Here is a 54,459-nt window from a genome sequence, read left to right as displayed (position 1 = left end):
ACTGCACCCGGTTCAGATAGCCGTAGATGTAAAGCTTCAGGAGAACCGAGGGATGGTATGACGGCCGACCGGTCGCCGCCGGCTTCACCCCCTCGAAGCTTAGCTCGGCCAAATCGAGCGCATCGACAAACACGTCGATCACGCGAACAGGGTTGCTCTCGTCAATGAAATCATCGAGGCACTCGGGCACTAGCGTCGATTGCCCACGATCCGCCTCCGCAACGAAGCGCTTCATTCCAGCCCCCCGCAAATCGTGCGGGAATCATATCGCGCGAATCACATCAAGCGCAGCGTTTTCACACAGCCAGGGTCAAAGGCTGCCCTGGTAGCCACAATGACATTGGTCGGGTCACCTCTACGAAGCGGACATCCCAGCGCTCTGGCGGAGGTCAGTCAGGGGGCCACTAGCCGATCAAGGTCGCCCCGAAGCTACTTCGGATTGCGCGGGAACGGGATGAACCCGTCCTGGTTCGGCATTCTCACCTTGGGCAGCGACTGCGCATCCATCACATCGTTCGATCCGACGATGCCGTTGAGATTGAGGATATACGCCGATACCGCGTAGACCTCGTCCGCGGTCAGCGATTTCGATTCCTGGAATGGCATTGCGCGACGGGTGTAATCGAACAGCGTCGTTGCGTAGGGCCAGTAACTTCCCACAGTTTTTATCGGTGTCTTGTCCGACGCCAGTGTGCCCATACCCCCCACCAGCGCTCCAGCGAGTGCGACATTGGGATTGATGCCCTTCTCGCCGTGACAGACCTGACACTTCGCTACATAGATCGCCTCACCCTCGATTGCGGTACCTCGACCAGGCGGCAGACCTGCGCCATTCGGTCCGATGCTGATGTCCCACGCTGCAATCTCGGCGGGCGCGATCGGTAGCCCGAACTGCGGGACTTGGGCCAGCGCCGCCGGTACGATCGTCAGCATGGATGCGCAGGCTGCGATGGTTTTAAGCGTAAACATTGCTGGCCTCTCCCTTCTCGTCGATGCGCCAGCTTGCGATGGCGTTGTAGTGATAAATCCCACGTAAGCCGCGCTCGTCAGCGAACTGTGCGCGCGTTGGCTGCACCATGCCCGTGTCGTCGGTGGCGCGACTCTGCAGCACGGCGGGACCGCCGTTCCATTGCCACGCTGCGCGGAAGCGCACGGGGGCCTTTGGCAGGATCGGGCCCTGCAAAGCCGCCGGCGCCCAGCTTCGTCCGCCGTCAGCCGACACGTCGACCTGCCGGATGTTGCCGTTGCCCGACCAGGCAAGTCCGGAAATCTCGTAGAATCCCGGCCCCCTCAAGGCGAGCCCCGGCGACGGCCGCGTGATGACGGATTTAACTTCCATCGGAAACACGAACTGCCAGGCCTTTTCGTTCTTGAGCAGGATCGTGTACTTCGATGTTTCGTCTTTGGTCATGGCGGGGCCGGTAGTCAGCTTGAGGCGGCGCAGCCACTTCACATTCATGTTGCCCTCAAAACCAGGCAACAGCAGCCGCACCGGATAGCCATTCGAAGGCCGCACGCGCTCGCCGTTCTGATAGAGACAGAGCAGCGCATCATCCATCGCCTTGGCGAGTGGGATGCTACGGCTCATGGCGGCAGCATCAGCGCCCTCGGCGATCACCCAGCGCGCCTCGGGTTCGATGCCGGCTTCGTCGAGCAACGTGGAGAGCCGCACGCCAGTCCATTCCGAGCAACCCATGAGGCCGTGAATGGCCGCCACATTGAGCGGCTGGACCTGAGGCGCGTTGAGCGCCAGGCTGTTGCCGCCACACTCGATGAAAGCGATGCGCGATTGCATCGGATAGCGCGATAGCGCTTCGACCGTAAACACAAGCGGACGCTTCACAAGTCCATGGATCACCAGCCGGTGTTGATCGGGATCTATTTCTGGGGCGCCGGAATGGCTACGTTCGAAATGCAGTCCGGATGGAGTGATCATTCCGTCGAGCATATGCAGCGGCGTGCGTGACGCGCCGACACCGGGCGGGTTAGGGGGCGGCGGAAAGACTTTGACGACCTTGCTCTCGAAGGGTGAGGGCTGGCCGTAACCCGCAAAACCCGAACCTGGCACCTTCATCCACGGCTGCACCGTAAGCTGTTCTGCCGATCCGCCGGACAGCCCCGCACCGGTCGCACCGAAAACGAGAGCGCCTTCAAGAAAGACGCGGCGACTCAAAATTCCATTGCCCGCCGCCGGATCGCCTGGTTCGGGATGTTTTTTTCCAGCCATGGGCGGCACTTCCTCGTTGCGATCAAACGAAGCATTTCACGTGCCTGCCCGCACGCTGAATGCTCGGTGAGGAGACCGGCACAAAAGGACGTCGGATCTATTGAGGGTGAGATGCCCGCCGACGGCATTCCCCGCTGCCATTTCACTCGAATGGAGACGTCGGCACGTCCCGAAAAGCAGCTCTAAAGAAGTGTATAAGGTCCCACGCCCTTTCAAAAGACCTTCATGTTGGCCAGAATGTCGCACAAACAACATGGTCAAAACTAGTGCCTCGATGGTCGCGGTAGGGACGAGGATTGCTCCTCGCCCCCCGCCCAGATCCCGGCGAGCGCTGCTAACGCACCGGGCTCCTCCCTCGGGTTTTGGCGTCGAAACGGTGACAGGGCAGCGGGTGTAAGCGTTCGACGAGGCGGATGAAGCGCTCCCAGGAGAGATCGGCCTTCTGACTCCGTCGCCGAAGCGTCTTCAGCCAGAGCCACCGCACCTGATTGCAGAACCACCACGTGCTCGGGTGGTTACCCGAGACGGCAAAGTAGTTCAGATGCCCTTGCAGCATCTGCTTCACCCATGCTCCGGTTTGCGTGACGGGGTCGTGCATACGCTTGCGCAACTCCATCTTGATCGCCTTGAGCTTGGCTCGCATGCGCTTCTTGATCGTCTTGCGCCCGATGACGAAAGAGCCCCACTTGCGTGATCGCGTGCAGAAGTGGGTGAAGCCCAAGAAATCGAACGTTTCGGGCTTCCCTTCGCCACGTCTTTCACGTTGCTTGGCCGCGTGGCGACCGAAGCGGATCAGCCGGGTCTTGTCCGGGTCCAACGCCAGTTCGAACGAGCGCAGTCTTTCGTGCAGGTCCTGCAGAAAGTCCTTCGCCTCATGCTCGTGCTCAAAGCCAACGATCGTATGATCGGCAAAGCGCACGACGATCATGTCGCCGGTCGCTTGGTCTCGCGCCATCTGTGGACCCACAGATCGTACGCGTAGTGCAGGTAAGCGTTGGCAAGGATCGGTGAAATCACCGCCCCTTGCGGAGTGCCGCACTGACTGCGCGTCACGCGTCCATCCTCAATGATGCCGACCTTGAGCCACTTCGCAATCAGGCGCAGGATGCGCTTATCCGCGATACGGTGCTCGAGGAAACGGATGATCCACGCGTGGGCCATGGCATCGTAAAAGCCCCGGATATCCGCATCCAGCACCCAGTTCACTCGCTTCCTGAGAATGCCGACGTGAAGAGCGTCCAGCGCATCGTGCTGACCGCGCCCCGGTCGAAATCCATAGGAAAAACGGACGAAGTCCTCCTCGTAGATGGCTTCCAGAACTGTCGCGACCGCCTGCTGGACGATCTTGTCCTCGACACACAAGATGGCGAGCGGCCGCTGAGATCCGTCCGCCTTCGGGATGTAGGTCCGTCGGGCCGGGCGGGCGCGGTAGCCGCCCTTGTGTATGCGGTCGTGCAGATCCGTCAGTTTCTCTTCGAGGTTTTCTCCGTAGGCCTGCCACGTCACGCCGTCGATGCCTGGCTGGCGCACTCCGAGTTGGGCCAAGACCTGAGGAGCCGGTCGGCAACTCAGGGCGTCCCCCGGAACTGCCAAGCCGTTGGAGCTGAACCTGCTTCTGCACCGAGACCGATCACGCGCGAACAGTGCGCAGGAAATGCGCGACCTCGTCCTTGAGACGTGTCGAATCGCGCGACAAAAGCCTGGCAGATGACAGGAGTTGAGCCGATGCGCTGCCCGTCTCGGCTGCGCCGCGTTGCACGTCGGCGACGCCGACGCTGACGTCGCCGGTGCCCTGGGCCGCCTGCTGGATGTTCCGGGCAATTTCGCCCGTCGCCGCGCCCTGCTGCTCCACTGCAACAGCCACGGCGGTCGCGATTTCGGACATCCTGGAAATAGTACCGCCGATATCGGCAATGGCCGCGACCGATTTTCCGGTGGCGTCCTGCATACCACTGACCTGCAACCTGATCTCCTCGGTGGCCTTCGCGGTCTGTTCAGCCAGCGCCTTGACCTCGCTCGCCACGACCGCGAAGCCACGACCGGCATCACCCGCGCGCGCGGCCTCGATCGTCGCATTGAGTGCTAGGAGATTGGTTTGCGCTGCGATGCTGTTGATAAGGTCGACGACGTCGCCAATTCGCACGGCCGCTTGCGCCAGGCGGGTGATCTGCTCATTCGTGACCCTGGCCTGTTGCACCGCCTCGGTGGCGATGCGCGAGGATTCTTGCACTTGCCGGCCGACTTCTCCCACCGACGCGGCCAACTCTTCGGAAGCGGACGCCACCGACTGGACATTGGTCGTCGTCTCCTCGGAGGCGGCAGCGACGCCGGTCGCTACATCTTGGGTACGCTCGGCCGTCGCCCTCAGCGTGCCCGCCGATGCCTCGAGTTGGCTCGACGTAGAGGAGACCGTCTGAACGATTTCGCCCACCGCACCTTCGAACAGGTCGGCAAGGCGATGCATCTCGCGGCTCCGGAGCTCGGCCTGCTGGTGCTCCTGCTCGGCTCGCGCCTCCTCTGCATCCTTCTTGGCGATCAGCGCCTGCTTGAACACCTGCAACGCATCGGCCATCTGGCCGATCTCGGTGCGCTCGCCCTGATGGGTTACTTCTGCCGACAGATCGCCGGCGCTGAGGGCCCGCATCGGCGAGACGATTGCCTTGATGCCTTGCGATACGGTTCTCATCACGAAGAAGGCAACGAGGGCACCGAGGATTCCGGCGATCGTCACTGTCGTCACTAGGGTCTTGACCGCACGACTGTAGGCGATCGCGGCCTCGGCTCCCGCAGCGTCCGCGCCCTTGTTGTTGAGGTCAATGGCACTCGCCAGGACCTTATCGGCATTGAGGCCAATGGGATTCACGGTCCTACTGTTGAGATCGTTGGCCTCTTGAGGAAAACGACCAGCCGCAGCGCGCGACAGAAGCAGCACCTCCTGAGCGCCCCTCATGTACTCGTTCCAGAGGCCGTGCCATTCGTCAAAGAGCGCACGCTCCTGCGGAGCGGAGATTAGCTTCTCGTAGTCCGCAATGTTCTGCGCCATCCTTTCAACGATCGGCTCGATGCGCTTATCAAGGTCCGCCTTGTCCTGCGCACGGTCGAACAAAAGATGCTGCCGCACAGCGTTGCGGTAAGTGATGGTGGTTGCGCGCAACTCGCCGATCACGCGGACGCTCGGAAGCCAGTTGCTCCGGATGTCGACGACCGCTGCGTTGATCACCTGCATATTCCAGACTGCGAAAGCGCCGGTGGCGATCAGAGCCAGCAAGAGGCCGGCGACGACCGCGGTAATCTTGGTTCGTATGGAGATCTTGGAAAACATGACATGCCCCGAAAACATCAAAAAATGACGCCCTCCGGCCCCAATGCATCTCGGGCAGTCGTCTCTCTCCCCGGACCAGGACCAAATTGCTGTCAGCCCCGTGCCCATTCGTGCTAGAGTTTGTATCGATCTTCCTTTAAGCGATTGTTACTCCCTGACGCTGCTCGACAAACCGAGGACAACTTTTGCGTGAATTGTACGTGATCGACCTGTATTGCCGAGGACCAGATGGACAACCTCCTGAAAGAGCACACTAGGCCGTCCCCTCCCTTAGCCACGCCAGAGTTGCGGCTGGTGCGGACGGGCGCTCGCGGGGTAGCGGCGCGACGCTACCAACGGGATGACGCCAGGGCGCCCGTGATCGCTTTCGCTGACCTTTCCCCGAGCGGAGCAATGAGACCATTTCTTCAAGCGGGATGAACTGATCGGGCCGCAGAGCCCTCTGTTTGGATGCTGCCAGCGCAACAAGAGCGCCCTATGAACTGGTGGGCCATCGCATCATCGTCGGGTGCAGCGTCGGAAGCTGCTTCAAACCGGTAATGTCGCTGTAGACGAGCATGACCCGCCCTCAGGTCGGGCTGCGGCTGACCCGCAGCCACCTACCGTCCGGGAGTGGGCTTCACCCTCCACGCTCGCCATCGCTAAAGTTGCCTCGGAGAGTGAGTCAAGGTGAGTTGTCCTCGCTTGATACCCGCGCCCCCCGCAACCAACCGGGGTGAACGAGCTGTGGCAAGCAATGAATGAATTCGCTTGGCTCTGGAATTGGATAGGGCGATCTGGCCATCGCCACTATCGAGGAGGACGCCCTCGCGGGACTTCTCGAGGGCACCTGGACAGGCGTGCCTGGGCCGAGCGCCGCTGGGCCGCCTGGCGATCCATCATCGCCTTGATGTTGTCTCGCATCCTCCCCATTCCGCTCAGGAGGGTACCCAGCTCATCACGCTGCCCTTCGGAACGTCCGTATTCAAGTCACCATCAGCAATGCTCATTGCCGCTTTGGAGGCAATCGCGACTGGGCCGATGATCCGCGTGCCAACATCCACGAGAACAGCCCGGAGAGAAGAAGGGCAACGGTCAGGCCGGCCACGTTGAGTTGCAAATCCCGCCTGATTGCAGCAAGCGCACGTTGACGGAATAAAAAGCCATCCCCGGCCGTATAGTTCACCAGCAATTCAATCTGACCGCTTCTCCCTCCCTGGGCGATTGCGCGCACTGTGAGGCTCCATCCGGTTATCAAGTCCTCCCCGACCCTGCCCTTCTTGGGTCAACGATCCACTGCGTAAGCAGTCTGATGAAGCAGCTCACTCCGCTGAGCGGACCCTGCGTAGAGAACGATCAATCTCACCGCATCCAAGACCGGCCTTTCGCTCCTCGATGCGAGGAAAGTCGGCACGATAACCGCACGCTCACAGCCGATTGATGGTAGTGCGAAGCTGCGCGAGGATCGACAAGAACATGCCCAGTTGGTGCAGAGCAGACGTTTCTGAGGAAGACGTTGCTCTCTCTCGCGTTGAGCGAGCTGCGTCGTCGAGCTGATTGAGCGCGACGATTAACATCTCTTTCGAGAGGCTCTTGATGCGAGCGAAATGGACCATGGCATCAGCGAGATCCGGGTATCGCGTCGCGATTATCTCGATGCTGTCGTCGGCGGATCTTGGGCTCTTGAGTTTTAGTTGAATGACTTCACTCATTGCTAAAGTACCTTCTCTCCTGCGCTGGATGCATTTTTGGTAAAGGGCGGTCGAAACTCGCACGGTTCGGCTAAAGTCCTGCGAGCCAAAAGCTTCAATGTTCGCTGCTGGTTAAGCTGCCCGCACGTTAGCTAGAAATTTCTGTACTTCCAGCTTCAAACGGCTGCTGTCCTGAGACAACAATTTCGCCGCGGCAAGAACCTGGGTAGATGCAGTGCCCGTTTCGCCAGCGCCCCGGTTCACCTCGGCGATGTTCGAGGCGACCTCGGCAACCCCAATCGCAGCCTGCTGTACGTTGCGCGTAATCTCGTGGTTGGCGGCGCCCTGCTCCTCGACCGCTGCGGCGATGGTGGCACAAATTTCTGAAATCCGCTTAATGACGCCGCTAACCTCGTTGAGGCTCGCAACGGACTCGCGGGTGGACGACTGGATTCCGACGATCTGATCGCTGATTTCCTTGGTTGCCTTGGCCGTCTGTTCAGCCAGGGTTTTTACCTCTGACGCAACGACCGCGAATCCGCGACCAGCTTCTCCAGCCCGAGCCGCTTCAATCGTCGCATTCAAGGCAAGAAGGTTGGTTTGTCCGGCGATCGCATTGATGATCTCGACGATCGTTCCTATCTTGCTTGCGGCCTGCGAAAGCGAATGGACTCGTTCATCAGCGCCCTCCGCCTGGCGCACCGCTGCACCGGCAATGCGTGCTGATTCTTGCACCTGCCGGCTGATCTCGTTGACCGAAGCCGCCATTTCTTCGGTGGCCGAAGCGACCGACTGCACGCTCGCTGAGGCCTGCTCGGATGCTGATGCGGCTGCGCTGGATTGATGCTGGGTCGAATCGGCGGTTTTCGTCAGCGACCCGGCGGAGGCCTCGAGCTCAGTGGACGCAGAGGAGACGGTTTCGACAATCTCGCCCACGGCGGCTTCAAACAGATCAGCGAGCTTGCGCATATCCGCCTTCCGCTGCTCGGCCGCCATGCGATCCTGGTCGGCTTTGGCCTCGGCTTCGGCTCGTGCCTTTTCGGCCGCCTTGAGCTTGAAGCGTTCAACCGCACTTGCAATCGCACCAATTTCGTCTCGGCGACCAAGACCAGGAAGCACAACATCAAAATTTCCATTCGCAAGCTCCAACATCGAACCGGTCAGCGTTCGAATCGGGGTGCTGATGCTCCGCGAGGTAACGACCGAGAGCGCAACACCAATCAGCAGACTCAGAATCCCGAGGACCGAGGCCATCTTTATGGCTGTGACAAGATTCTCTTCCGCCCTCGATACCGTCGCTTGCGACGCTTTCTCGTAATCCTCGGCGAGTGGCTCAGCAATGGTTTCAATATTGGCCCCAGCCGCGAGAGCTGCACTGACTGCCGACTTTGCCTCTGAGGTATCCAGAGCGGTATTTCTTCCCTTGAACTCCCTCAGCCTGAGCGCCTTAGCTTGGTTGTCTTCGACCGCCGCCTTCAGCTCCTTGGCCCGGATCAGGCGGGCGGTGTCCTTCGTGTCGGCAATGAGCTCATCGAGTCGTACGAGCGCCTTCCTATAAGCGTCGGTGGCCTTTGCCCAATGCAACTGGTCATCGGTCGCTAGAGCAAGCCAAACGTGCATGCGTGCCTCGAAGACACGCTTTTCTATGCGCTCGTCATCGACGACGTGATTCTTTTGTCTGACCACCACCGCGAAAGCGTCATTCGCGTTGTAGGAGGCATAGATTGAGTACCCGCCGATCGCGGCCGTCAATACTAGGAGTAAGCCGAAGCCGATCATAAGGCGGCCGGCGATCTTGACGTTCGTAAGCATTGCAATGACTTTCCAAATTGGAACGAAAACAAAAATTCTACATGGTGGACGCTTTCGACTTGGCGATTTCGAGCATTTGCTCGATCAGCCTCAGATCACCTTGCAGCTTTGCCTTGATTGAGGGACTTGCGATCTCTGCTGCCATCTTTCGTATTCGCAGGTGACTCGCTTCCAGCAGGGTAATGGCGCCGGCAATTTCCAGCGTTGCATTCATGCGCAAGACTTCGACCTGCGAGAATGGTTGGCGATCCGGCGGCGACAGCGTCGGATCGCCACTGGGACACGATTGTTTAGATACGCGGCTTGGCCTCGTAAAATTTAGCACGTTTGACATTGTGGTCTCCACCGACCCAATGCTGGGAATGCATTGCGCAAATCAATCTAAAATTGTTCAATCCTTGTCTTCGAATAATTAAGGGTTTCTTACTCGCCCATTATTTGGTCGTGCCCGATGGTATTACGCAACCAGAACGCGATGCGGCGTCGTGTCGCAGAGAGCGAAATGCGGGCTCGAACCTCGCACTGATAGGCCTGATGGGATTCTGTTCGAGTTCGATGCGTATGGCGCGTCGAGCCAATGTCAGGTGCTGACTTGATCGTACGCCGCCCAGCGACGCAGGCGACTAAGCCTCCATGTCCATCGTCCTCGTCGTTCGTTCACGCCAAGCTGAGTCGTCGCCTCTGCGAACGGCAACATGGACGGTCGGTGTTGGCAGGAGCATCATCGGCCTTCCAACGCCCGACCGTGCTCAACACCATCTGCTCGATAGCCGTTTGCTCCTACCTTAGGCTGCGATTCCTTACGTCCGCGAGGCGAGACACATGCAAGCGGCCCAGGGCTGGGGGCCCCGCCACACCGGCCTGATCGCGACGTGTTAAGATCCTGGTGCAGCGATCTGCAGACGTTGCAGGAAACTCCGAACTCCATCTCGCAGCATTCGAACCTCACCGTTGATTCGATCTGATGCATTGCTCACGCGCGAGGCGGTTCGTCCAGTCGCCTCAGACGCAAGAGTGATGCGGGTCACGTCGGACTGGCGGCTGGTGTCTTCGGCCTCGGCAGCCATGGAAACCGAGCCTTGGTTGAGGTCCAGGGCGGCCTCTGCAAGGGAAACTCGCGATGCGGTCCATTTTTCGCGCAAGGACTCAGCGAGGCTGGCCAATTCAACCACCTTTCTGTCCAAGACGTATACGCCCTGGTTGATGAACGAGCCGGGAATGAGCGGTGGAGCGGGGGGCGTCCGGTCAACCGTTTCTCGCATGTTCGAATCGGCGGATGCCGGAGAGCTCATGGTGCTTAAGACGTACTGAGTTTCCAAGTTCGTTGGGCTGTTCTGAATGGCACGCCATTCAGAGTAAAATTGCGAACTCATGTGTCATTGACATTACATTGTAATTCTCGCGCGTCGTGGGCTTCCGCTGCCAAACCTCGCCAGCGGCGAGAGGAGCACACCAGAGCAGCCGCGGTTCGCCTGAGGGCTGAGCCCCCAGCTCAATCAGACACAGATCTTAGGGCTTGGGCTTTGGAGGCTAACCCCAACACCATTACATAAGGCCTCCATTTCAGCCAGGATGGTGAATCAGGGAGACTCTGATTTAAGAATCCCAGATCGATTCAACCTAATCTCATCCATTTCTAGGCTACTCGTTTCCCGCTTGCGATCAGATCCCCGCCCGGGCTGCCGATCACGCAGTCGCGTCCCTCGTGCTTGGCCGCGTAAAGCGCTATGTCCGCCGCCCTGACAAGATCATGCGGCACGTAGTCTTGGCCAGGGACCATGCACGCCAGTCCAATGCTGACCGTCGGCAGTTCGCCCTGCGTTTGGCGTAGGACCGTCAGCTTCTCGCGGATCTGGCGAGCGACTTCGAATGCCCCGCTCTTGCCGACGCCGGGCAGCAGCACGGAGAACTCTTCCCCGCCATAGCGGGCACCGAGATCGGATGTGCGTTTCGTGCTGCTCGCAATACATTGCGCGACGGTTGCAAGCACGGCATCGCCAGCCTGGTGTCCGTGTCTGTCGTTGTATGCCTTGAAGTGATCGACATCGATCATCAGCAGCGAGACAGGCGTGCGAGAGCGCGTGGCCCGGCGCCACTCGACGGCCAGGGCATCATCAAAGCGGCGTCGGTTGCCGAGCCTCGTCAAGGTGTCGGTTGTGGCCAGGACCGCGAGCTGGTTTTCCGCGGCAGCGCGGCGCTTCAGCGCCGCCAGCAGGTAAAACATCAGAGCGATCGAGAATGCGACAAGCGCGGCCACCACAAGGCCGATCCACCACAGCTGTTGCCACCAATCTGCGTAGATACTCTTGAGCGCGACGCCTTCCGCCAGCAGCAAGGGATGCGTACCGACCTGCTGAAAGACGTACAGGCGGCTGATGTGGTCAACAATGGACTTCGTCGCATAGAAGCCGGAGCTGTGCGCGGGGAAATATTTGAAGGTCTGGGCGTCCTTGATACTCTGCCCGATCTTGGTGATGTCGAAGGGGGCACGCATCAGGATCGTTCCGTCGCTGCTAAACAGCGCCATAGAACCCTGGGCGCCGAAATCCAGCTTCCTGAACAGGTTATGGAAATAGCTCAGCCGCATGCTCCCGGCGACGACGCCGTCGAAGGAGCCGTCGCGGCCGCTGATGCGCCGGCTCAGGCTGATGAGGTATTCTCCACCCGACGTGACCCACGGTGCGCTGATGAACAGCCCTGCATCCGGCCGCGCCTGATGCACGCGAAAGAAATCGCGATCGGCAAAATTCGTCGGACGCGGCGTGGGGGTTCGGGAGTCCAGCCTGACATTGCCCGCAGCGTCCAGAACCAGAATTGAACCCAAATCCTTTGCCGTGGCGGCCCGGTCGAACAGGACGACCTGCCGCAACTCAGGACTGACGCGGTTGATCTCGGGCAGTTTCACGCCGTCGGCGACGGCTTGGAGCCACAGATCATAGAGCTCGATGTTGCGGTCGATCTCGCTTGCGATGCTGGCCACGAGATTGGTCGCAGCCTCCTTCGCGTGCTGAAAATCCTTCTGCGCCATTTCCCAGAGGATGGTCGCACAGATACCGGAGAAGCCCAATATGAGACCGATGCCAAGCGCCAGCAGCCGCTTGGCCGGCATCGTGCTTGGCATTGTCACATGCATTCGTTTCGCTCCGCGCACTCCCGCCCCCGGGCTTGCTCCTCTCATACGGCAAGCGGCTTGAGAAAACGGGCTCGAAGCGGACGTAATTTGTGAGTTCGAGGTAAGGTTCTGTTAACCGGAGCAGCACCGATCCGTGCTACTCGCCTGGTGTCGTCTATTGGAAGCCCGCCGCATCAAGGATCATCTCGGCGTCAAAGACATTTTTGAGTACCTCGCCCCAGAAGCAGCGCGCAATCCGCATTAATCCGGGAATAAGAGAACCATTAGCAAGTTGGCGCGCATCGCAGCCTCTATTTCCATCACGTCTAGTCCAGATAGGAACAAGCAGCGCCGCGACCCGCGACGACACCGCCAATATTCGAGCGCGAACGGTCCGCAGCACGTCCGCCCCTTCTTGGGCAGTGCGCAGATCAAAGAGCGGGCATAACTCGGCTGCTCGCGCGGCGAGGTTGACCTCGATGGTATAGTTGAGCGGTGTAGTTGATTCGAGAACGCGACCATGCCGATCCATTGGCAACGCAAGCTGCCGCTCAATGCCACCCGCCCCGCCTATCGCACGTTGCAAGGCTGGGCACTCGGCACGCTGATCGAGCAAGAGGTGGTGAGGGCGTGCCAGCACCATGGCTATAGCGTCGATCGCGCCGATCCCGACGCCTGGAACCGAGCGCGCGGGGAAGCTCGGAGGCCCCCCTTCCCTGGCGCCACTCCGGAGGCCTGCCTGGCCGCGCTGGAGGAAGCGATGTGCGGCATCGGCGATACCTGCCCTGAATGCGGTAAACGCCGGGTTTGACTCCACTTTCCGCGGCCTCCGCCTATATTGATCCTAATCGGTACAGGTGGAGTTTGCGTTCATGGCCCCGCGCGCGAATTGGAAGGGGTTTTTGAGGCTGTCGCTGGTGACGTGTCCGATCGCGCTATTTCCCGCGACCTCGGAATCCGAAAAGATCAGCTTCAACCAGATCAACAAAAAGACTGGATACCGTATTCGCTACCTCAAAGTAGATGCCGAGTCCGGCGACGAAGTCTCCAACGAGGATATCGTCAAAGGCTATCCGGTCGATAAGGACCGCTATCTTGAGGTCACGAAGGACGAGATCGAGAACATCGCGCTGGAGTCCACCCGCACCATCGAGATCGACGAGTTCGTCCCGCGAAGTGAGATCGACGACCTGTATCTCGTGCGTCCCTATTACATCGTCCCTGACGGCAAGGTCGGCCATGACGCCTTTGCCGTGATCCGCGAGACCATCCGCTCGCTCGACAAGGTCGCGCTTGCCCGTGTGGTGTTGACCAACCGCGAGCACGTCATTGCGCTGGAAGCCCGCGACAAGGGTCTCGTCGGCATGCTGCTGCGCTACCCCTATGAGGTGCGCGACGCGGCGGAATATTTTGATGAGATCCAGGACGTCAAGGTCACCAAGGATATGCTCGACCTCGCAAAGCACATCGTCGAGCAGAAGAGCGGCCATTTCGAGCCTGAGAAATTTGAGGACCATTACGAAGCGGCGCTCGCCGAACTGCTCGCCAAAAAGCAGAAGGGTCTGCCGATCGCGGCGGTGAAAAGGGCCGCGCCCGGTAACGTCGTCAACCTGATGGACGCGCTACGCCAAAGTCTCGCCTCCGGGAAAGGCCCGCCGGCGGCACGGCCGGCCAAGGCGCCAGCAAAGAAGGCGGCGAAAAAGCGCAAGGCCGGCTAACGTGCCACTGCGCGACTTTCAATCACACTTCTCCACACCCACGACCCGCAGTAGCTCGCCGCCGTTCTAGCGCCCAAGACATTGATAATTTGACGTGGCTCTGCAGGCCGCTTTGATGGCGGCATGCCCTCCCTCACCCGCCGCCGAGACCGAAACGCCCCACACGGCGAAACGTGGCTGATCTATTTCGGTGATGTCCGAGTGGGCGTGATCGGCCGGCGCGCCGGCGTGCCAAACTCGGCTCCGCAGTGGGGGTGGTCGTGCGGCTTCTATCCCGGCACCGCCCCCGGGGAGCACCGCAACGGTATTGCCGAGACCTTTGACGCGGCCCGTACCGGCTTCGAGGCCGCGTGGCAGGAGTTAGCGGCCACGCGCTCGGAGGCCGATTACGAGGCCTGGCGCCGCCAGCGAGACTGGACAGCCTGGATAGATCGCATGCACGATCTGGCGCTTCCGCTGCCCGCACAGCGGCCGGAAGGGATTGCGCGTTGCTTCTGCGGCGAGGTAGTCACCACTCCCACACTCGACTCTCATATCCGCACTGCCCACCGCCTGACTGCCGCATGAAACTTACCGCCGAACGTCCCTTCGCCAACCCGGAAGCCGCAGCCCGCAAGCTGGTCGAACTAGCCTCCGGCATCGAGCCGGTTCAGGACGGCCGCATCCATATCGAGAAGATCAACGCTCCGTTCCTCTACACGCTTAAGGCCGCCGGCGAGGAGTTTGGCGCCGGCATCAGGTATGCCGTCGAACGCGGCTGGCTCGAGTTGCACGAGAGCGGGACCTATGTGCGATTGCTGAGCCGAGGCGAGATCCACTGAGCAGACAAATCGGCCCTGTGCCACCTGGAGGTCCGCACCGAATCCGCAGCACAGGGCCGAGAGGTCCGCTGCTCAGGCCAGCCCCGAGGCAGACGCCTCCATCATGCGCGCCGCCGACCGCCTCTGCACTAAGACAAAAGGTGGATTGAGACAGCGAGGCGCGAAAATCGCAAAACGACCCCAAAGACGGCCCCGGCCGGGGGGCGCTCGAGGGTGAGGCCGGGGCCGCTGGAGGAAGCTGAGCCCTCGGGCTAGCAAGGGCCAAGCGAAAGGAGGCTACTCACCGCTCATCGCGGTGTCTGTACGCCTGAGCACTGCTCCCTGCAGGAACTTCAGCAGATTCGTAAAATCCGTGGCGGGCTCCTATCTTCCGTCCATGCGTATGGCATACGAGCTCTGCCTAGCGACTGCGGGCAAGCAGGTCCCGAACGGGCCGGACTGGATTCATGAAGTCAAGCACGACGGCTATCGGATGCTGGTCATCCGGGAGAACGAGCGCGTGCGCCTGCTCTCGCGCAACGGTAGCGACTGGACGAACCGCTACCCCTCGATCGCCGAAAGAACCGACAGAAGCATTTCGTCGTAGACGGTGAGGCCGTGGTGCTCGGGTTGGATGGCATCTCCGATTTTAACGCGCTGCACTCCATGACCACGAGGTACAGCTTTACCCTTCGACATCCTCGCTATGGGCGGCGATGATCTGCGGTCGCTGTCCCTGGCACATGCGCAAGGCCAATTTGGAGCACCTGCTAGCGCGGCGCCCGGACGGGATTACCGTGGCGCCCTTCGAGGGCGGGGAGATCGGGCCGGACCTCTTCCGGGCAGCCTGCCGAATGGGGTTAGAGGGCCTGGTTTCCAAGCATCGCGATCGGCCGTACCGCGGCGGCCGGCAAAAGTTCTGGATCAAGGTCAAGAACCGCAGCCATCCGGCGATGGAGCGCGAGCTGTGACCGTCGGGACGGCTCAATTTAGCCGGGACACGCCCATCCAAGTAGACGCCTGCGCAGGGGCAGTACCAGCTTAGGAACTCTCGTCGGTTCCGACAGTTTTTGTCGGGTGGGCATGAGCCATCACCGGGCAGATAGCCGTGCGGCGCCGCCGGAAACAGACAACGTCCCTGGAAGAGCGTCTCGCAGACCACGCACGCGTGACGCGAAAGCGAGCAATGGAATTGCCGCCCGGAGAACAGCGCGAGGCTCTCCTGCGCAAGAGCGAGCGCGCCGAAACAGCCGTCCGGATTAGCAGCTGGTTGGCATCTCCAAAGTCACGGCAATCATCCTGAGAGGGTCGACCATGCTCCAGTACCGTGCCTATATTCTCGACTCGGGTGGACACATCACAGCGCGTGTCGATCTGATCTGCAAGGATGGAAAGGACGCCAAACAGCGTGCCTGGACTCTCGCGGTGAGCGATGATGTTGAGCTGTGGCAGGAGGACCGCCACCTAGCGACCTTCCGGCACCGTGAGCCCCTTGTCCCGAGCTAAACCCGGCCCTCCCAACAGAGGAACGTTCTCTCGGGCTTATGCTTGAGAAAGCGTTATGTTGGTTGTTTCACGCGGAATGCGCAATGCGATGCGGCAGGCCCGTCTCTACGGTTATCTCGTCGAGTTGAACAACATGCTTTACATACCCGGCGGCAGCCATCCGGTTTGCACCAAGTCTTTTGCACTTCGCATGGTCGATGGCGGCTGGCTAATGAAGGACGGCGATCGATACCAGCTCACCACCAAAGGACGCGAGACACCGGACGATTGAGCACTAGGCCTGCTCAGTTGGCGGCCTCCTTCCCCAGGATGCGGCTTGAGCCGATTGGCGAACGATCCGCTCCCGGGCCGGCGCGCAGCACCATCGGGCCAAGGCCCATCAATGCGCCAACGAGCGGATAAGCCCACTCAACCGTGGTACCGCTCGACGGATAGCGGGTGATGACCCCGAGCGCGACGATGGCCGGGATCCCGACCTGATGCCAGAGCAGCACGAGCAATTGCGAAATGATCGCGAAGCCCCACACCTTCTGCATGAAGGGGTTTTGGGCCATCGCGCCCATGAACGCCTGATAGGTTTTCGCCAATGCATCCGCCTGCGCTAGCTCGATCACGGTCAATGCGACCGAGGAAATTGCACTGAGATCCAGACATTCAAGCTGCCACGCCCGCACCAGCCGAAGAAAAATCTTGGCGCGGCTAAGGAGTTGGACCCTCGTCCGAGACGCGCTCGCGGTGGAGCGCTGCTGGCGCGCCATGAACGCGATTTGAGATTGCGCCCGTTGTTGTTCAGTCACATCTTCACAACTGATCAGCCAGCCCCCGTCGGAGGTGGAGCGATGGGCGATCGAGACGATGCGTCCGTCGCTGAGCTGCTGGAGGTAGTTGCCGCTCCTGCGGCGCGCCAGGAATTCCTCGCCTTCCGCCAGAAGATCGGCCACAGTCCGGCTGCCATGATTGCCGGCGGCAACACTCAGGCCGAAGACATCTTCGAATGTCATGCCTGGACGCACGAGCTCCGGCGAAATATCAAAGATCTCACAGAAGCGACGGTTGACCTGCAACCGTCCCTCCCTGTCATAGAGACAGAGTCCTTGCGACATATGCGTGAGCGCCGCATCCCGTCTCAGATTCGTCGCATGCAGCTCCGCCTTCTGCTGCTTCAACCCGGTAAGCATTACCCCGCCCTCCTGGGTCGGGCTGCGACTGACCCGCAACCACCTGCCGTCCGGGAGCTGCGCTTCACCCTCCACGGTATCAACGTCGCCGAGGTTGTCTCGAAGAGCGAGTCCAGGTGAGCTGTCGTCGCTTGATACCCGAGCCCCCCGCAACCAACCGGGGTGAACAAGCTGTGGCAAGCAATGAATGAATTCGTCGGCCCTTGAATTGGATAGGGCGATTTGGCCATCGCTATCGAGGAGGACGACGCCCTCGCGGGAGTTCTCGAGGGCACCGTATTATTCGTCGGGCTCGGAATATCCAAATCTTGAGTGTCGAAGCTCTGCTGCGTTGGCGTCACCCGAAGCTCGGATTTATTTCCCCCGGACGCTTCATCCCGTTGGCCGAATCAATCGGCCTGATCGCGCCACTGGGCGAGTTCGTTCTCAGACAAGCTTGTCGCGATGCTGTTGAGTGGCCGGACCATGTGAAAGTCGCCGTCAATCTTTCGCCGGTCCAATTTCGCGATCCACGACTAACTGAGATTGTTTCGGCCGCGTTGGCCGACGCGGGCTTGGCGCCTCAGCGGCTGGAGGCGGAGGTGACTGAGTCGGTCCTGCTCGAAGATGAGCCAGAGTATGTCGCGCTTCTGCACGGGCTCCAGATCATGGGCATCCACGTCGCATTGGATGACTTCGGCACGGGTTATTCGTCCCTGAGCTACCTGAAGAAGTTCCCGTTCAACAAGATCAAGATCGATCGGACCTTCGTCCAGGATATCGAGAACGATCAGGGAAGCAGGACGATAGTGAGCGCGATCATCGGCCTTGCTCGCGCCTTGCAGATGACGACGACGGCCGAGGGCGTAGAGACTGAGCAGCAGTTGGACATGATGCGAGCCGCCGGGGTGACGCTGGTTCAGGGTTATTTGCTTGGACGGCCGCGTCCTGCGTCCGGCCTGAAATTCGGAATAGAACTGCATGTGGCTGTATGAGCGGATTTCCCAAAAACTGAGTCTTCAAAAAAACTTTGGAATCGCGTCGAAGGCCGCCGCGAAGATATTCGCCCCTTTTAGGACCGGTTCTCGGCGACGGTCTGCTCTCCCGGCTGCAGCCGCACCTGCTGTATATGCCTGGTCGCCCAGCAGGCTCCGCCCGAGGGCTGGCGCCGTAGCGGGCGCAACAGAGCGGAGAGCTTGAACTGTGGAGATGACAGTCCTCTATGAGAGCATCAGCGGCGCTCGGCTGCTGGCCCCCATGCAAGGGATCCCTCTTAGTCGCGCGGCGCCACCGGACGGCACGGGTCGGGCCCTCCTGGTCTCGACGGCCTGCTGCGAAATGGCCCGGATCGGACCGAGTGCTCGCCGCCCGCCCATAGCATCTTCACAATAGCAGACATTATGTACTGGTGCCCTTGGATTTTCCCGGTCACCAATCTTTCAACGACGCCTGGCGGCGCAAACATCAATCACTTTCTTCTCTGGCCCCGTCGTATTCGTCGTGAAGTCGATACCACGAGCGAGGCTCACCTTGCGGCCAGCCGACTGGCGAGTCTTCGGTGGTCTCTTGCTGCCCGAACGGTGTCAGCTCAAGCAGGGACCAGACCGGGCCAACCGCCTGGAGTTCGGGCCCATTGAGGAAATAGGTGCGGTAGGCCTTGCCGTCATGGTGCAGGAACAGGTTGATCCCCGCCCACTCGTGCACGCCGAAATCGCGCGAGAAATCGTCGCCGATGAGCGTGTACCATGGGACGGTCCATCCCATCCGCTCGCGATAGGCGACGATCAAGTGCCGTGGCGCGGGAGATACGAAGGCGAGCGATGTATCCCGCGCGGCCAAGTGGGCAGGATGAGTAATGCTGTCGGCAAACATCGAGCAGCCCCGACATGCGCCCGTTGGCCAGTCCGCCACGCCGGGTTCGTAGAAAAAACGGTAAATAATCAACTGTCGCCGACCAGCGAACAGATCCAGCAATCTCATCTCGCCTTTGGGTCCAAGGAAGCGATAGTCCTTCTCAACAAGCGTCATCGGCATCCGTCGCCGAGTGGCTGCCAGCGCTTGGCGTGCGGTTGTGGCGGCCTTCTCCTGGCGCGCGAGTTCGCGAAGATTCGCTTGCCATTCTTGCGCAGAGACGATCGGGGGCAGGCTTGGCTCTGTCTGCCTTGAAGGAGCTGCAATCATATCTTTGTGGTAGGCCATAGGGCGGTCCTCGGCTTTCTGGGGCGACGCAAAGTAAAACGCCTGATGTCACGGAACGTTTCGCGCGGCTGCTCGACGCCGCGCCCGGGCTCAAACACAAGGCGGCGCTGAGCGTAGCCTATGGCGCCGGCCTGCGCGCCGCCGAAGCGGTCTCGCTCAGGCTCTCCGATATCGACAGCAAGCGCATGATCATCCGCGTCGAGCAGGGGAAGGGCGGCGTCATGCTTTCGCCGATCCTGCTCGACCTGTTGCGCGCCTGGTGGAAGGCAGCGCGGCCGCAGGGCTGGCTGTTTCGGGGGCGCGATCTGGCGCAGCCGATGACCACGCGCCAGCTGAATCGCGCCTGTCACGCCGCCGACCAGATGGCAGAGATCAACAAGCGCGTCTCGCTGCACACCTTGCGCTTCGCCACCCGCTCTTGGAGCAGAACATCGACGTCCGCGTCATCCAGGTGCTGCTCGGCCACGCCAAGCTCGACACCATGGCGCTCTATATCCGCGTCACTACCAAGACGATCAGCCAGGTCATGATCCCGCACGAGCATATCACTCTCGAGCTCAAGGAGATCCGGCCGCCCGGCTGACCCGGCGCGCGCGTCGCGCCCGGCTTTAAGGATTGGGTCACCAATTGCTGCCAGGTTTTGAGCATTGCGTAAGCCGCGATGCTCGGCATCCAATTTCAAATGTCTATCGACCAGCCCGGTTGGCGGTCTTTCCAGAGGAGAGGCCCACAATGTTCAAAGGGGCCGCAATTGCTGTCTTGATTCTGGTCGGTTCGGATCAGTTGCTGAACCGCGTCCAAGTGATCGAGGTCGCCCTATTCGCGTCGATAGGGATCTTTTGAGGCGCCGCAGTCATTTCCTCCTTGCCTTCGCGGGCCGCGGCGGCATGAAGGCCGCAAAAAAAGGCTGTTGTGCAGCCTAGTGCAACTTTTTCTTATATCGCCGGACCGAGGCAGCAATGCCCTCGCGGATGGCTCTCTGGACGGCGGCCTCAGTTTCTGCTTCGGTCATTACTTCTACTTCACCGTTCGCACCGACGCGAAATCCCGTCAGTTCACTATTCTCAATTGGAATCCGTTTCTTCGACTTCACAGCCACACTCATTCGCCTGTGTTTGACGTTCTTTGCTCTCGACGCCCGCAGCGGCGACACGTGCGGCAGTCCACGCCGGATCGGCAATTTCTTCGAGGGCTGCGCGAACAGCATCGTCCACAAGCTCAAAACATTCTTCCTGCGGACGCATGGCGAGCATGCAGGCGGTCTGACCTGGCAAGTTGAGGAGCCGGTTGCGCATACCCAACAGGATTTGCTCGAGATAGCGCCGGACGGGCTCCAGCTCCGCAACTTCTCCGGCCTCGATGGCATCCTGGCGCTCCTCGCGGCGACGTTTCGCAGCCACAAGCCGGGTACGCTCCTCAGTGAGCTTGTTGCCCGCCGCACCCCCACGACCGGCAGCAACCGAGCGCAGGTGTGCTAGAACCTCGCGCCGCACCTCGTCGAGATCGTACTTGCCGGATGACTGACGCGTAATCACGCTCTCGGCGAGATATTGATCGAACTGTGAGCGCGAGCAGCAGATGTGCGCTGCCGCTTGAGCGATTGTTGCCATTTTCCTTCTGACCCGTCATTTTGTACAATACAGTACAAATATCGTGCGCGCAAGTGCGATCCGCATCCGGCCCCGGCGGGGAAGGACCCAACGCTTTGGATCTCCCCCCACCGGCCACAGGAAGGTTTCATCTCAGTTTGCTCTTTAAGAATCGCTCTGAAACAATCAGGTCCCGCACCGCTGCGCGGCCTTTGGCAACGAACTCGCGCCCCGATGCCAACTGTCGCTCATTGAACTTGCGACGCTTTGCTTTCGGCCAACGCACGAACCCGGGAGGAAGATACAGCCACTCAGGGGGGCCCAATACTTCGCTAACATTCGCCTCGCTGACAATCTCGACCGGATTCGCAGCTGACCGGTTGACGCCGCGGGCTCGGCCCACGGCCTGCACGATCGCCGCCTCCGTCACAGCTCGTCTGATCAGCTCGGCCTCGGGCTGCTCGAAGACCCGGGCGGTCAGCATTACCTCAGTGCCGTTCTTCAGGCGAACGGCCTGCTCCTGCTCGATCATCGACTGAGGCCGGCCACCAGGGCGCTTCGGCGGCATCAATCGCAGCGAGATCGGCTTGCCCGTCAATGCGGCGGCCATGTGCTCGATCGCGTCCGGCGCCGGCAGCGGCCGTCCAATGGTGATGAGACAGGCGACATTGCGCCACCGATCAATGCCCTCGACCGCGTTGAAATGGGCAGTCTCGATGTTCGGCCCGACCTCGTCGAACTGCTCTTCGAGCTCCTTGTTGGTGATCAGCAGCGTGCGACGGCCCGCAGCCAGTTTGCGGACCGTCCTGAGCAAACGGTCCCGCTTATTGCCGACACGTTTCTCTTCTGCGGCGCTCCGCTTTCCGGGCTCTAATTTTGACAATGAACTCTTGCCGACCGGTAACCCGATGACCTGCGTCATGTGCTCATGGGGCGCAGTAACTTTCAAATCGAGCGCCACCTCGACCTGCGGGAAGAAGTACTTCAGGATCTCCAGGTGCAGGGTCGCATCGAGCACAATGACCGGCAGCCCGGCGATTCGTTCATGGATGTCGCGACGGCCATTGATCCGCAAGCAGAGCACAGTGCCGTCCTTGGTATGCTTCAGAACGATCCGCAAACGGCCAGTCGCCTCGTCGGGACCGGAGAGCAACTCTTCAACGGCGCGCCACATCGCAGCGCGCTTGCCCAGCTGCCCCAGGAACCGGAATTCCTTGACACGAGCTTGGGCCGTTTCTTCACTGCTCTGCGGTGTCAGATCGACCTCGACCTTGCGCCGCCACTCCAGCTTGGCGGCAGCCGCACCCGAGCCTTCGTCATACTTATCACCCGGCAGCAGGCCTGCCGCGAGAAGCGCGGCCTTGGTCAGATAGCCGTCCTCCCGCGCGTAGTTGCCGGGATCAGCCACTTGCTCTCCGCGGGCCAACGAAACCGCCATTTTCAGCCGGTAGATCAGGTCTTCCAGACGCGCGGTGTCATCACCATTCTTCTCGTGGCCGTTGTTGCGGACAGGAAAGGTCTTGAGCTCGGCGTCGAGGGCATCGACCGCAATGTGCGAGAATGACAGACCCGACTGCCAGAAGCTTTCATCAATCACCACAAGGCCGACCTTCCTGGTCAACTCCTCGGGCGGCGCGAACATATATTCGTGCGCGCAGAACACCACATCTGCTTTCTTCGCGGCGGTTTTCTGCGCCTGATAGCCGCACTGGCGATAAAACGGACAAAGGATCGGCTCCTGGTCCTTACGGCCCTTGCGGCAAGCCGTCCGCTCGACATGAGCTCCAATCGCCTCTGCTGCGGCAACAGCTTGCAGGTTCAAGCACAACGGCTCGCCAGTGGTGAGGTCGTTGGCCTTACGGGACTGCCACAGCGCGGTTGTGATACCGTCGGGCAGGCGATGCCGTGCTTCTTCGCCCAATTTGTGGGTGGGGACGAATACGATGACGCGGTGGGGGATGCGCTTCCGTTTCTTCTTGCCGGCTTTCTTCGCCGCATATGTCTTTTTGGCCTGCTCAGAGTAATGGACGATACCAACGCGAGCAGCCTCAGACTTTCCGACGCCGGTCGGGACGCAGACTGCCTCCAGCACCGAATTCCCGTCCGCCTCATGATGCTGAATCGCGATCGTCATCTGCCGATCAATTGCCGCACTCAGCAAGTCGCGGGCAACCTCAACCGGCAGCGCGTCCGACTGCTTGGCCGCACCTGGATCGAATTCATCGACGATCGCACCGCGGACCTCACGCATGCTCTGGCGAACTCCCGGACTCGGCGAACAGGAGGTCGTTGATGTCCTGACCGGGCTTTTCCGGCATGACGAGCCGGACACGCTTGCCCGCGGCAATCCAGCGGTCCCGGCAAGCGGCAGAGGCGCGCTGCCCTGTCCCGCTCACGTCATGATCGACCAAGATCGTGAGGCGCTGTACGTGCTCGAGGACGATGAAGTTGCTGATGCCGCCAGCATCCAGCACTGACCAGGTCGGTCCCGAGCCAAGCATCATGCCGGCGAGGCACGTTTCTACACCTTCGCCGATCGCGAGGTCGGTGGAGATCGTCGGCGAGAGCCGGATGACACCCCCGCTCTTGGGGCCAAGGCTCTTGGCTGCTCCAGCGGCGACCGCATCACGCGTCAGTCGCCGCCGGTGAACACCGACCGGCTCGCCCGTGGTAATATCCTGGATCAAAGCGACAAGTGCCGGTGCCACGCTAGTCTGAAATGGGCAGGCTGGATGGAAGCCCACAACATCGAGCGCTTCATCAGGAACTTGGATGCCGCGACCGGCGAGATACCGCTCGGCCAATGAACCGCGCAGCGGCAACACGCCCTCCCAGATCTGAAGTGCACGACGAATCCGAACGGCGTCGTCCGGCTCCGCGCGATGAACCGGGCGCACATTCCGCGTGCTGACGCCGAATGAAGGTCCCAAATAACGAAGAGCGTAGTTGATGGCATCGCCGATTGAGCCACCGAGCTGCTGCTTGAGGAAGCCAATGATGTCGCCGCCGCAGCCGTTCTCATGATCGAACCAGAGTCCCGCCTTGGCGCCCTCCAGGTTCAGCGCAAAAGACCCCCGGCTGCCCCAGCGCAGCTGGCGCTTGGTGCTGAGGTGACGATTGGGCTCGCCGAGGAACGACTTCACGATCTCGGCCGCACGCGTGCGCAGCTCCGCACGCGCGCCGTCATCGAGCGTGCGATGATCCTGGCAAGTGTTATTGCGCGTGTTCACGACTGCGCGTTTGATTACTCGTGCAGACGCGCGTCGGTTTCGCGTTCGCGGATTGCGGCGAGCTTCTTCTGATGGATCGCGCGATCCTCGGCAACGCGCAGCTCGAACGCGCGCTCCAGCTCATCCGCCGCATTGCGCATCGCGCGGATGAGGTCGGTGAAAAAACTGTGGGACCAACTGTTCGTCGGTGCACAGGTCAGCGCCATACGCGTAATGCGCTCAATGTCGTGGAAGGCACTGCGCATGAAACGATGCAACGGGATCGGCGGCGTCGGCTTGCGGCCGTGCGGCAGAACAGTGAAACCCATGGATGGAGACTCCGCTCTTGCGGGGTCGCGACAGCCATGGCATCATCATCGTGCAACCGAGACCGAGCCAAGACTGGGATACGACCCCAGTTTTGAAAAACCCCGCCGCACTATTGCGTCGGGGTTTTTTCATTCTGAGACTGAGTCGGGCTAAAGGACACGAAATGCGGCGGTCAGTTTTCCGTCCGCTGACTATCGCGGGTTGGCACTAGCCAATCTTCTGGCAATCGTCGCAATTGCGACGGGGGTAAGCCGAAACGCTTGCTCGACGCCGAGCCAGTCGAACAGCGCTTCAACCATTTGCGTGACCTGCAACCGCGGCAGTTTCTTGCTGCTTGAGATGGCCCCACGTTCGATAAGCAACTGCAAAAACGGTTCCACCGCCAGTTTCGTCACAACTCGCTTCCGGTAGGTATCACCGCTGGTCTTGAGCCAATGATCGATATCCAAACGGCGCTCCGTCAATACGGTGACTACATTGTCCCGCTTGTCGCTATGCTCCTCCATCAGCATGTGCAGCGTCATCTCATCCGCATGCGGGTTACGCCGGGACCACCCCGCCTTCTCGATTTCGCCGGCAAAGAACTCTGGTCCAATTTTGTCTGAAAGACTAAGCAGCTTTATGATCGTGTCGCGATATCGTCGCACCAGCTTGCGATCCGGCTGGCTCGATACCGCCACCTGACGCGCATAATAATGTTCGATTTCCTCAAGATTTCGGGTCGTTGCGTATCGATCGAAGTGGTCCAGATGGTCGGCGGAATCGCCAATGGCTATCGCCTCCAGCAGCTTCTCTAGCTGCTGCTGACGACGTCCTGCCTTGCTCGGGGACGGCCTGTGCTTGGTCATTCGGGCTGACCGATTGGAGCGCAAGTCTGCAGCACGAAAATGCTCCGCCGGTTTTCGTTGGCAGCAAATGCGCCATTCTATACGCAGAACAAGCTCGCGCCTCGCATTTGCTAAGAGACTGCCCAACTAAAGCGGAAATATCGTTAACAGCGTTGCTCGCCGGGAAGGGATCGCTGGCCCACGAAACCATCGGTGCGGCAGGTACTGCGGGCGCGACGCCGCCACCTTGAGATTGCGATGATAGCAACCGATCAACTCGAAGCCGAAACCGAGGACGTAGCACCGGCTAATTCTCGTCCTCGCCGCATGCTCAACGAAAGGCAGGTTTTGGAAATTATCCCGGTCGGCCGCACCACGCTGTACCGCATGGAGAAGTCGGGCCGCTTCCCCAAATCGACCTACATCAGCCCGAACCGGCGCGTCTGGTTTGAGGACGAGATCATCGCTTGGCAGAACGCGGTCGATGAATTCAATCCGCGTCGGGCTCGGGGCAAAGGACGTCGGGCGCGTACGGGTTGATTGGCCGGACACGGAGAACCGGGGGCTTCTGTACTTCTGTTGTGGCGGCTTCCGATGCCCGGCGGTGTGTCAGCAAGCCGCCGGGCGGACGGGACCAGAGCGAACGGTGCTCCTAAGCTGCCGCTCTGGTCCGTCAGGGCGGGCTCTGCTGGCGCATTGAGCCTCACCCGCTCAAACAGAACTTGATCGGCGCGGACGATCCGGGTCGCGCGTCTCAATTCTTGGGTTTTACGCCAAACTCTTTCCACAAGCCCAGCATGAGGAGCGAATGTACAATCAAATTGCCAAGATGCCAGTAGAACTGGCCCGCCTCCATCAAGCCATGAGCGATCTGGTTGCGCAGGTTCATTCCGCGCGGATCGGCATATAGCGCCTGAAGATGTAACGTAACATCGGGACCGAGAGCTTCGGCGACTTTTTCGTTGTACAGAATTTCACCCATTCCGATTGCGACACTCGCTTCAGAAACCCCCGGGTGGGCTTTTGTGATCGGCACGCCAAGATCGTCCGCCACCTTACGCAGCGCGTGCTCCACCTGCGGAACGAGCACATGCGCGGCCTTCACATGATCCTCCCGCTCCCAAGCGCGGAGACCTTCCAAGAGCAGGCTCATGTCATCGAACAAGCCGTGCCGGTTGGCCCAACCGGCGAAATGCTCCGGCGCCACCTCGTGTCTTTCGAACAACCGTCGAAAGGCTTGAGCGAGCCATAGCCTGGCAAACTGGAATGCAAAATTAGTCTGATGCATTAGGCGGCCGAACGGGTCGTCTTCCACTGAGCCGATCTTGGCCGCAACGTGGTTGTCGGCCATGATTGTTGCCGGGATATGAGCCATGAGTGGCGCTTCCTTAAGCATCTGTCGTACTTGCTGCTCAAGCTCGGCGCGGCTCAGCAAGAACTCTCGTGCAATGCGCACAAAGGTCGTGGCTAGGTCGTCGACCACAATTAGGTCGAGAAACTTCTCCATATCGTCACGTGGTATTTCGATCTTTCGCTCGAAGGACTGAAGGTTCTCGCCCGCTGCACCGATCTTCTGCTGCATCATTATGCGGGTGCGGTCATGCTCCCCCTTTAGTCCAGCCTTGCGGTACTGATCGATGGCCGTTTGCAACAGCGCTGCCGCGAGCATGGGATCTGCGTTGCTTGCAAAATGCTCGAACGACGCGCCGACCGCCTTATGGAGGCGCTTGATGTCGTCGACTTCGCCGAGGCGGCCGTAATACCGGATCAGACGTTCGGCGGCATCTTGGGCTTCGTGGGGGTTGAACTGCGCAGGATCATTGGTGTTAGAACCTGTAGTAACGATGCTCTCCAAGTCGGAGACTAGCTCGGCGCGCTCTACATCAGTGACGCCTGCCTTTTTGTCTTCGAGCAGCCGGTCGACCGTGTACCACCACAAACCACCTTTGTTTTGCATCAGCGATCGATGCACGCCCATCAGTGCAGCTCGCGCTCGATCGGTGCGATCCTGATCCCTGATCAAGACCGCTAGGTCGAGCGCCCGGATTGCAAACCGCACATGCTCGTGGTCCTCGGCCATGCGCTGGATCGCATCAAGGTAGGCATCGATGGCGATCCGGGCGTCGTCGACATCGCGCCGACGCTTTCCGATGAGACCGCTCATCTCCCAAGCGAGATCGGCGTAACGTGCCCTCAGGAAGGGATGCTTGAGCGATCTTGCCCGAGCAGCCCAATGGTCGATGGTGGCAGGAGGGGTTCCCGAGATGTCGGGAGAGTAGAACGTTTTTCCGTCCCGGTCGGTGCCTGATCCCATCGGTCCGAAGTAACTGTTCCATGGATTTTCGTGCCCGCCGGTTGACAGTGCGAACGCGAGCACCTCCGCCCATGCCCCGACAGCCTCAGCCTCGGAGGGATCAATCAACGCCATGCGCGCCGCGTTCAGCTCGCCACTGATGGCGAATTCGTCGAACGGCTCCTCCTTGGCGTTGTAGCGCTGAACGATTTCTTCAAGGACACCAGGGACGGAGAGATGGTCTGTCATGTGGTTGCGATCCGCTTTCGTGACGTACTCGCGTGAGAGGTTTGCCTAGACACGATACTATCGGGCCACATCGTCATCTCTTTCCCACGCGGGCGTCGAATAATCGAGGGCAACTTTGCGGCCCTTGAACCATCCCCAGTCGGACGCCTTTGGTTCAAACGGGCAACTATCTTCGCCCGGCTTGTACTCCCAAGCCGTAAAGGCTTGGATGTATTCCACCCCGCTCATCATTTCGGAAAGCGGCCGCGCCGCACGCATGATCAGCAGGGCTCCCTTCGGTGACACCCAGAGGACAGGACACAGAAGCGCGCGGCGGCTCTCGTTCGAATTTCGGTACAGCTTCGCCTCATAAAGATTGCTGTCGCGGCCCCGCTGGTTGCGTGCGAACTTGAAAGCGAGCCGACCGATCACGATAACCGGCGACCGCATGCTTCCGGCTCTCGAAATTCGTATCACGCTGCTGCCTTATCTTCCTTGTCGGTCCCGCGCATGACAATCTTGAGCGCGTCGTCCGGCAGTGGCCGCTGCAGTGCCTTCGCCTCATCCCATGGCGCGCGCATCCAAATGTCGCGCTCCTCGTCGGTGGTCAAGATGACGGGCATGGCTTTGGAGTGGATCGGTGCGACCACGGCATTCGCTTCGGTGGTTAGGAAGCCATAGACCAAATGTGGTCCGGGGATCGGCTTGGATTTGGTGCCACGATCGCCCTTGAACTCGGTCCAGATGCCTGCGAACGCGAACAATGGGCGATCCTCGTTAAGCGCGAACCACACCACATCCTTTTTCTTGGTCTCGGGGTTAGGCTCGGGCGCGTATTCGGCAAAGCTATTCGCCGGGACCAAGCATCGGTTCTCCGGCTTGAGCCAGCCGCGCCAGTGAGGCGACGACGTGTTGCGGATGTTAGTGACGGGCGGTCCGCCCTTGCGTGGCGGCGGCGGCATGCCCCAGCGCATCGTCACTATCTCGGTGCCCGCCTCGGTGTTGCGGATCACTGGAGCCGGATAGTCAGGAAAGACGCCGGGCATCGGCGCGAGATTGCCGACGTAGCGATTGACGACGCGGAACAGGTTGATGATCGCGGCTTGGTTGGTGGTGATGCTGTAGAGGTTGCACATCGGCGACGGCTACGACCAGAACAGTGCGAAGTAGATCACGTACAGCCAGCCCAGAATGCCGTGAATGATCGCCCAGAGGATCGACTTGTTGGTGGTGTAGCTGATGGCGATAGCGAGCGCGCTGCCAAAGCCTATGCCGTATTTCGTGCCCTCTGATCGCACCACGTAGTAGCGGCTCCCGTTCATCGTCGCTCCCTCATCATCATTTCACCTCTCACCCGGCCACCACGTTGATGGCGGATCGCTCGCCGAAATCTTGGTGCGCCGAAGCGCCACCAAATGGCTGCGCTTGTACGGATAGCCGCGCACCTGCGAGCAGTCTTTGCACCGCATGTAGCGCTCCAGCTCATGAACTGGCGTTGACTTCGGTCGCCGCACGATGTCGAGCGCGACGGTCTGATTTGTGTCACAGCCGAGGCACCGGACTTCCAGATAGCCGTAACCGGCATTGAGGGCATCGCCCAGCGTCGGCGATGGCTGAGCCGGTCCCTGAAAGGCAAGCATCCGCTTATTCCACGCCTCGCAGGCGAGCCGGTCGGCTTGCTTGCGTGCTTCCGTCGCCTGCTCCGCCGCCGCCCGGACCGAAGCGCCGTAAATGGTCTCGCGCGATTTGGTGCCCATCGAGAGAGGATGCGTCGAGGGGCGCGGGACAGGCAAGCCGCTACGGATTGCGGTGGACAACGCGACGGGCACAACGAAGGCCCCAAAAGGCAGCGGTAAGGCCAGGCCGCAAACAATGTCGGATAATGAATCCCCAAGCAAAAACAATGTTTTACTGCACGCAAGTTCGATGACTGAACGGGCGGACACCCAACCGGCCAAAGGAGTAAGCCAGTGCAGGCATTAATCGTCTATCAGCCGACACCGGCCAGTATTTTCCGAAACCGCTTTTCACGGTCTACGCCCGTTCGCTCGCAGCGGCCCGTGCGCTCGTCGCGGCCATGATCGCGGGAAAGACCATCGTTCTCCCCGTCTCGCGTGACGGAGCCGGCCGATGATTCCCGATACCAAGAGCGGCCTTCCCGCAATGACCTGCGTCTCCGCGCTACAGAAGGCCATCAGGCGCGGCATGGAGCGCGAAGCGATGGAGTTTGCGTGCGAGTTGATGCACACCTCCAAAGCCTTCCACACGATGGTCTGCAATCGCCTCGAAGTTATCTGCCACGAAGATCTCGACACATTGGCTGCGCCGCACGTTTTCCCGTTCGTCGCGGCATCACTCGCCGCATCAAGGGACCGCTACAGCAAGAGCATTGGCGAAGCCCGGTGGGCAACGCGATCCGCACGATGTGCCGCGCGCCGAAGTCGCGTGCTGGCTGCCACTTCGCTGCGGCAATCGGGCTGCGCGCTCAGTTCGAAGGCTACGCACCGGAGATACCGGACTGGGCGAACGACCGGCACACGCTGACAGGCCGCAAGCTCGGGCGTGGCCTCGATCACTTCCGCACGGAGGGCGCGAAGCTGATCCCGCCGCAGACCGGCGATGATCACTGCGAGGACGAGGCATATCGGTTGTGGGCGATCAAGCAGCAGCGCAAGTAAGTTCGACCGCTAACAGCACTTCCCGTTCTGCTGGACCGGCGGACACGGCACCGAGCCGTATGAGCAGAACACACAGCAATCGCCGGGTTTAGGCTTTAGCCGCTGGCCGCAGCCCTTGCAGTCGTAGAAAAACTGGCAGGCATCCGTCAGCATGGCCTCGGTACTGGAGTGCCCGCAGGACGGACATGCGAGAGTTGATAGCAGTTGCATGACGAGGCAATCAGGTCCAACCCGAACGACCGAAATCTCCCGCGATCAGGCGAGCGCTCAGGCTGTATGTCGAATGGAACTTCCATAATGCTTGAAGAAGTTATCAAGCTTCACTTGTTCGCCGGTATGTCGCCAGAACAGTTTTTTACCAAGGCTGGCCGCCACTGCGAGGCGGTGGTGGCCGCCGATTAGAGTATGGTCATCGGATGCTGTGGCGATGATCTCGCCGTCCTCGTCCACGATGATCATGTGCTGCCTCCGATCCAGAGCGCGGTCAGCGCCGCCGCGATGGTGCACAATCCATCTAACCTCGTGCCGGTCCCGGCGTTCCAATGGCCGCAGGAAGGCCGCACAACGCAACCGGGCTTACAGGGGACGGGACCGGCCCGCGCCACGTGAAACTAGGGCCTGTTAGGGCCCAAGCAGGTTCGGACGGGCCTCTCGCCCGTCCGGCAGCAACAGAAATATACCTTCATCTTCAGGCGCTTCCGGTGATTTCAACAGGCCGAAAAAATCGCTTGCAGCAAGGACCACACGGTTTCGCCGTACGCAGGCCATCCGGCTCCGCCAAGAGGCTTCGCCGGACATGAGCGCCGTCCGTCCTCGCGGCCCGCGCCATGCTCACGAGGTTCATCTCGCCCTGCATGCTCGAAGCCCGCCTTAACGCCACCCGCGTCCACCGCAACCCCCAACCCGCGTTCGTGACGACGTACGACCGCCCCTATGGTGGGCTGGGATGGGCCGACACATACGACAAATCCGAATTTCGGTAAAGTGGAATATTTTTGACAGAGCGACTTGACACTGGTGTTTCGCCTGAGAGCCGAGCCGATCCTTTCGGCCAGCTTCCGCGGAGCGCGGCAACTGCCCTTAGTATCCCAACGAGATACGAAGGCCTTGAATTACGTATCCCGACAAGATACGTATTGACATGATCCAGAGCTTCAAGGGGAAGTTCGCCGAGCCGATCCTTAAGGGCCGCACGATTCCGAAAGGTTTTCCGGCGGACCTCGCAAAGATCGCCCGCCGAAAACTCATCATGGTGGACGCTGCCGACTTTCTCGACGCCCTGAGATCACCTCCCGGCAACCGCCTCGAAGCTCTCAAGGGGAAGCTGGCGGGGAAGTACTCGATTCGCATCAACGATCAATGGCGGATCGTGTTCAGATGGACGGACGCGGGCCCCGAAGATGTCGAGATCATGGACTATCATTAGTCCGACAGGCCGATTGTGGCTAGCCAAAAGGAGTTCGCAGATGGCAAGGAAACTTCCGCCGATTCATCCCGGCGAAATCCTGCGTGAAGAATTTCTCGTTCCGCTCAAGCTGACGCCCTACGCGGTCGCGGCCGCTCTGAACGTGCCGCGCACCCGAATCGAACGTATTGCGCGCGAAGAAAAATCCGTCACGGCCGACACCGCGCTGCGGCTGGGAAAGTTCTTCAAGACAGGCGCCGCGTTCTGGATGAACATTCAGACCCGCTTCGACCTCGAAACGGCGGAGGACGTGCTCGCACCTCAGATCAAGAGGATCGCGTCTTATGAGGCGGTTTGAGAGTACTGCAGTTGCGATGATGTAGCGACCAAAGCCAATGCCCGTGAAATTCGAAGACATCACCACAGCCTTCGAGTTCGCCAACACCAACGGCGACATGGGGGAATTCCGCGCCTTCGTCTGCAGGCAGACCGGGAAGATCTATTATCAAACAGATTTCATGGACGCAGCAGAGTTCAACGACGAACTGCCTGATGACATCGACGACGAGGAGAAATTTCTCGCGCTCCCGGACAAACGAGATCTCGGCCTCGGCAAGCCCCTGGTGCTGGCTTTCGTCCGCGAGTTCCTGCCGGATGATTTCGACGATGTCCGCTATTTCTTCAGCAAGCGGGGCGCCTATCCGAAATTCAAGTCCTTGCTCGCCAGACGCCGCGCGATCGATCGCTGGCATGCCTACGAGAATGAGGCGACGAAGCAGGCGTTGCGCGATTGGTGCACGCTACATTCGATCGAAATCATCGACTGACCTGGCGCTCGTTCGGACACTATGTCTACGCAACCGCGACGCTACTCCGCCGTCTTCTTGCCCCCATTGTCATTCAGGGAGCTAGGCGGGGCGGCGTTACGGTGGGCAAAGTTCCCAAAGGTTCCGTGTGATCGTCCGACGTCTTCTGCAACGCGACTCCGGTCGTTCTGTTTCGCGCCGCGCTCTCCTCGGCGGACTTGTGTCGGCAGGGAGTGCCCTCGCGCTCGGCGGATGCGCCGGCTTGGGTGCGACCGGCGCGCGCTTCGACGCGTCGTCTCTTTCCGTTGACCCCACATTGCTTGTCACCACCACGCGCAAGCCCGTGAACGGCGGTCGCGCGAAACCCTGGTTCGGGCCGGACCGCGCGACGAGCATGACGGTCGCGCGGGCGAAGCTGGTGGCCCCGGACGAGAGCCGACTTTCTCTCGCCTCGGTTGGACTTGACGATTGGCGTCTTGATCGGATCGAGCCGGTGTCGGCCGACGCCGGCGATCTCGCTGCGCAGGCCGGCGCAGGGGACGTGTTGATCTATGTGCACGGCTTCAAGCAGACGTTCGAGACGGCGGTGCTGGATGCCGCCCATCTCTCCGATGGGATCAAGTTTCGCGGCCGAACCATGGTGTTCTCATGGCCTTCCAAGGCCGGACTATTCGACTATGCCTATGACCGCGACAGCGCGATGTGGTCCCGCGACGCTTTCGAACGCGTGCTCTCCGCACTCGTGTCGGCGCCAACCGGCGGCCGCGTGCACATCGTTGCGCACAGTATGGGAACCATGCTGACGCTCGAAAGCCTGCGTCAGCTCTATGCCCGATATGGCGACACCGTCACGAGCAAGATCGGCGCGGTGGTGTTTGCCTCGCCTGATATCGACATGGACGTGTTCTCGTCGTCGATCCAGCGCATCGGTCCGCTGACCGGCAAGATCACCGTGATTGCCTCGACCAACGATCGCGCGCTGGCGCTGTCGGGACAGATCGCAGGCGGAATGACCAGGGTCGGCGCCGCCGAGAAGGCTGCCATCGCGCGGCTCGGCGTGCGCGTGGTCGATGCCTCGCAGGAAGGCTGGGGCATCATCAACCACGACCTGTTTCTGTCGAATGCGGAAGTGCAGCGGGTGATCCGCCGCTCGATCGACGGCACGACCGCGTGAGAGAGCGCCTGCGCCGAGCGAAGCGAAGGCTTGCTCCTGCGCACGCTCGTTGCGGCTCCAACGGAAAAACGGCCGGTGGCGGCAATGATTGAACTCTTTGAGCGCGCCGCTCCATGGGAGACGCGCCGCGCGGACAACAAGCGCTGAGAAGACGATCCCGGCGGAGCAGGACCGCCCCCTGCGCCATCGTGTCGCGATCGAAGCGGCGGGACCTTTCGGTTCGCTGGCAGGTTACAGCCGGAGGAATCGAGTTGAGCGCCGCAAGTTCCTCTCGCGTGGCGGGTGATGAGGCTGGGGAGAAATTAGAGGAAACACATGCGCGCCCACAGGACCCCACGGCTGGCGACCGGTGCCAGCATCGTTCTTGCGACGAGCCTCCTGTCCGGTTCACCAGCTTCAGCTTACTACGCTGGCTTTTTCTGCTCGGAGCAATCCGCAAAACGTGCCAATTACACCTGGGCCGACGGCAGCGCCACGACAACGGTCTATTACAACAACCACTGCGGGCGCAGGGTCAACGTCACGCTGAATTTCATAACGGTGATAGGCAAAGTCGTAAGCAAGTGTTGGCGCACCCCCGCCGGAAAGAGTCACAAGGTCTGGGGCTACTCGGATCTGAACGACATCGCCAGGGGATGCTGATGAACGCGCTGTATCCATGGCTTGCCGGACTTGGGCCCATGCGGGCCCTTGCGCCGCCGGATACAATTGTCGGCCCGGATACTGACCGCCAATGCCATGGGTTCACCCGGCGGGCGGAACAATCAATCGGGATCAGCGGAAGGTTGGCTTCGAGAAATGGCGCGCCAATCAGAACAAAAATGCGAACTCCTATATAATTGAAATTGCTGTATAATCCAGACGTAACCGACGGACGGTCAAGGGCGCCGGCTCCTGATTGAAGGCGACCTGAGACCGCTTGCTCAGCTTAAGGGGAGGAGTGAAGGGAGGTTCGCATCATGGTTGCCAAGGATCTGAAATTCGCGACCGAAGCGCGCGAACGGATGCTGCGGGGCATTGATACGCTGGCGAATGCCGTCAAGGTCACGCTCGGTCCCAAGGGGCGCAATGTGGTGATCGAAAGATCGTTCGGCGCGCCGCGTATCACCAAGGACGGTATCACCGTCGCCAAGGAGATCGAGCTTGAGGACAGGTTCGAGAACATGGGCGCCCAGATGGTGCGCGAGGTGGCGTCCAGGACCAGCGATATCGCGGGCGACGGCACCACGACCGCAACCGTGCTCGCAGAAGCCATTGTCAAGGAAGGCGCCAAGTCAGTCGCCGCAGGCATGAATCCGATGGACCTCAAGCGCGGCATCGATCTTGCTGTGGACGCGATCGTGCATGACCTGAAGTCTCATGCCAGGAAGGTGACGGCTAACGAGGAGATCGCTCAGGTCGCCACCATCTCGGCGAATGGCGACGCCGAGATAGGCAAGTTCCTCGCCGACGCCATGAAGAAGGTCGGCAATGAGGGCGTCATTACGGTGGAAGAGGCAAAGAGCCTCAGCACCGAGCTCGAAATCGTCGAAGGCATGCAGTTCGACCGCGGCTACATCTCGCCCTATTTCGCCACCAATGCCGAAAAAATGCGCGTCGAGCTTGAGGACGTCTATCTGCTGATCCACGAGAAGAAGCTGTCTGTACTGCAGACCCTGCTTCCGCTCCTGGAGGCGGTGGCGCAATCGGGCAAGCCGCTTCTGATCGTCGCGGAGGATGTCGAAGGCGAAGCACTCGCAACGCTCCTGGTCAACAAGCTGCGTGGCGGCTTGAAGGTCGCCGCGGTGAAGGCGCCGGGTTTTGGCGATCGCCGCAAGGCGATGCTGGAAGACATTGCGATCCTGACCGGCGGCACCGCGATCTCCGAAGATATCGGCATCAAGCTCGAGAATGTCACGCTCGACATGCTCGGGCGCGCCAAGAAGGTCGTGGTCGATAAGGAGAGCACGACCATCGTCGACGGCGCCGGCGCGAAAAAGGACATTGAAGCGCGCACGACGCAGATCAAGGTGCAGATCGAGGAGACCACCTCTGACTACGACCGCGAGAAACTCCAGGAGCGTTTGGCGAAGCTTGCCGGCGGGGTCGCGGTGATCCGCGTCGGCGGCGCAACCGAGGTCGAGGTCAAGGAGCGCAAGGACCGCGTCGACGACGCGCATCATGCAACGCGCGCAGCGGTCGAGGAAGGCATCCTTCCCGGCGGTGGCGTCGCCCTGCTGCGAGCGCAGAAGGCGCTCAAGGGCATGAGGACGGCCAATGCCGATCAGAAGGCAGGCGTCGAGATCGTGCGTCGTGCGCTGCGGATGCCAGCATGCCAGATCGCGGAGAACGCGGGTGAAGAGGGCTCGCTGGTCGTCAACAAGGTGCTTGAGAACGACAACTACAATTGGGGGTTCAATGCTGCGACCGGCGAATATCAGGACATGGTGAAGGCCGGCGTGATCGACCCCGCCAAGGTCGTGCGTACCGCGTTGCAGGATGCCTCCTCCATCGCCGCGCTCCTGATCACGACGGAAGCGCTGGTCGCCGAAAAGCCGAAGAAGGCCGAGACGCATGCGCCGGGCATGCCGCCAATGGATTTCTGACGGCAACCAGCCGCTCCCTTCCGGGCGCGATCAAGCGTGCATCAGGCTTGCTCTTGCAATACTGCGGCACCGAGTTCGTCGAAACGAAACAGCTGAAAGATCCGCTGGCCATTGAAATCGAGGACCCTCAAGTCGTCTGTTTCGTGCAAATCGCTCTCGACCGCGTGGAAATGCCCGCCATAGCGCTCCTTCGCGAGATCAAGCGGCACATCGAAAGCGACAAACTTGCCGATTCCCTTGGCTTTGAGCCTGCCCAGGAACTTCGGATCGTGCAGCGTTCCGTGGGACGTGAGGACCAGCAACGGACCACTGGCCGTCAGCAGCAGAAAGGACCTCATCGATCAACTCCCTGGTCGTTGGTTTCATCAGCACCTATGCCGCGAACAAGGCCGCGGCAACCGTCGTGCTGGTGCGTATCGATAGATACATAAGAGCGAGCTGGCTCGACTGCACGGTTGCGATTGTTCAGAGAAAGGGGGCGGCATCGTCTTCGGCACGCTCAATCTGCGACACGACCGCACCTGCGCTTCGGCGAACCGGACCGCAGCAGCCTATCGACAGTGTGTCGTCGAGAGCTGTGCGCCGCGTGTCCTGATCCCAAGAGGGCGCCTTGTTTTCGAAGGCACGTCGGCGATGACGACCACGCCTTTACCGGGCCTTTCGCGCTATCGGCCAGTCGAAGTTATTGCGGGGGGGCATCAGGCTGGCTGCGGTACCGCAACCTGGTCTTGCCAGCAGAGCAAAGGCAATGGCGCGCCGCTCAGAACAAAACCGCGAACTCTTATGTAGTGGAAATACCGATACAATCCTGCACCGCACTGTGATGCGCTGCGGTTCACTGCTGCGCCGCACCAACTGAGGCATTGAGGGCGCTGCATTGCAACAGGCGCCACCTCATATGTGCGAGGAGAGAGGGAGCAAGCCTCGCCAGGTTGACTGAAACGATCTAAACTTGTTGCCAGCTCGTAACGCTCCCGCTGGACGTTGAGCGTGAATTGCGCTCCCGCCACGGCATAGGGAGTGCCGGATGATCGAATTTCTGAGACATGCATTCTTGAAACGGCCTCGCGCTGCGGGCGCCGCCAGCGCCCGTCTGCGCGAGAGCACCCTGCGGCCCACGTGATTTCGAGGCTACGCGATAGCTTGGGAGACGGCGTATGTCACAAAGTACAGCAGAAGTGTCGGAAGCCGAGATCGCGGTCCACTGGCAGGAAGAGAATTATGTCGACCCGCCGGAGAGATTTCTCGCGCAGGCCAACCTGACAGACAAAACGGTCTTTGATCGGTTCAGTCTCGACAACGTCCCGGACTGCTTCAAAGAGTACGCCGATCTCCTTCACTGGTACCGGCCCTGGGACATCACGCTTGACACGAGCAATCCGCCGTTCTGGCGATGGTTCGTCGGCGGCAGGATCAACGCCAGTTACAACTGCGTCGATCGCCATCTCCCCAAACACAAGAACAAGACGGCGATTCACTTCGTCCCCGAGCCGGAGCACGAAGCGATCCAGCACGTCACCTACCAGGAGCTCTATGTGCGCGTGAACGAGGTCGCGGCATTGTTGCAAGACGGCTGTGGTCTCAAGAAAGGCGACCGGGTGACGTTGCACATGCCCATGGTGCCGGAGCTTCCGATCACGATGCTGGCCTGCGCCAGGCTCGGGATCATTCACTCGCAAGTCTTCAGCGGCTTCAGCGGGAAAGCCACGGCAGATCGCATCGTCGATTCCGAAAGCCGTGTGTTGATCACGATGGATGCCTATCACCGTGGCGGCCAGCTTCTCGATCACAAGGAGAAAGCCGACGTCGCAGTCAGCGAGGCGGAGAAGGAAGGCGCCAAGGTCGAGAAGGTGCTCGTGTGGCAGAGATACCCTGGGCGATACTCAAGCAAGACGCCATTGATTGAGGGCCGCGATTTCGTCATGAACGAGATGTTGTCGGGCTATCGGCGGCGCCGGGTCGACCCCGTGGAAATGCCCGCGGAAGATCCGCTGTTCCTGATGTACACCAGCGGCACCACCGGGAGGCCAAAGGGATGTCAGCACTCTACCGGCGGATATCTGTCCTACGTCGCGGGAACGTCAAAATACATCCAGGACATCCATGCGGAGGATGTCTACTGGTGCATGGCCGATATTGGCTGGATCACGGGTCACTCCTACATCGTCTATGGGCCGCTGGCGCTCGCCGCCTCGTCGGTGGTGTATGAAGGGCTTCCTACCTATCCTGACGCGGGGCGTCCGTGGCGCATCGCCGAAGAGCTCGACGTCAATATCTTTCATACCTCGCCGACAGCCATACGGGCGCTTCGGCGCGCCGGGCCGGACGAGCCGCCAAAGTACAATCACCACTTCAAGCATATGACCACCGTGGGCGAACCCATCGAACCGGCCGTCTGGAAGTGGTACCACGACGTCGTTGGCAAGGGCGAGGCGGTCATCGTCGACACCTGGTGGCAAACGGAGAATGGCGGTTTTCTGTGCAGCACGATTCCGGCGCTGAACCCGATGAAGCCGGGAAGCGCGGGGCCGGGAGTGCCGGGCATTCACCCGATCATCTACGACGAGGCAGGTGCCGAGATTCCGCCGCGCTCCGGCCGTGCCGGAAACATCTGCATCCAGAACCCCTGGCCGGGCTCATTTCAGACGATCTGGAAAGACCCCGATCGCTTCGTCCAACAATACTACGCGCGCTACTGCAAGGACCGGACGAGCCACAACTGGCGCGATTGGCCGTACATGGCCGGCGACGGCGCTCTCCAGGCGGCCGATGGCTATTATCGCATCCTGGGTCGAATTGACGATGTCATCAACGTGGCCGGGCATAGGCTTGGGACCAAGGAAATCGAGTCCGCGAGCCTGCTTGTTGAGGAGATCGCCGAGGCGGCAGTGGTTCCTGCCAGGGACGAAATCAAAGGCAAGGTCCCCGATCTCTACGTCTCGCTGAAGCCTGGGCTCGCTGCGAGCGAGGACATCCGCAAGCGAGTGGAAGATTCCGTGATCCGTGAGATAGGGGCAATCGCTCGCCCGCGTCGTGTCGTGATCGTCCCCGATATGCCGAAGACCCGTTCCGGAAAGATCATGCGCCGCGTTCTCGGGGCGATTTCGAACAACGAGGATGCCGGCGACATCTCGACGCTCGCCAATCCCGAGATCGTCGACGAGATTCGAAAGATGAAATCTTAAGTCCGCGGTCTTCGCGGCTTGTCCCGCGAAACGCGTCGGACGGAACAGCGAGGAGCGATGGAAACAAACGAGCTCGTGGAGTGCATCCGGCCATTGCTGGCAAGGTTCTCCGAGGACGAAGAGGTCGTGCGCCGGTTGGTGGCGACGGACGGAACCTTCGACGCACTTTGCCACCAATACGGCCGCGTCACTGATCTCCTTAAAGCTTACGAGGCGAGAGCTGATCAGGAGGCGGAAATTGAGTGGCTCGAGAAGCGCCGGGCTGCCCTGGAAGAAGAACTTCTGACGCGCGTTGAGGGATATCAGCCGCGGTAGTGCTGCTCCTGCGAGGCGCGGAGCGCGCTGTCCGGCGGGCGATCGTCACAGGCACGCTTCAGCGCAAGCCAATTGCGGCGCGACGCGACCTGATAATTCCGAGCGTCCAGACACAAATGGCGCTCCATTCAGAACAAAAACACGATCTCTTATGTGCTTGAGATTGCTATCTAATTCTAGACCGCGCTATCCAATCGAGCACGTCATGAAGACGCCGGGGCTTACGGACGAGCACCGCGCCGGCATCCTGGGCGACAACGCAGCCAAGCTACTCAAGATCAGCCTCAGCTGACGCTGCCCCAGCTCGACGACGCTGGCGCCCAGTAGCTCCGGCATCGTCCCTCGGACGACCGCCGTCTCACCGTGCTGCACCGCCGAGAGTGTGGATCATCCTCGAGCTATTTCGCAGCTACCAGCCTGCGACCCCGTGGCCGTTCGCCGAGCGGAACAGTTCGGCGTCGGAGGCGTTTTTCGCACTGACAAAACGCCATGGGGGGACGTATGTGCTGATGCGAAACGACCGAACTGCGCTTACGCTTAAGTGTCCCGCGTGCAGTCGGGCGACGCCGCATCGGTTTCTTTACATTAAGAACGGTTGCGACATCTTTCAATGTCGTAACTGCGGACTGGGACGCACCGAGGCATCGAGCTTCGATCCCCTCGCCTATTATGACGATGGCTACTTTTCCGGCCGTCAGTCCGACGGCTACGCCGACTATCGCGGCGCCGAACCCGTGCTACGGCGCGAGTTCGCCCGCACGGTCGAGTTCATCCAGCGCCGCAAGCCACAGGGCTACCTGCTCGAGATCGGTTGCGCCTACGGCTTTTTTCTCGATGAAGCCCGCCGCGCCGGATTTGAGGTGAGCGGCATCGAGCCGGCGGAGGCGGCTGCTGCCCATGCTGGCGATCTCGACTTGAACGTCGTCTGCGGTCTGCTGAGCGAAGCGACTCTCAACTCGTTTGGCACCCTGGATGTCATAGTGCTCCTCGACGTCATCGAGCATCTGCCCGACCCGCAGGAAGCCCTCGCGCTATTCGCGGACCATCTCCGGCCGGACGGAATCATCGTGCTGACGACCGGAGACTTCGGTTCCTTGGCGGCGCGCTCGACCGGCGCGCACTGGCGCCTGATGACGCCTCCGCAGCACCTGTGGTTCTTCAACCGCGACAGCATCGCGTCTCTGGCCCATTCGGTCGGCCTTTGCGTCGAGAGTTCCGATCACCCCTGGAAATTCGTGCCGTTCTCGCTGATCGCCTTCCAGGTCGGTCGCATGCTCGGCCGCAGGATCGCGGCCAGCCCGAGCGGCAACCGGTTCGCCATTCCGGTGAACCTGTTCGACGCGATGCGCGTGGTCTTGAGCAAGGCGCCCCCATATCGTGATACGAGCCTCCCATGACAGAGCGCCTCAACCTCGGCCAGATCGCATTGCTCCTCACCTACGCGGCCGGCATGGCGGCGGGCCAACTCCTGTTCAAGGCCGCCGCGCTGCGCCTCGGCGACGGCCATCCGTTGTCGGCGCGTGCGCTGCTGCTATTGCAGGACGCACCGTTTATCGGCGCCATCGCGCTCTATGCGGCGCTGTCCGTCCTGTGGGTCTGGCTTTTGACATTCACGCCGCTGTCGCGCGCGTATCCGTTCGTGGCCGTCGCGTTTGCGGTAACGCCCGTCCTCGGCGCGCTGGTGTTCGCCGAGCCGCTGTCGGCGCGCCTTCTGGTCGGAATCGCGGTGATCGCCTGCGGTCTTGTGCTTGTTGTGGGTTGATGAGACATGAACGGCCGGATTCGCAATCCCTGGGTCGTTGTCGCGGCGTACAATGAAGCGCCGGTGGTCGGCAGCGTCGTGTCCGGCATTCGCCGCGCGGGATACGCCGTCGTCGTAGTCGATGACGGCTCCGGCGACCGCACCGGCGACGTCGCGTTGCTCGCAGGCGCGGTCGTCGTCCGGCATCCGATCAACCTCGGACAGGGCGCCGCGCTGCAGACCGGCATCGACTACGCCCTCGAGCAGCGTGCGGATGCGCTCGTCACGTTCGACGCCGACGGCCAGCATTCCCCCGCGGCCATCGCCGCGCTGCTCGCGGCGATCGAGCAGCCCGGCATCGATTTCGCGCTCGGCAGCCGCTTTCTCATCGGTGCGACCGCAAATCTGCCGATGTCGCGCCGCATCCTACTCAGCGCCGCGCTCTGGTTCACGCGCGCGAGCACCGGGCTGCCGGTCACCGATACCCACAATGGCCTACGGGCGATGACCGCGCGCGGCGCCCGCGCAATCTTCTTGCGACAGAACCGAATGGCGCACGCGTCCGAGATCCTGCACCAGATCGCGCAGAGCCGCCTGCGCTTTGTCGAAGTGCCAGTAAATATCGAGTACAGCGCCTATTCGCTGGGCAAGGGTCAACGCATCACCGATGCGCTAATCATCCTGATCGATCTGTTTGCGCGGAGGCTCTACCGATGATCGCGCAGCTATTGCTGACGGCCCTTCTGACATTGGTTCTGGTTTACGCCTGGTCGGCGCATCGGACGGTGCCGATCATCGGCCTGCTTGCGAGCGGCGCTGCGCTCGCCGGCCTCTACTTCGTCTGGGTGCAGGAACACGCTACAGCACTTGCGGCTCTCGTGGGAATTGGCCGCGGCTCCGACCTGATCGTCTATATCTGGGTCGTGATCAGCCTGCTCATCATGCTCAACTTGCATCTCAAGCTGCGGCTCCAGCTCGACATGATCACGCGGTTGGCGCGCGCCGTGGCGATCGATCGCGCCAGGGAGCGACGTCGTGAGGCAGTCCCTCCGCGAAAACGTCGCCCGGTCATGTTGGGTCGAAAGGCCGAGGCGCCCCCGATCGAGTCGCAGGCGAAGAAGTAGATGCCATTGCCAAGTCGCACCGGAACTTGACGTCACTCATCGAGCCCGCGATGATTGGCGTAGATCTTGGCGAACGGGCGGCCAAATCGCGTGACCTCGTCAACCAGTACGGCCGTCGTGCCGTCGGCACAAGGCCAGCGCTCGGTGGCGATCAGGTAGTCGGCCTCTTCCACATGTGTTTCGGCAATCCAGTTGCGTCGAAACGTCACGCCTGCGAGTTGCTCGCGCCAGGCCAGGCAGAGGAGCACGCGCGGTGGATCGCCCGCGAACCGGCCTTCGGCGTCAATTCGGTCCTCGAGGCGGCGCAGCGCCTCGGGAGCCGCCATGCTCCAATAGTCGAGGTCGAAACGGCCGTAAGCGCCGGCGACGCCGCCTGCCAGACTGTTCATCGCGATATATTCGAGCGGGTGTAGGATGACGAGCGTCACCACGATGGCAGCCGTGTGCACGCCCCCAAGGGCCACGGGCACAATCGGGAGGCGTCGCAAGAAGGGCAAGAGGCTCGTGAGCCCGCGCGCGGCCACGATGGCGAGCATTGGGATCACGAACAATACATGGCGGACACCGTCATAGAGCGTCGAGCCCTGCAGGATGAGCACCGCGATAGGCGCGAACGCCGCCACACTGACGACCAGCACCGCGCGCGATCCTGCGAGCTCGGCCACGACCGGTCGCAGTCCCACGACGCCAGACCGGCGCAGGGCGCCGAGGGTGGCGCGGGTCCACGACGCTGCAGCACCGATCCAGACCGCCATGCCGAGCAACAGCAACGCCAAAAAGCCCTCGGGCAGACGCGCCAGGAGCTGTCCGGGGATGTACCAGGCGGGCACGTTATCGGTGAACGTGAGCCGGCCCCAGTTCTGGAATTCGAACGAGGTGTCGAGCGTACCAAAGTGCCGATAGGCCTCGAGGAATTGCATGAGCGGATTTCCAATCTGCAACCACGGCCAGAGCGCGATCGCCGTCAGCCAGGCGATGACGATGACGAGCAACGTATGCAAGGCGATCTGGCGCAATTGGCCATAGCCCGCCCGGCCATGGCGCAGCAGCGCCTCGAGCACGCACAGGCTCATGCCGCCGACGAGGTAGGCGTGCGTGATCACCCCGCCGGGGCGCGTCGCGATGGCGAGGCCAGTGGCAAGGCCCGTCGCGAGGGTCAGAGGCCAGCCCGGCACCTCCTGCCGCACCATCAGGACGATCGCGAGCGTCGACCAGCTCATGGCGAACAGGAACGGCACGTCGATCGGGGCGAAGAACAGGTTGCCGTACAGGTAGCCGGTCAGCAGGCACAGGGTGAGCGCCGTCAACCCAGCCCAGCGCCCGACGGTGAGCCGTGCCATCGGCACGACAGCGGCGAGCCCAGCGAGGCCGAACAGGAAGGTCATCGCGTGCCGGACGGTGATCGGGCTCGCGAGATCAAGCGACTGCACGGCCGCGACGAGCACCTGAAACCACGGCCCATACATCCAAAGATACTCTTCGACCGTCTCGAACTGAGACCGGTCCGCAAACGCGCTCGTGTACCAGGCAAGTGCCTTGGGGCCGTACTCGTCGGTGTTGAATTCGTCGGTCGACAGCCCGTAATCCGCGGCGGTCACAAGCCCGATGACCAAGGCCACGCCCAGCACAAGGAGCACAAGCAACGTCTCGGCATGGCGAGCAGCAAATGCGAGGCCGAGTTTCGGCCTCGCAAGCCTGGAACAGTCGCCATCCACCCGTTCAAGCGCCATGCCTGTCCTGCGATCGCGGCTGCACGAGGAGTCCAAGCGGCGGATCAAGATGCAGACGGCCATCGGCCGACACTGCCGCCTCCATCACATCAGGCGACATCCCGCTCAACCGCTTAATCGCGAACGAACCCCCAGCGCACCTCAAGTGTTGTCCTTGGCTGAGCTTTCATAACACGCCTGAAGGGAACTTTGTTCCGAAGCTTCAAATCAGGCCTCCCAAGGTGGACGAGCAATGGCGATCCTTATCACCGGAGGTGCCGGATACATTGGGAGCCACATGGTGTACGAACTTGCTGATCGTGGCGAACAGCCCATCGTGATCGATGATTTTTCATCGGGCTTCGAATGGGCAATACCATCCGGAGTTCCGGTTTTCGTTGGGGACATCGGGGATCAGCGGCGAGTTGCGCCGCTGATCGCGAAATATGGGATTTCCGAGATTATTCATTTTGCGGGTTCGGTCGTTGTTTCGGAGTCGGTTGCCGACCCGCTTCGATATTACCGCAACAACACCGCAAATTCCCGAAGTCTGTTCGAGATCGCAATCAGAAGTGGAGTGCGGCGTTTCATCCTCTCGTCGACGGCTGCGGTGTACGGGAATCCGCCGGCAAATCCTGTCACGGAAGAGACCCCCGTTGCGCCTGTGTCACCTTACGGCGCATCCAAGTTCATGGCCGAAACAATGCTGCGCGATGCTGCACGCGCTCATGGCCTGCGCTACGTCATCTTGAGGTATTTCAACGTAGCAGGCGCCGATCCTGCTCTGCGCACTGGACAGGCAACGCGAGGGGCAACGCATCTTATCAAGGTTGCAGCGGAAACTGCCGTGGGTCTGCGAGAGAGGATGCAGGTTTTCGGCACTGACTATCCCACGCCTGACGGGACCTGCATCCGCGACTATATCCACGTGAGCGACCTCGTAAACGCCCATTGTCACGCGCTTTCATACCTGCGCGGTGGTGGAGAGTCCCTGACGCTAAATTGCGGCTACGGCTGCGGCTTTTCGGTCATGCAGGTGATCGACGCCATGCGGCGCGAATCCGGATACGACTTTCCCGTCGAACTTGCCGCCCGCCGGCCTGGCGATCCGGCGGAGATCGTGGCGTCGGCGGAACGGATGCGCAACCTTTTAGGCTGGCGGTCCCAATGGGATGATCTTTCCCTGATCGTCCGCCATGCGCTCGCTTGGGAACGCAAACTATTGGCACAAGGTAACGCCAGTCTTCTCTCCGGAGTGTCTCAGCTGGTCCCGCCCCGTCCCATTGTCAGCAAGGTTAGACGGGGCAAGCGTCTGCCGCGCGAAAGTTCAACGCTCGTCCAAGAACAGAGGAGGCGCCGGCGATGAGCCTGGTGATGGCAACCGTGCCATCACTGCGCTCGTTTTCCGTCAGCCGGGGGTGGGGGACTAGCGACGAGATTCGGCATAAGCGCGAGTCGCGCGCACAGGGGTCGTCTGGTCGGCAGCAGCCGTGATTCAGAACCCCTTTGCCGGCCGCTACAAGCCGGACTCCGCCTTCCCTACGAGCGCACATTCTGTAGCCGCTCATTATGCGAATTGAGCCGCCAAGTCACAAAACTTCGCTGATGCAGTCGGCTGTGAGGGGCAGCTGGCGAGTGCGAATGCTAGCGCCGCCTGACGGGGGGCGGCATCGTAGAATGTCGTAGAACATCGCGGAATATCGCAGCAATGGCGCTCCCTAGGGGAATCGAACCCCTGTTTCAGCCTTGAGAGGGCCGCGTCCTAACCGCTAGACGAAGGGAGCGTGAGGGGTACGACATAGCCGCGAATTTTGCCGGCGGCAAGGTGAGATTGGGGGTTTCAAATGGCCCGAGCCGCGTCGTCCTGGCCTAGTGCGCAATTGCGCACGGGAGCTAGGACCCATTACCCCAAATCTTCGTGGTTAAGGCAAATCGGAGTGCCGATCTCCTTCACGCAACCGGCCTCGGTGGTTATGGGTCCTGGCCTTCGCCAGGACGACGGCGGGGATTTAGGCAATTATCCGGGCCAACCCTCACGGCTCATTGGCAAATTTCAGCTTTCCGGCCGGCTTCAAGGTGTGGGCATCGAAGGTGCGGATCTCGATCACGCCCCCCACGTCGAGCGTGACCACGACGCGGTCGCCGGCCACGCCAGTTGCGACGATCTTGGCGCCCTTCGGCAGGGTGGCGGTGACGTCGCTGGCCACCTCGACCGCCCTTCCCTCCGACTTGAAAAGGCGGTAGCCCACCGCGATCAGGACGGCGCAGATCGCCAGCGCCGTGGTCAACCCCGCGATCAGCATCATCCGCCGCACCCGCGCGAACAGCGCGGCCTGCTCGGGGGTCGGTTCGGGAATAGCGGTATCAGACGTCGTCATGGACAATTTTGGCTCTGCGCAAAGGTTGGAGGTCGTGGTCGCCGGCGACGAGGGCTCGGCCCGGCTCGACCGCGTGCTGGCGGCGCACCTCACCGACCTGTCGCGATCGAGGCTGAAAGCCCTGATTTTGGCGGGCGCAGTGAGTTTGAAGGCTTCCGCGATCCGCGACCCCGCTTATCACGTCGCATCCGGCGATACGATCACAATCGACGTGCCCGAGGCGGCGCCGGCGGAACCGAAGGGCGAGGATATCGCCCTCGACATCGTGTTCGAGGACGACGACATCGTCGTCATCAACAAGCCGAAGGGCCTGGTCGTGCACCCCGCGGCCGGCCACGAGACGGGCACGCTGGTGAATGCGCTGATCGCCCATTGCGGCGCTTCGCTCTCGGGCATCGGCGGGGTGCGCCGGCCCGGCATCGTGCACCGGCTCGACAAGGACACCACGGGGCTGATGGTGGTGGCCAAGAACGACCTCGCCCATGCCTCACTGTCAGAGCAATTCGCCGACCACGGCCGCACTGGCGAGATGCGGCGTGGCTATATGGCCTTTGCCTGGGGCGTGCCGAACCGGCATCGCGGCACGGTGGATGCGCCGATCGACCGCCATCCGCATGCGCGCGAGAAGATGGCGGTGCGCCAGGGCGGCCGCGAGGCGGTGACGCATTGGGAAATCCTGGAGAGTTTTGATGGGCGCGACGGCAAGGGCGTCGCCGCCCTGCTCGCCTGCGAGCTCGAGACCGGCCGCACCCACCAGATCCGCGTCCACCTCGCCCATATCGGCCATCCCCTGCTCGGGGACGCCGTCTATGGCCCGCATTTCAAGACCAAGGCGAACCAGCTCGGGCCTCAGTCGCAGGCCGCTTTGGCGGCGTTGGGGCGGCAGGCCCTACATGCATACCTGCTGGTATTGCAGCACCCAAGGACGGGAGAACTTCTGCACTGGGAGGCGCCCCTGCCGGAGGATTTGCTTCTCCTCGAAAGCTGCCTGAAAGCGGCGCTATGACGCAGCCTCTTTAAGAAAAGCGTTACATTACAAAAAGTTATAGCTGCCACACGGGGACGTGACGTCAGCAATCCTTCCCTTTTTCACCCCCGATGGGGTATATTGCGCCTGCGTTGGAAATGACCAACGCGGAACATCGCAGCCCGGCCGGCTTTGACACAGCGGTCGTCTGCCTGGCCCGCCGCTATCGGGGGCCTGAACCTTTTGGAGGGCGCACTATGGCCCGTACCGCTACTTTGCCGGTCCTCAATGGAGAATCCGGCCTTTCCCGTTACCTCGCCGAGATTCGCAAGTTTCCGATGCTGGAACCTCAGCAGGAATACATGCTCGCCAAGCGTTGGCGCGAGCATGACGATCGCGACGCGGCGCACCAACTCGTCACCAGCCACCTCCGCCTCGTGGCCAAGATTGCCATGGGCTATCGCGGCTACGGCCTGCCGATCTCCGAGGTCGTCTCGGAAGGCAATGTCGGCCTGATGCAGGCGGTGAAGCGATTCGAACCCGAGAAGGGGTTCCGTCTCGCCACCTATGCGATGTGGTGGATCAAGGCGTCGATTCAAGAGTACATCCTGCGTTCCTGGTCGCTCGTGAAGATGGGCACCACCGCGAACCAGAAGAAGCTGTTCTTCAACCTGCGCAAGGCGAAGAGCAAGATCAACGCGCTGGACGAGGGCGATCTCCGCCCCGACCAGGTCGCGACCATTGCCAAGCGGCTGGGCGTGACCGACCAGGACGTGATCGACATGAACCGCCGCCTCGGCGGCGACGCCTCGCTCAACGCGCCGATCCGCGACGACGGCGAAGCCGGCGAATGGCAGGACTGGCTGGTCGACAATACGCCGAACCAGGAAGCCCTGATGGCGGAGCACGAGGAGTATGATCACCGCCGTGACGCGCTGAACGGCGCCATGGGCGTGCTCAACCCGCGCGAACGCCGCATCTTCGAGGCCCGCCGCCTCGCCGATGAGCCGATGACGCTGGAAGACCTTGCTGCCGAGTTCGGCGTGTCGCGCGAGCGCGTCCGCCAGATCGAGGTCCGCGCCTTCGAGAAGGTGCAGTCCGCGGTCAAGGGCACGATCGCAAGACAGGAACAAGCCGCGCTGGAAGCCGCGCACTGAGCGGCGTTACGGCGCCAGAAAGATTGGCGGATCGAAAGAGACAGAAAGCCGGCGGCAACGCCGGCTTTTTTGTTTGGGGTGGAGATTGAGCGTCACTACATTCGTTGTCATGCCCCGCGAAGGCGGGGCATCCAGTACGCCGCGGCGAGCGTGGCGACAGCGAGATATCCAACCCACGCCTCTGGAATACTGGATCGCCCGGTTAAACCGGGCGATGACAGCGGTGGTTGTGGCTGCGACGTAGAACTGACTCGCCTTGAACCCGCGTTGCCGGTCAGCCGACCCAAAACTGTCGGACCGACAGCATCGATTGGACGGACACCGTGTCGATCATCCTGCAATCCACCGTCGGCGGCTTCGAAGCCCAGTTCATGCGCAAGCTGCCGCTGGTCGAGCAAGCGATGCGCGAGCACGGGCTCGAGCCGTCGGAGTTCGTGATCTCGAAGGATTATGCGGGCACAGCGACGATCCCGCTCATGGGCCCGTTCTTCTATAGTTACAGCGTGTTCTTCGGCGAGGAGCAATTCACCGTCACCGAGCCGAACGACATGGTGTTTCTGAATTACTTCTTCAAACGCGTGCTGGCCGTCGATGATCCGCCGGAGCTGCCGCGGCGGCCTGGTTTGATCCGGCGGTTTTTCGGCTGGATGTCGCAGGCGGTTTAGCTGGCTCCCGTCATTCCGGGGCGCGCCTCTTGGCGCGAGCCCGGAATCCATCAGGCCGCAGAGTTGAATGGATTCCGGGCTCGCGCTGCGCGCGCCCCGGAATGACAGGCAACCCTACTCCCCCCACACCCGCGCTAGCGTGGCGAGCCAGCAGCCTTCGCAATAGCGGGCATCCTTGTAGTCGATCCAGTTGTGCGCATAGACGTGGTCGAGCGTGATGCCGTAGCGCGCGCGCAGCACCTTGACGAGGATCTTCCAGGCCGCGACCTGCGCCTCGGTCGGGCCGGCCGCGACGTCGGGATAGTTGCCGGCGAACTCGACGCCGATCGAATTGTCGCGCACGACCTGGCGATAGGTTGGCTTGTTGTCGATGTATTTGTTGTCGTTGCGGTTGGCGCCGTCGCCATGAGTCGGCACCAAATTCTCCGCGACTGCCCAATAGACCGTGCCGTCGGTCTCGACCCACACCGTGACGCCGCGACGGGTCGGGTTCTTCGCCTGCGCGAGCGCGCCGCCGCGCGCCGAACCCGCCGGCCCCTCGGTCTGATGCACGATGATGTTGCGCCAGGGGTTTGCGCTGCCGACGTCGCCCCATGGCGCCAGCCACACGATCTTCAGGCCGGGAATGTCGGGCGTGCCGGAAGCGCGCGCGAGTTTTTCCAGTTCGGCGTCCTCAGCGGTGGCGGGGGCTGTCAGAAACAGAGCGGCGAGAACGGCCGCGAACAGGCGAGACATCATGATGCGGATCCAATGCGGCCCCTGATGTAGCACGCCTCTACGCGAAGTTGCGCACGGGCTCGCCGGGACCGACCGGCTCGGGCGAGAGCGGCGGCGCCGGATCGTAGACGGCAAAATCGTTCTTGCCGTTCTTCTTGGCGGCGTAGAGGGCGTGGTCGGCATGCGCGATCAGGCGGTCCGGGAATTGACCGATGCCGCGGTCCCACTGCGCGACGCCAATCGAGATCGCGATCGGGATGTCGCCGCCGGTGCAGGTCGCGGCGTCCTGACGGCAGACCTCGAGCACGCGCCGGGCGATCGCGGCGGCCTCGCGCAGCGACGACGACGGCAGCACGATGCAGAACTCGTCGCCGCCGGTGCGGGCGAGCATGTCGCCGGGCCGCAACCGCGTTTGCGCCATCAAGGTGAAGTGCCGCAGGCAGGCGTCGCCGGCGGCATGGCCATGGGTGTCGTTGATGGTCTTGAAGCCGTCGAGATCGATCACCAGCAGCGAGAACGGCGCGCCGCCGCGCTCCGAGCGGGCGCATTCCTCGGTCAGGCGCTGCAGCAGATGCCGCCGGTTGGCGACGCCGGTGAGATCGTCGAGCAGCGCGAGGTCGGCAACCTCGTTGCGCAAGCTGTCCATCGCCATCAGCAGGAAACCGAAATTGAGCGTCATCGACAGGAACAGCAGCCCCAGCACGATCACGGCATGGGCCTGACCACCGGCGCGCGCCGACAGATCGTGGCCGAGCAGATTGCCCACCGTGCGCACGAGCAGGATCGCGATGATGGTGAGGATGACGATGCCGGACAGCCGCGCGCCCGGGCTGACGCGCCCCTCCGGCGACAGCAACAGACGCAGCGCCAGCACCAGCGGCAGGGCCTGGCCGAGCGTGTAGCTGAGCATGCGCAGCTGCATGTGCTCGAAGCCGACCATGAAGACCACGACGCCGGCGAGGCTCAAGCCTCCCGTTGCGGTCATGAGGCGCCAGGAGACCGGCCGATCATAGAAGCGCTGAATGCCCATGGCGGCAAGGCAGCTTGCGGCGATGACGCCGCCAGCGCCGAGCAGAAGCGGCAAGGGAGAGGCGACGAACAGACGGATCAGGGCCGTCATCGCCCCAGCCGCGCCGACGAAGGACGAGGCCATCCAGAACCGCGCGGCCGCGAATTTCGGATAAGAGCGCGTCACGTAGGCCCAGATCACGCCGAGCGCCAGGAAGTTGACGACGAAGACCATCCACAATGTCGGTACGTTCAGCATGGCGCGTGCGGCACACGCAGCGTCGCGCCCCCCGTCCCTGGCAGCCGTCCGTCCATCACCCATCCCCGTTTTCTTGCGGGGGACAATGCGGCGGTTGCGCTTAACGGAGTCTCACTGCGATCCCCGAAAACGCGCCTTTGGTTTTGGATTCATGAACGGCGCGCGGCTGTTGTCGGATCGTTAAGCCTGCCGCCGGCGATGCTGCGCTGGCGCGGCGATGCGGATTCGCGCACCAAAATCATCTGAAAATGCATCTGAGCTGTGGATAACACGATGACACGGATGTGACGGCGCGGGGCAGAGACCTGCGAATCTGCTGAGCTTGTCGTCGAGGATGTTGCGAGGCTGGCCCTCCGCCGAGCATCCCTCGTGTCGCGTTCCACCATTAACCCCTAAGAGGATACTATGGCTAAGAAAGCGAAGAAGGCGGCGAAGAAGAAGGCGAAGAAGGCCAAGAAGGCGAAGAAGAAGTAACGCGGCTTCTTTTTCTTTGCCCGGGTGGAGCCTCGCTCCGCCCGGGCGTCGGGAAGGATCGAGACGAAGTGAAGGTGGCGGGCGCAAGGCCCGCTTTTTTATTTGCGCGTTGTCGGGCTCCGCTCTTTCACTCCCTCTCCCCGTTCTTACGGGGCCGCGACGAGCTTCGCTCGCGCTGAGAGGGTCAGGGTGAGGGGCCTCTCTCCACACGCGAGATCGACGATAGACCTGTACCCCCTCACCCGCATCCCATCTGCGATGGGATGCGACCTCTCCCCGCAAGCGGGGAGAGGTGAAGAGGGAGCTACCTCTCCGCAAACGCGAGCTTGGCGCCGAGCGCGGCGAAGCCGGCGGCAAAGCTGCGGCGCAGCCAGGCCATGACGCCGGGCCGGGAGATGACGCGCTCGCGCACCGAGGCCGCGCAGAGGCCATAGACGACGAACACGGCAAAGGTCATCGCCATGAAGGCGCCGCTCAATTCCAGCATCCGCGCCAGCACATGGGCCTCATCCAGCGCGATGAACTGTGGCAGGAAGGCGAGGAAGAAGATCGACAGTTTGGGATTGAGGATGTTGATCAGGAAGCCCGTCACGATGACGCGGCCGCTCGACCGCTCCGCGATCTTGCCCTCGACCGCGAGCGCGCCTTGCTCGCGCAGCGCCTGCCAGGACATGTAGAGCAGATAGGCGACGCCGCACCATTTCAGCGCGGCGAAGGCGAGCGCGCTGGTATGGAGCACCGCGGCAAGGCCGAGCATCGCCGCGATCATGTGCGGCACGATGCCCAGCGTGCAGCCGAAGGCCGCCGCGACGCTGGCGCGTGAGCCGCGGGTGAGCGCCGCGGCGAGCGTATAGAGCACGCCGGTGCCGGGCGAAGCGACGACGATGAGCGAGGTGAGCAGGAAGGACCACGTCATTGGGCCGACCTTACCAGGTCGCGGCGAGAAAGCGAGCCTGCGGAATAGTCGTCAGGACAGCTGCGCGATCTCGGCCTCGCGAAGCACGTCGAGCGGGGCCCAGGGCTTTGCCCAGAATTTTGCGCCGGCGGGCAAGGGCTGCTTCAAGGGACGGCCGGAGGTGACGACGACGTCGAGCTTGGGATTGCGCTCCTTGGCAACATGCGCGAGCTCGACCCCGCTCATGCTTCCGGCGAGCTGGACGTCGGTCAGCATCAGACAAAGCGCGCCGGCCTTCTTGTCGAGGACGCGTTCGGCGTCCTCGGCGCTCTCGCACTGGATGACCTGGTAGCCGCTCTCTTCGAGAAGAAGACTCAGCATCTCCCGCTGCATGACGTCGTCTTCAACGATCAGCGCTGTTGCACGAAATGGTTGCGCCTGTCCCATCAGCGGCTCCAATATTTGCTCACGTAACACATGTTAAAGGTCCAACTCGGCCATTGTTCAGTTCCATTCTGAAAAAATGTAAATCATGGTTCCCGCTCTAAACGCTTGGCGGGGAACCTCATGACTGCGCCGAAGGTCGCCGCGCGGCGCATCATCAGGGGCATCGAAAGGAACGAGCCGCGCATCCTGAGCGGCAACGACGCCGCGTCATGAACCCTCAAACGCTTCCGTCCGGCATCCTCCGCTGTCGTCCTGGCGAAGGCCAGGACCCATAGCCACCGAATCCCATTTGACGAAGGCTGGCAGTTATTCAGCCAATGCAAGTGAATGCCAGTCGTCGCCAAACTCCTCCCTGGGGTAATGGGTCCTGGCTTTCGCCAGGACGACCATGGGGGAGAGATTGCGCGCGACTCTCAACCGTCATGTATGGACGGCCCCCTCTCGGCAAGGGCTTTTTGGTGCTTCAGCAAATGAATCGGGGAGCGGTCATGTATACGGCCTCGAGAAGCGGCCATTGACCGCGGGCCCTGATGGAGATCGCTGATCGAATTCCAATCATTGCGGCGCGCTGTGACGCGCGATGACGATGCGGAGTGTTTCGATCCCGGTTTCCAGACCATTTGCCATCACACCTTTAGTGCCCTTCCGATAGGCATGGAGCGCGAGCGCGGCGGCTGTTGCCCCTCAACTAGGTCGCAGCCGGCGCGCTCGCGCGGTCTCGGTAGGTTTCTCCTTTGACCAGCATGGCCCAGATGATCCGGGCGGTCTTGG

At 61.4% G+C, this 54,459-nt stretch carries 61 protein-coding genes, 1 tRNA gene and 1 pseudogene; 28 read left to right on the top strand and 35 right to left on the bottom strand.

The window, feature by feature from the left end; genetic code table 11:
* From BLV07_RS39250 to BLV07_RS46930, 13 genes are all read right to left on the bottom strand, one after another.
* Positions 1-235: transposase (locus tag BLV07_RS39250; RefSeq protein WP_143035645.1), on the bottom strand; the 235-nt coding region annotated here is incomplete at its 3' end.
* 194 nt (positions 236-429) lie between these two features.
* A complete protein-coding gene (locus BLV07_RS39245; protein ID WP_091897080.1) occupies positions 430-969 on the bottom strand; it encodes a c-type cytochrome in 540 nt (179 codons plus the stop codon).
* Positions 956-2,227: a sulfite dehydrogenase gene (gene soxC / locus BLV07_RS39240; protein ID WP_091897077.1), complete on the bottom strand. Its 1,272-nt coding sequence runs from the start codon at positions 2,225-2,227 to the stop codon at positions 956-958. The genes BLV07_RS39245 and soxC overlap by 14 nt, the downstream gene beginning before the upstream one ends.
* 334 nt (positions 2,228-2,561) lie before the next feature.
* Complete coding sequence (locus BLV07_RS49920; RefSeq protein WP_210187842.1) at positions 2,562-3,155, bottom strand: RNA-dependent RNA polymerase family protein; 594 nt, start codon at positions 3,153-3,155, stop codon at positions 2,562-2,564.
* Entirely contained in the window at positions 3,152-3,733 is a 582-nt protein-coding gene (locus BLV07_RS49915; RefSeq protein ID WP_210187841.1) for a reverse transcriptase domain-containing protein, read from the bottom strand. The genes BLV07_RS49920 and BLV07_RS49915 overlap by 4 nt, the downstream gene beginning before the upstream one ends.
* 124 nt (positions 3,734-3,857) lie before the next feature.
* A complete protein-coding gene (locus tag BLV07_RS39230) occupies positions 3,858-5,549 on the bottom strand; it encodes a methyl-accepting chemotaxis protein (RefSeq protein WP_091897074.1) in 1,692 nt (563 codons plus the stop codon).
* 985 nt (positions 5,550-6,534) lie between these two features.
* Positions 6,535-6,762 (bottom strand): hypothetical protein, encoded by a 228-nt coding sequence (locus BLV07_RS39225; protein ID WP_176946055.1) that lies wholly within the window; start codon positions 6,760-6,762, stop codon positions 6,535-6,537.
* Positions 6,763-6,955: 193 nt separating this feature from the next.
* On the bottom strand, positions 6,956-7,240 hold the full coding sequence (locus BLV07_RS39220; RefSeq protein ID WP_091897071.1) for a hypothetical protein: 285 nt from the start codon (positions 7,238-7,240) through the stop codon (positions 6,956-6,958).
* A 111-nt stretch (positions 7,241-7,351) separates the two neighbouring features.
* Positions 7,352-9,031, bottom strand: a complete 1,680-nt coding sequence (locus BLV07_RS39215; RefSeq protein ID WP_091897068.1) for a methyl-accepting chemotaxis protein — start codon at positions 9,029-9,031, stop codon at positions 7,352-7,354.
* 37 nt (positions 9,032-9,068) lie between these two features.
* Positions 9,069-9,365, bottom strand: a complete 297-nt coding sequence (locus BLV07_RS46935) for a hypothetical protein (RefSeq protein ID WP_143035644.1) — start codon at positions 9,363-9,365, stop codon at positions 9,069-9,071.
* Positions 9,366-9,906: 541 nt separating this feature from the next.
* Positions 9,907-10,293 carry a hypothetical protein gene (locus BLV07_RS39210; RefSeq protein WP_143035643.1) on the bottom strand — a complete coding sequence of 129 codons (387 nt, stop codon included), beginning with the start codon at positions 10,291-10,293 and terminating at the stop codon, positions 9,907-9,909.
* 374 nt (positions 10,294-10,667) lie between these two features.
* Entirely contained in the window at positions 10,668-12,164 is a 1,497-nt protein-coding gene (locus BLV07_RS39205; RefSeq protein ID WP_091897062.1) for a sensor domain-containing diguanylate cyclase, read from the bottom strand.
* A gap of 154 nt (positions 12,165-12,318) precedes the next feature.
* Positions 12,319-12,675, bottom strand: coding sequence for a hypothetical protein (locus BLV07_RS46930; RefSeq protein ID WP_143035642.1), 357 nt, complete (start codon positions 12,673-12,675; stop codon positions 12,319-12,321).
* On the opposite strand from BLV07_RS46930, the gene BLV07_RS39200 reads away from it, so the two are divergent.
* The 7 genes from BLV07_RS39200 (at position 12,664) to BLV07_RS39160 (ending at position 16,438) form a co-directional block, all read left to right on the top strand.
* On the top strand, positions 12,664-12,954 hold the full coding sequence (locus BLV07_RS39200) for a hypothetical protein (protein ID WP_091897059.1): 291 nt from the start codon (positions 12,664-12,666) through the stop codon (positions 12,952-12,954). The genes BLV07_RS46930 and BLV07_RS39200 overlap by 12 nt on opposite strands.
* 61 nt (positions 12,955-13,015) lie before the next feature.
* Positions 13,016-13,861: a non-homologous end joining protein Ku gene (gene ku, locus BLV07_RS39195; protein ID WP_091897089.1), complete on the top strand. Its 846-nt coding sequence runs from the start codon at positions 13,016-13,018 to the stop codon at positions 13,859-13,861.
* Positions 13,862-13,984: 123 nt separating this feature from the next.
* Positions 13,985-14,428 (top strand): hypothetical protein, encoded by a 444-nt coding sequence (locus BLV07_RS39190; protein ID WP_091897056.1) that lies wholly within the window; start codon positions 13,985-13,987, stop codon positions 14,426-14,428.
* Entirely contained in the window at positions 14,425-14,682 is a 258-nt protein-coding gene (locus BLV07_RS39185; RefSeq protein ID WP_091897053.1) for a hypothetical protein, read from the top strand. Before BLV07_RS39190 ends, BLV07_RS39185 begins: the two co-directional genes overlap by 4 nt.
* Before the next feature lie 376 nt (positions 14,683-15,058).
* A complete protein-coding gene (locus BLV07_RS50190) occupies positions 15,059-15,268 on the top strand; it encodes an ATP-dependent DNA ligase (protein ID WP_349525560.1) in 210 nt (69 codons plus the stop codon).
* A gap of 136 nt (positions 15,269-15,404) precedes the next feature.
* Entirely contained in the window at positions 15,405-15,632 is a 228-nt protein-coding gene (locus tag BLV07_RS50185) for a DNA ligase-like domain-containing protein (protein ID WP_091897050.1), read from the top strand.
* 590 nt (positions 15,633-16,222) lie between these two features.
* Entirely contained in the window at positions 16,223-16,438 is a 216-nt protein-coding gene (locus BLV07_RS39160; protein ID WP_091897042.1) for a hypothetical protein, read from the top strand.
* A gap of 13 nt (positions 16,439-16,451) precedes the next feature.
* On the opposite strand, the gene BLV07_RS39155 is transcribed toward BLV07_RS39160, so the two are convergent.
* Entirely contained in the window at positions 16,452-17,345 is an 894-nt protein-coding gene (locus BLV07_RS39155) for a PAS domain-containing protein (protein ID WP_244551369.1), read from the bottom strand.
* A 203-nt stretch (positions 17,346-17,548) separates the two neighbouring features.
* Here BLV07_RS39155 and BLV07_RS39150 point away from each other — a divergent pair, with 203 nt between their 5' ends.
* Positions 17,549-18,319, top strand: a complete 771-nt coding sequence (locus tag BLV07_RS39150; protein ID WP_283806582.1) for a putative bifunctional diguanylate cyclase/phosphodiesterase — start codon at positions 17,549-17,551, stop codon at positions 18,317-18,319.
* 469 nt (positions 18,320-18,788) lie between these two features.
* On the opposite strand, the gene BLV07_RS39145 is transcribed toward BLV07_RS39150, so the two are convergent.
* On the bottom strand, positions 18,789-19,523 hold the full coding sequence (locus tag BLV07_RS39145; protein WP_244551367.1) for a DUF899 family protein: 735 nt from the start codon (positions 19,521-19,523) through the stop codon (positions 18,789-18,791).
* Positions 19,524-19,591: 68 nt separating this feature from the next.
* Here BLV07_RS39145 and BLV07_RS50495 point away from each other — a divergent pair.
* Both BLV07_RS50495 and BLV07_RS50490 read left to right on the top strand, forming a co-directional pair.
* Positions 19,592-19,879, top strand: a pseudogene (locus BLV07_RS50495) (tyrosine-type recombinase/integrase); the annotation flags it as partial.
* A 62-nt stretch (positions 19,880-19,941) separates the two neighbouring features.
* Positions 19,942-20,106 carry a hypothetical protein gene (locus BLV07_RS50490; protein WP_370990946.1) on the top strand — a complete coding sequence of 55 codons (165 nt, stop codon included), beginning with the start codon at positions 19,942-19,944 and terminating at the stop codon, positions 20,104-20,106.
* 481 nt (positions 20,107-20,587) lie between these two features.
* Here BLV07_RS50490 and BLV07_RS39135 read toward each other — a convergent pair whose 3' ends face one another.
* From BLV07_RS39135 to BLV07_RS39115, 5 genes are all read right to left on the bottom strand, one after another.
* The gene (locus tag BLV07_RS39135) at positions 20,588-21,133 is read right to left on the bottom strand and encodes a hypothetical protein (protein WP_176946054.1); all 546 of its coding nucleotides are present in this window, start codon (positions 21,131-21,133) and stop codon (positions 20,588-20,590) included.
* Positions 21,134-21,260: 127 nt separating this feature from the next.
* On the bottom strand, positions 21,261-23,363 hold the full coding sequence (locus BLV07_RS39130) for a hypothetical protein (RefSeq protein ID WP_091897034.1): 2,103 nt from the start codon (positions 23,361-23,363) through the stop codon (positions 21,261-21,263).
* Positions 23,356-24,255, bottom strand: coding sequence for a DUF7146 domain-containing protein (locus tag BLV07_RS39125; RefSeq protein ID WP_143035641.1), 900 nt, complete (start codon positions 24,253-24,255; stop codon positions 23,356-23,358). The genes BLV07_RS39130 and BLV07_RS39125 overlap by 8 nt, the downstream gene beginning before the upstream one ends.
* Positions 24,256-24,356: 101 nt before the next feature.
* The gene (locus BLV07_RS39120) at positions 24,357-24,650 is read right to left on the bottom strand and encodes a hypothetical protein (protein WP_091897026.1); all 294 of its coding nucleotides are present in this window, start codon (positions 24,648-24,650) and stop codon (positions 24,357-24,359) included.
* A gap of 192 nt (positions 24,651-24,842) precedes the next feature.
* Positions 24,843-25,499 (bottom strand): hypothetical protein, encoded by a 657-nt coding sequence (locus tag BLV07_RS39115; RefSeq protein WP_091897023.1) that lies wholly within the window; start codon positions 25,497-25,499, stop codon positions 24,843-24,845.
* Between the two features lie 237 nt (positions 25,500-25,736).
* Here BLV07_RS39115 and BLV07_RS39110 point away from each other — a divergent pair, with 237 nt between their 5' ends.
* Positions 25,737-26,018, top strand: coding sequence for a helix-turn-helix transcriptional regulator (locus BLV07_RS39110; RefSeq protein WP_091897019.1), 282 nt, complete (start codon positions 25,737-25,739; stop codon positions 26,016-26,018).
* Positions 26,019-26,232: 214 nt separating this feature from the next.
* Here BLV07_RS39110 and BLV07_RS39105 read toward each other — a convergent pair whose 3' ends face one another.
* Genes BLV07_RS39105 through BLV07_RS39090 form a run of 5 tightly spaced genes read right to left on the bottom strand, consistent with a single transcriptional unit; the run spans position 26,233 to position 29,756 of the window.
* Complete coding sequence (locus BLV07_RS39105; protein WP_091897016.1) at positions 26,233-28,020, bottom strand: DUF7380 domain-containing protein; 1,788 nt, start codon at positions 28,018-28,020, stop codon at positions 26,233-26,235.
* Between the two features lie 57 nt (positions 28,021-28,077).
* Positions 28,078-28,449 carry a hypothetical protein gene (locus BLV07_RS39100; protein WP_091897013.1) on the bottom strand — a complete coding sequence of 124 codons (372 nt, stop codon included), beginning with the start codon at positions 28,447-28,449 and terminating at the stop codon, positions 28,078-28,080.
* 23 nt (positions 28,450-28,472) lie between these two features.
* Positions 28,473-29,135, bottom strand: a complete 663-nt coding sequence (locus BLV07_RS39095; RefSeq protein ID WP_091897011.1) for an SOS response-associated peptidase — start codon at positions 29,133-29,135, stop codon at positions 28,473-28,475.
* Between the two features lie 9 nt (positions 29,136-29,144).
* A complete protein-coding gene (locus BLV07_RS48065) occupies positions 29,145-29,321 on the bottom strand; it encodes a hypothetical protein (protein WP_164934582.1) in 177 nt (58 codons plus the stop codon).
* Positions 29,322-29,342: 21 nt separating this feature from the next.
* Positions 29,343-29,756 (bottom strand): hypothetical protein, encoded by a 414-nt coding sequence (locus tag BLV07_RS39090; RefSeq protein WP_091897008.1) that lies wholly within the window; start codon positions 29,754-29,756, stop codon positions 29,343-29,345.
* A 645-nt stretch (positions 29,757-30,401) separates the two neighbouring features.
* Here BLV07_RS39090 and BLV07_RS39085 point away from each other — a divergent pair.
* A complete protein-coding gene (locus BLV07_RS39085; protein ID WP_091897006.1) occupies positions 30,402-30,677 on the top strand; it encodes a hypothetical protein in 276 nt (91 codons plus the stop codon).
* 9 nt (positions 30,678-30,686) lie between these two features.
* Here BLV07_RS39085 and BLV07_RS49310 read toward each other — a convergent pair whose 3' ends face one another.
* Positions 30,687-30,887, bottom strand: a complete 201-nt coding sequence (locus BLV07_RS49310) for a GDCCVxC domain-containing (seleno)protein (RefSeq protein ID WP_091897002.1) — start codon at positions 30,885-30,887, stop codon at positions 30,687-30,689.
* Positions 30,888-30,944: 57 nt separating this feature from the next.
* The gene (locus tag BLV07_RS39075; RefSeq protein WP_091896999.1) at positions 30,945-31,136 is read right to left on the bottom strand and encodes a ParB N-terminal domain-containing protein; all 192 of its coding nucleotides are present in this window, start codon (positions 31,134-31,136) and stop codon (positions 30,945-30,947) included.
* A 682-nt stretch (positions 31,137-31,818) separates the two neighbouring features.
* On the opposite strand from BLV07_RS39075, the gene BLV07_RS39070 reads away from it, so the two are divergent.
* The 6 genes from BLV07_RS39070 to groL all read left to right on the top strand — a co-directional run bounded on the left by BLV07_RS39070 (position 31,819) and on the right by groL (position 36,647).
* Entirely contained in the window at positions 31,819-32,103 is a 285-nt protein-coding gene (locus BLV07_RS39070) for a type II toxin-antitoxin system RelE/ParE family toxin (RefSeq protein ID WP_091896996.1), read from the top strand.
* 40 nt (positions 32,104-32,143) lie between these two features.
* Entirely contained in the window at positions 32,144-32,440 is a 297-nt protein-coding gene (locus BLV07_RS39065) for a HigA family addiction module antitoxin (RefSeq protein WP_091896993.1), read from the top strand.
* Between the two features lie 37 nt (positions 32,441-32,477).
* A complete protein-coding gene (locus BLV07_RS39060; protein WP_091896991.1) occupies positions 32,478-32,909 on the top strand; it encodes a hypothetical protein in 432 nt (143 codons plus the stop codon).
* Between the two features lie 127 nt (positions 32,910-33,036).
* On the top strand, positions 33,037-34,062 hold the full coding sequence (locus tag BLV07_RS39055; RefSeq protein ID WP_091896987.1) for an alpha/beta hydrolase: 1,026 nt from the start codon (positions 33,037-33,039) through the stop codon (positions 34,060-34,062).
* A gap of 315 nt (positions 34,063-34,377) precedes the next feature.
* A complete protein-coding gene (locus BLV07_RS39050) occupies positions 34,378-34,704 on the top strand; it encodes a hypothetical protein (protein ID WP_091896984.1) in 327 nt (108 codons plus the stop codon).
* A gap of 317 nt (positions 34,705-35,021) precedes the next feature.
* Positions 35,022-36,647 carry a chaperonin GroEL gene (gene groL / locus BLV07_RS39045; RefSeq protein WP_091896981.1) on the top strand — a complete coding sequence of 542 codons (1,626 nt, stop codon included), beginning with the start codon at positions 35,022-35,024 and terminating at the stop codon, positions 36,645-36,647.
* Positions 36,648-36,688: 41 nt separating this feature from the next.
* Here groL and BLV07_RS39040 read toward each other — a convergent pair whose 3' ends face one another.
* Complete coding sequence (locus tag BLV07_RS39040) at positions 36,689-36,985, bottom strand: hypothetical protein (RefSeq protein WP_027575249.1); 297 nt, start codon at positions 36,983-36,985, stop codon at positions 36,689-36,691.
* Between the two features lie 819 nt (positions 36,986-37,804).
* Here BLV07_RS39040 and acs point away from each other — a divergent pair.
* From acs to BLV07_RS39010, 6 genes are all read left to right on the top strand, one after another.
* Positions 37,805-39,832, top strand: coding sequence for an acetate--CoA ligase (gene acs, locus BLV07_RS39035; protein WP_091896978.1), 2,028 nt, complete (start codon positions 37,805-37,807; stop codon positions 39,830-39,832).
* Positions 39,833-39,889: 57 nt separating this feature from the next.
* Positions 39,890-40,147, top strand: coding sequence for a hypothetical protein (locus BLV07_RS39030; protein WP_091896975.1), 258 nt, complete (start codon positions 39,890-39,892; stop codon positions 40,145-40,147).
* Between the two features lie 380 nt (positions 40,148-40,527).
* Positions 40,528-41,544 (top strand): class I SAM-dependent methyltransferase, encoded by a 1,017-nt coding sequence (locus tag BLV07_RS39025; protein WP_143035640.1) that lies wholly within the window; start codon positions 40,528-40,530, stop codon positions 41,542-41,544.
* A complete protein-coding gene (locus BLV07_RS39020) occupies positions 41,541-41,909 on the top strand; it encodes a DMT family transporter (protein ID WP_091896969.1) in 369 nt (122 codons plus the stop codon). Before BLV07_RS39025 ends, BLV07_RS39020 begins: the two co-directional genes overlap by 4 nt.
* A 6-nt stretch (positions 41,910-41,915) precedes the next feature.
* Positions 41,916-42,605 (top strand): glycosyltransferase family 2 protein, encoded by a 690-nt coding sequence (locus tag BLV07_RS39015; RefSeq protein WP_091896966.1) that lies wholly within the window; start codon positions 41,916-41,918, stop codon positions 42,603-42,605.
* Positions 42,602-43,012, top strand: a complete 411-nt coding sequence (locus tag BLV07_RS39010; RefSeq protein WP_091896964.1) for a DUF2304 domain-containing protein — start codon at positions 42,602-42,604, stop codon at positions 43,010-43,012. The genes BLV07_RS39015 and BLV07_RS39010 overlap by 4 nt, the downstream gene beginning before the upstream one ends.
* 32 nt (positions 43,013-43,044) lie before the next feature.
* Here the strand turns inward: BLV07_RS39010 and BLV07_RS39005 are convergent, their stop codons facing one another.
* The gene (locus tag BLV07_RS39005; protein ID WP_091896960.1) at positions 43,045-44,742 is read right to left on the bottom strand and encodes a hypothetical protein; all 1,698 of its coding nucleotides are present in this window, start codon (positions 44,740-44,742) and stop codon (positions 43,045-43,047) included.
* 232 nt (positions 44,743-44,974) lie between these two features.
* Here BLV07_RS39005 and galE point away from each other — a divergent pair, with 232 nt between their 5' ends.
* Positions 44,975-46,087, top strand: a complete 1,113-nt coding sequence (gene galE / locus BLV07_RS39000; protein WP_091896957.1) for a UDP-glucose 4-epimerase GalE — start codon at positions 44,975-44,977, stop codon at positions 46,085-46,087.
* Between the two features lie 343 nt (positions 46,088-46,430).
* On the opposite strand, the gene BLV07_RS38995 is transcribed toward galE, so the two are convergent.
* Positions 46,431-46,505 (bottom strand) — tRNA-Glu (locus tag BLV07_RS38995).
* Positions 46,506-46,754: 249 nt separating this feature from the next.
* Positions 46,755-47,099: a hypothetical protein gene (locus BLV07_RS38990; RefSeq protein WP_091896954.1), complete on the bottom strand. Its 345-nt coding sequence runs from the start codon at positions 47,097-47,099 to the stop codon at positions 46,755-46,757.
* Here BLV07_RS38990 and BLV07_RS38985 point away from each other — a divergent pair.
* The 3 genes from BLV07_RS38985 to BLV07_RS38975 all read left to right on the top strand — a co-directional run bounded on the left by BLV07_RS38985 (position 47,098) and on the right by BLV07_RS38975 (position 49,888).
* Positions 47,098-48,105: an RluA family pseudouridine synthase gene (locus tag BLV07_RS38985; RefSeq protein WP_091896951.1), complete on the top strand. Its 1,008-nt coding sequence runs from the start codon at positions 47,098-47,100 to the stop codon at positions 48,103-48,105. The genes BLV07_RS38990 and BLV07_RS38985 overlap by 2 nt on opposite strands.
* Before the next feature lie 218 nt (positions 48,106-48,323).
* Positions 48,324-49,223, top strand: coding sequence for an RNA polymerase sigma factor RpoH (gene rpoH / locus BLV07_RS38980; protein WP_091896948.1), 900 nt, complete (start codon positions 48,324-48,326; stop codon positions 49,221-49,223).
* A 323-nt stretch (positions 49,224-49,546) separates the two neighbouring features.
* Positions 49,547-49,888: a hypothetical protein gene (locus tag BLV07_RS38975; RefSeq protein ID WP_091896945.1), complete on the top strand. Its 342-nt coding sequence runs from the start codon at positions 49,547-49,549 to the stop codon at positions 49,886-49,888.
* Between the two features lie 114 nt (positions 49,889-50,002).
* On the opposite strand, the gene BLV07_RS38970 is transcribed toward BLV07_RS38975, so the two are convergent.
* The 4 genes from BLV07_RS38970 to BLV07_RS38955 all read right to left on the bottom strand — a co-directional run bounded on the left by BLV07_RS38970 (position 50,003) and on the right by BLV07_RS38955 (position 53,688).
* Positions 50,003-50,629 (bottom strand): peptidoglycan recognition protein family protein, encoded by a 627-nt coding sequence (locus BLV07_RS38970; protein WP_091897085.1) that lies wholly within the window; start codon positions 50,627-50,629, stop codon positions 50,003-50,005.
* A gap of 34 nt (positions 50,630-50,663) precedes the next feature.
* Positions 50,664-51,872: a GGDEF domain-containing protein gene (locus tag BLV07_RS38965; RefSeq protein ID WP_176946056.1), complete on the bottom strand. Its 1,209-nt coding sequence runs from the start codon at positions 51,870-51,872 to the stop codon at positions 50,664-50,666.
* A gap of 778 nt (positions 51,873-52,650) precedes the next feature.
* Positions 52,651-53,262 carry a LysE family translocator gene (locus BLV07_RS38960; RefSeq protein ID WP_091896939.1) on the bottom strand — a complete coding sequence of 204 codons (612 nt, stop codon included), beginning with the start codon at positions 53,260-53,262 and terminating at the stop codon, positions 52,651-52,653.
* A gap of 51 nt (positions 53,263-53,313) precedes the next feature.
* The gene (locus tag BLV07_RS38955; RefSeq protein ID WP_091897082.1) at positions 53,314-53,688 is read right to left on the bottom strand and encodes a response regulator; all 375 of its coding nucleotides are present in this window, start codon (positions 53,686-53,688) and stop codon (positions 53,314-53,316) included.
* Between the last annotated feature and the right edge of the window lie 771 nt (positions 53,689-54,459).

It is taken from the genome of Bradyrhizobium sp. Rc2d (genome assembly GCF_900099855.1).
Classification (GTDB): Bacteria; Pseudomonadota; Alphaproteobacteria; order Rhizobiales; family Xanthobacteraceae; genus Bradyrhizobium.
Note: the sequence above shows the minus strand (reverse complement) of the source record. Positions and strands in the feature narration are given on the sequence as shown.

Coding starts and splice junctions, on each gene's coding strand:
- BLV07_RS39245 (WP_091897080.1), bottom strand. CDS start 969: ATGTTTACGCTTAAAACCATCGCAGCCTGCGCATCCATGCTGACGATC.
- soxC (WP_091897077.1), bottom strand. CDS start 2,227: ATGGCTGGAAAAAAACATCCCGAACCAGGCGATCCGGCGGCGGGCAAT.
- BLV07_RS49920 (WP_210187842.1), bottom strand. CDS start 3,155: ATGATCGTCGTGCGCTTTGCCGATCATACGATCGTTGGCTTTGAGCAC.
- BLV07_RS39230 (WP_091897074.1), bottom strand. CDS start 5,549: ATGTTTTCCAAGATCTCCATACGAACCAAGATTACCGCGGTCGTCGCC.
- BLV07_RS39220 (WP_091897071.1), bottom strand. CDS start 7,240: ATGAGTGAAGTCATTCAACTAAAACTCAAGAGCCCAAGATCCGCCGAC.
- BLV07_RS39215 (WP_091897068.1), bottom strand. CDS start 9,031: ATGCTTACGAACGTCAAGATCGCCGGCCGCCTTATGATCGGCTTCGGC.
- BLV07_RS46935 (WP_143035644.1), bottom strand. CDS start 9,365: ATGTCAAACGTGCTAAATTTTACGAGGCCAAGCCGCGTATCTAAACAA.
- BLV07_RS39210 (WP_143035643.1), bottom strand. CDS start 10,293: ATGCGAGAAACGGTTGACCGGACGCCCCCCGCTCCACCGCTCATTCCC.
- BLV07_RS39205 (WP_091897062.1), bottom strand. CDS start 12,164: ATGCATGTGACAATGCCAAGCACGATGCCGGCCAAGCGGCTGCTGGCG.
- BLV07_RS39200 (WP_091897059.1), top strand. CDS start 12,664: ATGCCGATCCATTGGCAACGCAAGCTGCCGCTCAATGCCACCCGCCCC.
- BLV07_RS46930 (WP_143035642.1), bottom strand. CDS start 12,675: ATGGATCGGCATGGTCGCGTTCTCGAATCAACTACACCGCTCAACTAT.
- ku (WP_091897089.1), top strand. CDS start 13,016: ATGGCCCCGCGCGCGAATTGGAAGGGGTTTTTGAGGCTGTCGCTGGTG.
- BLV07_RS39190 (WP_091897056.1), top strand. CDS start 13,985: ATGCCCTCCCTCACCCGCCGCCGAGACCGAAACGCCCCACACGGCGAA.
- BLV07_RS39185 (WP_091897053.1), top strand. CDS start 14,425: ATGAAACTTACCGCCGAACGTCCCTTCGCCAACCCGGAAGCCGCAGCC.
- BLV07_RS50190 (WP_349525560.1), top strand. CDS start 15,059: ATGCGTATGGCATACGAGCTCTGCCTAGCGACTGCGGGCAAGCAGGTC.
- BLV07_RS50185 (WP_091897050.1), top strand. CDS start 15,405: ATGCGCAAGGCCAATTTGGAGCACCTGCTAGCGCGGCGCCCGGACGGG.
- BLV07_RS39160 (WP_091897042.1), top strand. CDS start 16,223: ATGTTGGTTGTTTCACGCGGAATGCGCAATGCGATGCGGCAGGCCCGT.
- BLV07_RS39155 (WP_244551369.1), bottom strand. CDS start 17,345: ATGCTTACCGGGTTGAAGCAGCAGAAGGCGGAGCTGCATGCGACGAAT.
- BLV07_RS39145 (WP_244551367.1), bottom strand. CDS start 19,523: ATGGCCTACCACAAAGATATGATTGCAGCTCCTTCAAGGCAGACAGAG.
- BLV07_RS39135 (WP_176946054.1), bottom strand. CDS start 21,133: ATGGCAACAATCGCTCAAGCGGCAGCGCACATCTGCTGCTCGCGCTCA.
- BLV07_RS39130 (WP_091897034.1), bottom strand. CDS start 23,363: ATGCGTGAGGTCCGCGGTGCGATCGTCGATGAATTCGATCCAGGTGCG.
- BLV07_RS39120 (WP_091897026.1), bottom strand. CDS start 24,650: ATGGGTTTCACTGTTCTGCCGCACGGCCGCAAGCCGACGCCGCCGATC.
- BLV07_RS39115 (WP_091897023.1), bottom strand. CDS start 25,499: ATGACCAAGCACAGGCCGTCCCCGAGCAAGGCAGGACGTCGTCAGCAG.
- BLV07_RS39110 (WP_091897019.1), top strand. CDS start 25,737: ATGATAGCAACCGATCAACTCGAAGCCGAAACCGAGGACGTAGCACCG.
- BLV07_RS39105 (WP_091897016.1), bottom strand. CDS start 28,020: ATGACAGACCATCTCTCCGTCCCTGGTGTCCTTGAAGAAATCGTTCAG.
- BLV07_RS39100 (WP_091897013.1), bottom strand. CDS start 28,449: ATGCGGTCGCCGGTTATCGTGATCGGTCGGCTCGCTTTCAAGTTCGCA.
- BLV07_RS39095 (WP_091897011.1), bottom strand. CDS start 29,135: ATGTGCAACCTCTACAGCATCACCACCAACCAAGCCGCGATCATCAAC.
- BLV07_RS48065 (WP_164934582.1), bottom strand. CDS start 29,321: ATGAACGGGAGCCGCTACTACGTGGTGCGATCAGAGGGCACGAAATAC.
- BLV07_RS39090 (WP_091897008.1), bottom strand. CDS start 29,756: ATGGGCACCAAATCGCGCGAGACCATTTACGGCGCTTCGGTCCGGGCG.
- BLV07_RS49310 (WP_091897002.1), bottom strand. CDS start 30,887: ATGCAACTGCTATCAACTCTCGCATGTCCGTCCTGCGGGCACTCCAGT.
- BLV07_RS39075 (WP_091896999.1), bottom strand. CDS start 31,136: ATGATCATCGTGGACGAGGACGGCGAGATCATCGCCACAGCATCCGAT.
- BLV07_RS39070 (WP_091896996.1), top strand. CDS start 31,819: ATGATCCAGAGCTTCAAGGGGAAGTTCGCCGAGCCGATCCTTAAGGGC.
- BLV07_RS39065 (WP_091896993.1), top strand. CDS start 32,144: ATGGCAAGGAAACTTCCGCCGATTCATCCCGGCGAAATCCTGCGTGAA.
- BLV07_RS39060 (WP_091896991.1), top strand. CDS start 32,478: ATGCCCGTGAAATTCGAAGACATCACCACAGCCTTCGAGTTCGCCAAC.
- BLV07_RS39050 (WP_091896984.1), top strand. CDS start 34,378: ATGCGCGCCCACAGGACCCCACGGCTGGCGACCGGTGCCAGCATCGTT.
- groL (WP_091896981.1), top strand. CDS start 35,022: ATGGTTGCCAAGGATCTGAAATTCGCGACCGAAGCGCGCGAACGGATG.
- BLV07_RS39040 (WP_027575249.1), bottom strand. CDS start 36,985: ATGAGGTCCTTTCTGCTGCTGACGGCCAGTGGTCCGTTGCTGGTCCTC.
- acs (WP_091896978.1), top strand. CDS start 37,805: ATGTCACAAAGTACAGCAGAAGTGTCGGAAGCCGAGATCGCGGTCCAC.
- BLV07_RS39030 (WP_091896975.1), top strand. CDS start 39,890: ATGGAAACAAACGAGCTCGTGGAGTGCATCCGGCCATTGCTGGCAAGG.
- BLV07_RS39020 (WP_091896969.1), top strand. CDS start 41,541: ATGACAGAGCGCCTCAACCTCGGCCAGATCGCATTGCTCCTCACCTAC.
- BLV07_RS39015 (WP_091896966.1), top strand. CDS start 41,916: ATGAACGGCCGGATTCGCAATCCCTGGGTCGTTGTCGCGGCGTACAAT.
- BLV07_RS39010 (WP_091896964.1), top strand. CDS start 42,602: ATGATCGCGCAGCTATTGCTGACGGCCCTTCTGACATTGGTTCTGGTT.
- BLV07_RS39005 (WP_091896960.1), bottom strand. CDS start 44,742: ATGGCGCTTGAACGGGTGGATGGCGACTGTTCCAGGCTTGCGAGGCCG.
- galE (WP_091896957.1), top strand. CDS start 44,975: ATGGCGATCCTTATCACCGGAGGTGCCGGATACATTGGGAGCCACATG.
- BLV07_RS38985 (WP_091896951.1), top strand. CDS start 47,098: ATGGACAATTTTGGCTCTGCGCAAAGGTTGGAGGTCGTGGTCGCCGGC.
- BLV07_RS38990 (WP_091896954.1), bottom strand. CDS start 47,099: ATGACGACGTCTGATACCGCTATTCCCGAACCGACCCCCGAGCAGGCC.
- rpoH (WP_091896948.1), top strand. CDS start 48,324: ATGGCCCGTACCGCTACTTTGCCGGTCCTCAATGGAGAATCCGGCCTT.
- BLV07_RS38965 (WP_176946056.1), bottom strand. CDS start 51,872: ATGCTGAACGTACCGACATTGTGGATGGTCTTCGTCGTCAACTTCCTG.
- BLV07_RS38960 (WP_091896939.1), bottom strand. CDS start 53,262: ATGACGTGGTCCTTCCTGCTCACCTCGCTCATCGTCGTCGCTTCGCCC.
- BLV07_RS38955 (WP_091897082.1), bottom strand. CDS start 53,688: ATGGGACAGGCGCAACCATTTCGTGCAACAGCGCTGATCGTTGAAGAC.